This is a genomic window from Clostridium tyrobutyricum DSM 2637 = ATCC 25755 = JCM 11008, from assembly GCF_000359585.1.
GTDB classification, from domain to species: Bacteria; Bacillota; Clostridia; order Clostridiales; family Clostridiaceae; genus Clostridium_B; species Clostridium_B tyrobutyricum.
The window spans coordinates 1-57,671 of sequence record NZ_APMH01000020.1; the positions used below are offsets into that span (position 1 = coordinate 1).

General features: G+C 32.5%; 60 protein-coding genes and 5 pseudogenes (1 of these 65 running past the window's edge). 7 read left to right on the forward strand and 58 right to left on the reverse strand.

The window, feature by feature from the left end; all coding sequences use genetic code 11:
- Positions 1-124: 124 nt before the first annotated feature.
- Positions 125-847: an EcsC family protein gene (locus J418_RS0109295; RefSeq protein ID WP_017895432.1), complete on the reverse strand. Its 723-nt coding sequence runs from the start codon at positions 845-847 to the stop codon at positions 125-127.
- Between the two features lie 307 nt (positions 848-1,154).
- Between J418_RS0109295 and J418_RS0109300 the strand changes: the two genes are divergently transcribed.
- Positions 1,155-1,940 (forward strand): CAP domain-containing protein, encoded by a 786-nt coding sequence (locus J418_RS0109300; RefSeq protein WP_017752577.1) that lies wholly within the window; start codon positions 1,155-1,157, stop codon positions 1,938-1,940.
- A gap of 61 nt (positions 1,941-2,001) precedes the next feature.
- Here the strand turns inward: J418_RS0109300 and J418_RS0109305 are convergent, their stop codons facing one another.
- The 8 genes from J418_RS0109305 to J418_RS0109340 form a co-directional block, all read right to left on the reverse strand.
- On the reverse strand, positions 2,002-3,312 hold the full coding sequence (locus tag J418_RS0109305; RefSeq protein WP_017895433.1) for an AMP-binding protein: 1,311 nt from the start codon (positions 3,310-3,312) through the stop codon (positions 2,002-2,004).
- Positions 3,313-3,316: 4 nt separating this feature from the next.
- On the reverse strand, positions 3,317-4,471 hold the full coding sequence (locus J418_RS0109310; RefSeq protein ID WP_026142640.1) for a thiolase family protein: 1,155 nt from the start codon (positions 4,469-4,471) through the stop codon (positions 3,317-3,319).
- Complete coding sequence (locus J418_RS0109315; RefSeq protein ID WP_017752574.1) at positions 4,467-5,006, reverse strand: biotin transporter BioY; 540 nt, start codon at positions 5,004-5,006, stop codon at positions 4,467-4,469. Before J418_RS0109315 ends, J418_RS0109310 begins: the two co-directional genes overlap by 5 nt.
- Positions 5,007-5,185: 179 nt before the next feature.
- Positions 5,186-5,563: a hypothetical protein gene (locus J418_RS0109320; RefSeq protein WP_017752573.1), complete on the reverse strand. Its 378-nt coding sequence runs from the start codon at positions 5,561-5,563 to the stop codon at positions 5,186-5,188.
- A 173-nt stretch (positions 5,564-5,736) separates the two neighbouring features.
- Positions 5,737-6,831: a glycerol dehydrogenase gene (locus J418_RS0109325; protein WP_017895435.1), complete on the reverse strand. Its 1,095-nt coding sequence runs from the start codon at positions 6,829-6,831 to the stop codon at positions 5,737-5,739.
- Between the two features lie 237 nt (positions 6,832-7,068).
- The gene (locus J418_RS0109330; protein WP_017895436.1) at positions 7,069-8,376 is read right to left on the reverse strand and encodes an alkaline phosphatase family protein; all 1,308 of its coding nucleotides are present in this window, start codon (positions 8,374-8,376) and stop codon (positions 7,069-7,071) included.
- An 88-nt stretch (positions 8,377-8,464) separates the two neighbouring features.
- On the reverse strand, positions 8,465-9,724 hold the full coding sequence (gene hflX, locus J418_RS0109335; protein ID WP_017895437.1) for a GTPase HflX: 1,260 nt from the start codon (positions 9,722-9,724) through the stop codon (positions 8,465-8,467).
- 343 nt (positions 9,725-10,067) lie between these two features.
- Positions 10,068-10,700 carry a DedA family protein gene (locus tag J418_RS0109340; protein WP_017895438.1) on the reverse strand — a complete coding sequence of 211 codons (633 nt, stop codon included), beginning with the start codon at positions 10,698-10,700 and terminating at the stop codon, positions 10,068-10,070.
- Positions 10,701-10,844: 144 nt separating this feature from the next.
- Between J418_RS0109340 and J418_RS0109345 the strand changes: the two genes are divergently transcribed.
- The gene (locus tag J418_RS0109345; protein ID WP_017752568.1) at positions 10,845-11,483 is read left to right on the forward strand and encodes an HDIG domain-containing metalloprotein; all 639 of its coding nucleotides are present in this window, start codon (positions 10,845-10,847) and stop codon (positions 11,481-11,483) included.
- 13 nt (positions 11,484-11,496) lie between these two features.
- Here J418_RS0109345 and J418_RS0109350 read toward each other — a convergent pair whose 3' ends face one another.
- Entirely contained in the window at positions 11,497-11,823 is a 327-nt protein-coding gene (locus J418_RS0109350; protein ID WP_017895439.1) for a FlxA-like family protein, read from the reverse strand.
- Positions 11,824-12,027: 204 nt separating this feature from the next.
- Here J418_RS0109350 and J418_RS0109355 point away from each other — a divergent pair, with 204 nt between their 5' ends.
- Entirely contained in the window at positions 12,028-12,228 is a 201-nt protein-coding gene (locus J418_RS0109355) for an alpha/beta-type small acid-soluble spore protein (RefSeq protein ID WP_017752566.1), read from the forward strand.
- A gap of 86 nt (positions 12,229-12,314) precedes the next feature.
- On the opposite strand, the gene J418_RS0109360 is transcribed toward J418_RS0109355, so the two are convergent.
- The 7 genes from J418_RS0109360 to J418_RS0109390 form a co-directional block, all read right to left on the reverse strand.
- Positions 12,315-13,514 carry an FprA family A-type flavoprotein gene (locus J418_RS0109360; protein WP_017752565.1) on the reverse strand — a complete coding sequence of 400 codons (1,200 nt, stop codon included), beginning with the start codon at positions 13,512-13,514 and terminating at the stop codon, positions 12,315-12,317.
- Between the two features lie 200 nt (positions 13,515-13,714).
- On the reverse strand, positions 13,715-14,557 hold the full coding sequence (locus J418_RS0109365) for an aldo/keto reductase (protein WP_017895440.1): 843 nt from the start codon (positions 14,555-14,557) through the stop codon (positions 13,715-13,717).
- Positions 14,558-14,637: 80 nt separating this feature from the next.
- Complete coding sequence (gene zupT / locus J418_RS0109370; RefSeq protein ID WP_017752563.1) at positions 14,638-15,441, reverse strand: zinc transporter ZupT; 804 nt, start codon at positions 15,439-15,441, stop codon at positions 14,638-14,640.
- Between the two features lie 21 nt (positions 15,442-15,462).
- On the reverse strand, positions 15,463-15,879 hold the full coding sequence (locus J418_RS0109375) for a GtrA family protein (protein ID WP_017752562.1): 417 nt from the start codon (positions 15,877-15,879) through the stop codon (positions 15,463-15,465).
- Entirely contained in the window at positions 15,880-16,851 is a 972-nt protein-coding gene (locus J418_RS0109380) for a glycosyltransferase family 2 protein (protein WP_017895441.1), read from the reverse strand. It abuts the gene before it with no gap.
- Positions 16,852-16,871: 20 nt separating this feature from the next.
- Positions 16,872-18,527, reverse strand: coding sequence for a YfhO family protein (locus J418_RS0109385; RefSeq protein ID WP_017895442.1), 1,656 nt, complete (start codon positions 18,525-18,527; stop codon positions 16,872-16,874).
- A gap of 198 nt (positions 18,528-18,725) precedes the next feature.
- The gene (locus J418_RS0109390) at positions 18,726-19,031 is read right to left on the reverse strand and encodes an encapsulin (RefSeq protein ID WP_335617646.1); all 306 of its coding nucleotides are present in this window, start codon (positions 19,029-19,031) and stop codon (positions 18,726-18,728) included.
- Between the two features lie 292 nt (positions 19,032-19,323).
- On the opposite strand from J418_RS0109390, the gene J418_RS0109395 reads away from it, so the two are divergent.
- Entirely contained in the window at positions 19,324-20,286 is a 963-nt protein-coding gene (locus J418_RS0109395; protein WP_017895444.1) for a sensor domain-containing diguanylate cyclase, read from the forward strand.
- Positions 20,287-20,404: 118 nt separating this feature from the next.
- Here J418_RS0109395 and J418_RS0109400 read toward each other — a convergent pair whose 3' ends face one another.
- Positions 20,405-20,647 carry a PepSY domain-containing protein gene (locus J418_RS0109400; RefSeq protein WP_017752557.1) on the reverse strand — a complete coding sequence of 81 codons (243 nt, stop codon included), beginning with the start codon at positions 20,645-20,647 and terminating at the stop codon, positions 20,405-20,407.
- A 644-nt stretch (positions 20,648-21,291) separates the two neighbouring features.
- Here J418_RS0109400 and J418_RS0109410 point away from each other — a divergent pair.
- Positions 21,292-21,474, forward strand: a complete 183-nt coding sequence (locus J418_RS0109410) for an alpha/beta-type small acid-soluble spore protein (protein ID WP_017752556.1) — start codon at positions 21,292-21,294, stop codon at positions 21,472-21,474.
- Positions 21,475-22,032: 558 nt separating this feature from the next.
- On the opposite strand, the pseudogene J418_RS16825 reads toward J418_RS0109410, so the two are convergent.
- Positions 22,033-22,259: pseudogene (locus J418_RS16825) on the reverse strand (RidA family protein); the annotation flags it as partial.
- 3 nt (positions 22,260-22,262) lie between these two features.
- Positions 22,263-22,634: pseudogene (locus J418_RS0109420) on the reverse strand (NAD(P)/FAD-dependent oxidoreductase); the annotation flags it as partial.
- A 234-nt stretch (positions 22,635-22,868) separates the two neighbouring features.
- Here J418_RS0109420 and J418_RS0109425 point away from each other — a divergent pair.
- Positions 22,869-23,396, forward strand: a complete 528-nt coding sequence (locus tag J418_RS0109425; RefSeq protein ID WP_017752554.1) for a DUF6143 family protein — start codon at positions 22,869-22,871, stop codon at positions 23,394-23,396.
- 352 nt (positions 23,397-23,748) lie between these two features.
- Here J418_RS0109425 and J418_RS17080 read toward each other — a convergent pair.
- The 4 genes and pseudogenes from J418_RS17080 to J418_RS0109445 all read right to left on the reverse strand — a co-directional run.
- Positions 23,749-24,191 (reverse strand): annotated as a pseudogene (locus J418_RS17080) (IS66 family transposase); the annotation flags it as partial.
- Positions 24,192-24,716: 525 nt separating this feature from the next.
- Positions 24,717-25,586 carry a DMT family transporter gene (locus J418_RS0109435; protein WP_017895448.1) on the reverse strand — a complete coding sequence of 290 codons (870 nt, stop codon included), beginning with the start codon at positions 25,584-25,586 and terminating at the stop codon, positions 24,717-24,719.
- A 71-nt stretch (positions 25,587-25,657) separates the two neighbouring features.
- Complete coding sequence (proB, locus tag J418_RS0109440) at positions 25,658-26,482, reverse strand: glutamate 5-kinase (RefSeq protein ID WP_017895449.1); 825 nt, start codon at positions 26,480-26,482, stop codon at positions 25,658-25,660.
- Between the two features lie 38 nt (positions 26,483-26,520).
- Positions 26,521-27,060, reverse strand: coding sequence for a prolyl-tRNA synthetase associated domain-containing protein (locus tag J418_RS0109445; RefSeq protein ID WP_017895450.1), 540 nt, complete (start codon positions 27,058-27,060; stop codon positions 26,521-26,523).
- 126 nt (positions 27,061-27,186) lie between these two features.
- On the opposite strand from J418_RS0109445, the gene J418_RS0109450 reads away from it, so the two are divergent.
- Positions 27,187-28,053, forward strand: coding sequence for a LysR family transcriptional regulator (locus J418_RS0109450; RefSeq protein WP_017895451.1), 867 nt, complete (start codon positions 27,187-27,189; stop codon positions 28,051-28,053).
- A gap of 598 nt (positions 28,054-28,651) precedes the next feature.
- On the opposite strand, the pseudogene J418_RS15585 reads toward J418_RS0109450, so the two are convergent.
- The 34 genes and pseudogenes from J418_RS15585 to J418_RS0109635 form a co-directional block, all read right to left on the reverse strand.
- Positions 28,652-29,047, reverse strand: a pseudogene (locus tag J418_RS15585) (P-loop NTPase family protein); the annotation flags it as partial.
- A 132-nt stretch (positions 29,048-29,179) separates the two neighbouring features.
- Positions 29,180-29,743, reverse strand: coding sequence for an ATPase (locus J418_RS0109460; RefSeq protein ID WP_017752549.1), 564 nt, complete (start codon positions 29,741-29,743; stop codon positions 29,180-29,182).
- A 2-nt stretch (positions 29,744-29,745) separates the two neighbouring features.
- Positions 29,746-29,916 carry a hypothetical protein gene (locus J418_RS16600; protein WP_017752548.1) on the reverse strand — a complete coding sequence of 57 codons (171 nt, stop codon included), beginning with the start codon at positions 29,914-29,916 and terminating at the stop codon, positions 29,746-29,748.
- Positions 29,917-30,458: 542 nt separating this feature from the next.
- Entirely contained in the window at positions 30,459-30,818 is a 360-nt protein-coding gene (locus J418_RS0109475; RefSeq protein ID WP_017752546.1) for a NifB/NifX family molybdenum-iron cluster-binding protein, read from the reverse strand.
- 1 nt (position 30,819) lies between these two features.
- Entirely contained in the window at positions 30,820-31,659 is an 840-nt protein-coding gene (locus J418_RS0109480) for an Mrp/NBP35 family ATP-binding protein (protein ID WP_017752545.1), read from the reverse strand.
- Between the two features lie 17 nt (positions 31,660-31,676).
- Positions 31,677-32,498, reverse strand: coding sequence for an MBL fold metallo-hydrolase (locus J418_RS0109485; RefSeq protein ID WP_017895453.1), 822 nt, complete (start codon positions 32,496-32,498; stop codon positions 31,677-31,679).
- A gap of 4 nt (positions 32,499-32,502) precedes the next feature.
- The gene (locus J418_RS0109490; RefSeq protein WP_017895454.1) at positions 32,503-33,378 is read right to left on the reverse strand and encodes an ATP-binding protein; all 876 of its coding nucleotides are present in this window, start codon (positions 33,376-33,378) and stop codon (positions 32,503-32,505) included.
- Complete coding sequence (locus J418_RS0109495) at positions 33,356-34,216, reverse strand: nucleotide-binding protein (RefSeq protein ID WP_017895455.1); 861 nt, start codon at positions 34,214-34,216, stop codon at positions 33,356-33,358. The genes J418_RS0109490 and J418_RS0109495 overlap by 23 nt, the downstream gene beginning before the upstream one ends.
- A 1-nt stretch (position 34,217) precedes the next feature.
- On the reverse strand, positions 34,218-34,586 hold the full coding sequence (locus J418_RS0109500; RefSeq protein WP_017752541.1) for a NifB/NifX family molybdenum-iron cluster-binding protein: 369 nt from the start codon (positions 34,584-34,586) through the stop codon (positions 34,218-34,220).
- Positions 34,561-34,934 (reverse strand): annotated as a pseudogene (locus J418_RS16605) (iron-sulfur cluster assembly scaffold protein). The gene J418_RS0109500 and the pseudogene J418_RS16605 overlap by 26 nt, the downstream one beginning before the upstream one ends.
- 47 nt (positions 34,935-34,981) lie before the next feature.
- The gene (locus J418_RS0109510) at positions 34,982-35,344 is read right to left on the reverse strand and encodes a DUF134 domain-containing protein (RefSeq protein ID WP_017752539.1); all 363 of its coding nucleotides are present in this window, start codon (positions 35,342-35,344) and stop codon (positions 34,982-34,984) included.
- A gap of 74 nt (positions 35,345-35,418) precedes the next feature.
- On the reverse strand, positions 35,419-35,661 hold the full coding sequence (locus J418_RS15595; RefSeq protein WP_023625316.1) for a DUF5320 domain-containing protein: 243 nt from the start codon (positions 35,659-35,661) through the stop codon (positions 35,419-35,421).
- Between the two features lie 137 nt (positions 35,662-35,798).
- Complete coding sequence (locus J418_RS0109520; protein WP_017895456.1) at positions 35,799-37,787, reverse strand: CD3337/EF1877 family mobilome membrane protein; 1,989 nt, start codon at positions 37,785-37,787, stop codon at positions 35,799-35,801.
- Positions 37,784-40,237, reverse strand: a complete 2,454-nt coding sequence (gene tcpF, locus J418_RS0109525; protein WP_017895457.1) for a conjugal transfer ATPase TcpF — start codon at positions 40,235-40,237, stop codon at positions 37,784-37,786. Before tcpF ends, J418_RS0109520 begins: the two co-directional genes overlap by 4 nt.
- Positions 40,221-40,613: a conjugal transfer protein gene (locus J418_RS0109530; protein WP_017895458.1), complete on the reverse strand. Its 393-nt coding sequence runs from the start codon at positions 40,611-40,613 to the stop codon at positions 40,221-40,223. Before J418_RS0109530 ends, tcpF begins: the two co-directional genes overlap by 17 nt.
- Positions 40,614-40,693: 80 nt before the next feature.
- A complete protein-coding gene (locus J418_RS0109535) occupies positions 40,694-41,194 on the reverse strand; it encodes an antirestriction protein ArdA (protein WP_017895459.1) in 501 nt (166 codons plus the stop codon).
- Between the two features lie 87 nt (positions 41,195-41,281).
- Positions 41,282-41,503: a hypothetical protein gene (locus J418_RS0109540; protein WP_017895460.1), complete on the reverse strand. Its 222-nt coding sequence runs from the start codon at positions 41,501-41,503 to the stop codon at positions 41,282-41,284.
- 56 nt (positions 41,504-41,559) lie between these two features.
- The gene (mobT, locus tag J418_RS0109545) at positions 41,560-42,756 is read right to left on the reverse strand and encodes a MobT family relaxase (RefSeq protein ID WP_017895461.1); all 1,197 of its coding nucleotides are present in this window, start codon (positions 42,754-42,756) and stop codon (positions 41,560-41,562) included.
- A gap of 264 nt (positions 42,757-43,020) precedes the next feature.
- On the reverse strand, positions 43,021-44,235 hold the full coding sequence (locus J418_RS0109550) for a hypothetical protein (RefSeq protein WP_017895462.1): 1,215 nt from the start codon (positions 44,233-44,235) through the stop codon (positions 43,021-43,023).
- 483 nt (positions 44,236-44,718) lie between these two features.
- Positions 44,719-46,404 carry a hypothetical protein gene (locus J418_RS0109555; RefSeq protein WP_017895463.1) on the reverse strand — a complete coding sequence of 562 codons (1,686 nt, stop codon included), beginning with the start codon at positions 46,402-46,404 and terminating at the stop codon, positions 44,719-44,721.
- Entirely contained in the window at positions 46,404-47,543 is a 1,140-nt protein-coding gene (locus J418_RS0109560; RefSeq protein ID WP_017895464.1) for a dsDNA nuclease domain-containing protein, read from the reverse strand. Before J418_RS0109560 ends, J418_RS0109555 begins: the two co-directional genes overlap by 1 nt.
- A gap of 299 nt (positions 47,544-47,842) precedes the next feature.
- Positions 47,843-49,732: an InlB B-repeat-containing protein gene (locus J418_RS0109565; protein WP_017895465.1), complete on the reverse strand. Its 1,890-nt coding sequence runs from the start codon at positions 49,730-49,732 to the stop codon at positions 47,843-47,845.
- Between the two features lie 17 nt (positions 49,733-49,749).
- Complete coding sequence (locus J418_RS0109570) at positions 49,750-50,262, reverse strand: hypothetical protein (RefSeq protein ID WP_017895466.1); 513 nt, start codon at positions 50,260-50,262, stop codon at positions 49,750-49,752.
- A 23-nt stretch (positions 50,263-50,285) separates the two neighbouring features.
- The gene (locus J418_RS0109575) at positions 50,286-50,675 is read right to left on the reverse strand and encodes a hypothetical protein (RefSeq protein ID WP_017895467.1); all 390 of its coding nucleotides are present in this window, start codon (positions 50,673-50,675) and stop codon (positions 50,286-50,288) included.
- Complete coding sequence (locus tag J418_RS0109580) at positions 50,675-51,214, reverse strand: hypothetical protein (protein WP_017895468.1); 540 nt, start codon at positions 51,212-51,214, stop codon at positions 50,675-50,677. Before J418_RS0109580 ends, J418_RS0109575 begins: the two co-directional genes overlap by 1 nt.
- Positions 51,215-51,367 carry a hypothetical protein gene (locus J418_RS16610; RefSeq protein ID WP_017895469.1) on the reverse strand — a complete coding sequence of 51 codons (153 nt, stop codon included), beginning with the start codon at positions 51,365-51,367 and terminating at the stop codon, positions 51,215-51,217.
- A 128-nt stretch (positions 51,368-51,495) separates the two neighbouring features.
- Positions 51,496-51,837 (reverse strand): hypothetical protein, encoded by a 342-nt coding sequence (locus J418_RS0109595; RefSeq protein WP_017895471.1) that lies wholly within the window; start codon positions 51,835-51,837, stop codon positions 51,496-51,498.
- A 10-nt stretch (positions 51,838-51,847) separates the two neighbouring features.
- Positions 51,848-53,332, reverse strand: coding sequence for a hypothetical protein (locus tag J418_RS0109600; protein WP_017895472.1), 1,485 nt, complete (start codon positions 53,330-53,332; stop codon positions 51,848-51,850).
- Positions 53,301-54,377: an ATPase, T2SS/T4P/T4SS family gene (locus tag J418_RS0109605; protein WP_017895473.1), complete on the reverse strand. Its 1,077-nt coding sequence runs from the start codon at positions 54,375-54,377 to the stop codon at positions 53,301-53,303. Before J418_RS0109605 ends, J418_RS0109600 begins: the two co-directional genes overlap by 32 nt.
- 84 nt (positions 54,378-54,461) lie before the next feature.
- Positions 54,462-54,632 (reverse strand): hypothetical protein, encoded by a 171-nt coding sequence (locus J418_RS16615; RefSeq protein WP_017750486.1) that lies wholly within the window; start codon positions 54,630-54,632, stop codon positions 54,462-54,464.
- Positions 54,633-55,074: 442 nt separating this feature from the next.
- Positions 55,075-55,629 carry an MT-A70 family methyltransferase gene (locus tag J418_RS0109620; RefSeq protein WP_017895474.1) on the reverse strand — a complete coding sequence of 185 codons (555 nt, stop codon included), beginning with the start codon at positions 55,627-55,629 and terminating at the stop codon, positions 55,075-55,077.
- 186 nt (positions 55,630-55,815) lie between these two features.
- Positions 55,816-56,082, reverse strand: coding sequence for a hypothetical protein (locus tag J418_RS0109625; RefSeq protein WP_017895475.1), 267 nt, complete (start codon positions 56,080-56,082; stop codon positions 55,816-55,818).
- A gap of 21 nt (positions 56,083-56,103) precedes the next feature.
- Positions 56,104-57,471, reverse strand: a complete 1,368-nt coding sequence (locus J418_RS0109630) for an FtsK/SpoIIIE domain-containing protein (protein ID WP_017895476.1) — start codon at positions 57,469-57,471, stop codon at positions 56,104-56,106.
- Between the two features lie 17 nt (positions 57,472-57,488).
- On the reverse strand, positions 57,489-57,671 hold the 3' end of the coding sequence (locus J418_RS0109635) for a YdcP family protein (protein ID WP_017895477.1). It continues 210 nt past the right edge of the window; only the last 183 of its 393 coding nucleotides appear in the window; its start codon lies off the right edge, out of view — the gene reads right to left on this strand; the stop codon is at positions 57,489-57,491.

A 57,671-nucleotide genomic window follows, 5' to 3' on the forward strand; every position in this document is an offset into this window, starting at 1 on the left:
ATTTCTATTGACTTTTACTAGCTGGTCTATAAATGGCACTCCTAAAAATAATTCTATTATTCCTATGATAATTTTATAAGTTTTTGATGTGACATCCAATATTATATAACCTCACTTCCAAGTTTTATTTTAAAATTCTAAGCCTATAAGCATTCATAGCTGTATAGCCAAGCTTTCCCATCAACTTATAGTTGGCGTATGCACCTACTGGTGCTCCTATTCCAGGTACCAATTGCAGCATCTTTGCAATATCAATATAATCCCTGTATTCTTCTTGAAAAGTTCTCCAATCAAAATTATCTCCGTTTAATGGAAGGGATTCAGAATAATTATCCCAATCAGATATAATTTCATAAACTTTATTTCTTCTCTTGTCACTTGAAAAAGCTATTTGAAATACATATAGAATATACAAACGTTCTTTATAATCTTTCAGGTCAAAACCATATATACCTGCTGCATCGAATAAAAATTTTATCTTCAGACTCAAAAATATGGGAAAATCCGCCACTCCAAGAATAAGCCCACCAGCACCAGTCCCTGCACCACTTAGCATGGCAGTTTTTTTGTAGATCTCAATTTTTCTTCTAATTAAATTCTCTCTTGCTTCTAGATCCAATTTAGAATTATCCAAGTTCTCTTTTGAAATATATTTAAATCCGAATATTACAGTCCTTACCATAATTTTTATTGATTTAGTAATCATAATATTAATCTTTTCAGGAATAATGCCATTTATCTTCTTTTGAATATTTTTCGTAAGTCCATTAGTAAGACTGGGCTTTTTTTTCATCTTCTTCTGCCAGTTTGACAATTCTTTAAATACCTTATCTTCATATAAACTCATACAATCTCCCCACATAATTATTTATTAAATGACATTTTATATTATCTCCTAAAAATGCAATAACATTTATACATTTGAGAAACTATAATTCCTTGTTAATCATATTATGCCATAAATTTGTAAATTTATATACATATTTATATTACTATTCAATGATTAACCTCACATACCATAATGTTCTGAATATTTTCATTAATGTTTCTACCTACTTTACACAATAGGTACAGTTTGTTCACATTTCTTATTTATACTCTAAATAAGTTTTAAAAATAAAAAACTTAAACAAAATTTTAGGGGGATACATTTTATGAATAAAAGAATTAAATCAATAGTTGCAGCAGCAGCGGTAATAGGGGCTTTAACAACATCTGCACCTACTATGGCAAAGGCGGCTGGAATTAATTGCAACAATGCAACTAATTGTACTACTTCAAATTGCAACACACAGAACTGCACTACACAAAACTGCAGCGATTCAACTTGTACCACTTCAAAAACTCAACAATCTTTATTACAGGATATTATAAAAAAATATCCTCAACTAAAAAACTGCAATACCGTTAATAAAAAAATTACAACTTCAAATAAAGCTAAAACACCTAACGAATCATCAGTAAACAACAAACAATCCACTAATACTCAAAACAATACTCAAACACCAGCAAACACAAATAAGGATAATGAACAAGCTTCATCTTCTATAAGTGCAGAAGCAAATGAAGTAATAAGACTGGTAAATGTAGAAAGAAGCAAGAATGGACTAGCTCCACTCAAAGCAAATGCTGAACTGTCTAAAGTAGCTGCAACTAAAGCCCAGGATATGATTGATAAAAACTATTTCGACCACAATTCACCTACATATGGTTCACCTTTCGATATGATGACTAAATTCGGCATTAAATATACTACAGCTGGTGAAAATATTGCCTATGGGCAGAAAACTCCTGCTGAAGTAATGAATGGATGGATGAATTCTTCAGGTCATAGAGCAAATATATTAAATTCCAATTTTACTGAAATTGGAGTTGGAGTTGCAAAGGATAAAAATGGAACACCTTATTGGGTCCAAATGTTTATAAATCCTGGAAAATAATAATACTTATATTGGAAAGCTGAGAATAAATATTATATTCTCAGCTTTTATTATTTATATACTATTTCATCAAATTTCTGTAATCAATTTTTCCACTTGAGTTCAATTTTAAATGCTGAACTATTTTTATCTTTTTAGGTTGAAGATATGATTCAAAATTGATCCTACAATATTCTCTTATTTCTTTTACAGTTATATTATTGGTTTTGGGTACAATTGCAGCACATATTTCCTCGCCTTTTAAAGAATCCTTTATTCCAAATACCACTGATTTTAATATTTTAGGATTATTATCCAATATCTTTTCTATATTATATGGTAGTATTTTTATACCGCCTTTATTTATAGTGTTATTTTTTCTACCTAAAATATATAAATTCCCTTTACTATCAATTTTTCCTATATCTTCAACTGTAGCCCTAGGTCTGAAATCTGGAGCTATATATGGACTTTCCACCCATACTACATCATCCTGTATCCATAATTTTACTTGTGGAAATGCCTTTCCCACACTATTTACATTTTTATTATTTCTAAATGCTACATGTCCCAATTCACTGGCACCATAGTATTCACAGACATATGCATCAGGGAATTTACTCTTTAGCATATTGACAGTGTCACTGTCAATTTTATCACCCGCACTTAATATTGACTTTACATTTCTAAGTTCTGTTTTAAGTTCCTTCAACAATATTCTATAGTGAGCAGGCACCATAAATATACTTGTAACATTATTTTTACAGATTTCCCGTATCCATGTTCCAGGATAAATACTGCTGGAAAATACTATGCTTCCACCTTCATTTAAAATATGCATTGCACTATTGAGATTTGCAGTATAGGAAAGTGATCCTACTAAAAACAGTATATCCCTACAGCTTATGTGAAATACCTGATTTTGATATTTAAATGCACTGGTCCAACTTTTGTGATCTCTCCATATGACTTTATTATGACCTGTAGTTCCAGAGCTTAGTGCACCAAGAAAAATATCAGAATCTTCAATTAAGGGTAATCTACCTTCCTGACCTACTAATTGAGTTTCAAAAATAAATTTATCATCTATTATACAGCATGGATTTATTTTCCTAACTATTGAATCCATCTTTGATTGAGTTATTTTGAAATTTATAGGAACAGCCGCCAATCCAGCTCGTGAACATGCCAAAAAATTAATTATAGTATTTATTGGATTTATATTTTTTATTATAACTTTTTCACATTTACTATACCTAATTGCCAAGTATTCTGCTCTTTGATCAATACAATGTACAAATTCTCTATAAACAATTCTATTATTTCCAAAAGACATACATATTTTATGTGGATTTTGTTTTGCATTTTTATATATTCCTGAAAAAATCAACATTTTATCAATTACACCTTTCTATAATGGCAGCTTCCCCCAATCCACCTGCCACCCCTAATGTTGTTAGCCCTATTTTTTTATTTTGATTTTTTAATGCTTCCATAAGGTGGAGCATTATTATAGCGCCTGAAGCTCCATAAGGATGACCATATGCCAGGGCTCCCCCATATATATTAACTTTTTCTTTTTGGCAATTAAAGTATTTCAAAAATGCCAGCACTTTTACCGAAAATGCTTCGTTTATTTCTACTAGATCCACCTGATTTATATTTAAATTTCTAGACTGCAATAATTTTTGTGAAGCCGCAATGGCTCCAAGAGGAAAAAGGTTTGGATCAACACCTGAACTATCTCCCGCCATCCACATGACTTCAGGGTGAAGATTATACTTTTTTACAGCTTTTTCAGATGCCATAAGTACAAGGGCCGCACCATCGTTAGTGCTGCAGGCATTTGCTGCAGTTATTGTACCCTGCTTGCCTAAAATAGGGATAGCTCTTTTCATAAGTTTTAATGAAGGTTTTTTCCTTATATTCTCATCTTCCAAAACTATACCTTCCTCAGTTTTTAAACCAAAAATTATGTTTTTCAACTTTTTTTCACTTCTGGCTTTTGCAGCTTTTATATGACTTTCCAATGCCCAGACATCCATATCCTCTCTTGAAATATTACAGTATTTTGCCGTATTTTCCGCACCTTCTATCATATCAGGGTCCCCAATAGAATATGGAGAAAATTGAGCTCTTTTAAAAAATACATCTTTTCCGCTGTATCTTTTATCCATTGGATTATATTGCTTGTTAGGTGCAAGGCTTGTACTTTCAGAGCCACCAGCTATAATGATATCCCTTAGTCCTGATTTTATCATACTTGCAGCCATATTTATGGATTTTAATCCAGAACCACATTGAAAATCTAAGGTTGTTCCACAAACTTCAAAGCCAAGCCCCGCATCGAGCAAACTCAATCTTGCGAGGTTTCCTCCAGGACCAATTGCATTTCCAAGAATAACTTCTTCTACTGAATTTTCAGGAATACTATATCTATGTATAAGTTCTTTAATCAAATATGATGCCATCTTTTCAGGAAGGATATTCTTCAAACATCCATTAGTTTTGCCTATAGGAGTTCTTAATCCTCCAATTATATAAACCTTAATGCCGTTTCACCACCTTGTTTAATCTTGCTGAAATAAATACAGCTGCTATAGATTTTATGATATCTCCGGGTAAAAATGGAAGAGATCCAACTATAAAAGCATTTTTTATTCCAATTTTTGTTATGAACCCAAGCCATGCGGTTCCCATAAAATGAACTACTACTATACCACCAAGCACACAGGCTAAGAACATATTCATCAAGGATTTCTTTCTGCGTGTTAGAAGACTTATTATAACTGCACCTGCAAAATATCCAATTAGATAGCCTCCTGATTTGCCAACTACAATTCCAATTCCAGCTCTTCCTGCTGAAAATACAGGTATACCTATGCATCCCATAAATAAAAATATAATCATGCTCAACCCTGCCTGTATTGGTGTGAGAACACAGCCTGCAATCATTACTGCTAAAGATTGAGCTGTTATAGGAATCGGTGTAAACGGCAATGGAATTGTAATATAGCTTAAAATTGCTGTAAGTGCTGCAAATAATGCTGAATAGATCATATCTCGTATACTTAATTTTTTATACAATTTAATCTTCCTCTCTTCATACGTAATTATAAATATTCTTGTCCATACTATGACTTCCTCCCGTCTAAAATAATATATTAAATGTGCTATATTGTCAACTCTATATTTTTATATAGTTGACAATATGAATATAAAAAAACTTATCAATTAAATATCGATAAGTTATAATTTATATTTCATCAAGATTTACTTGGTTCTTCAATATTATCAGTCTGTTCAGTGCTTTCCTCACATTTATCTTTAGTTAAAGCTTCCAAACACTTTGAAACTTTTTTGTTTAATATTCCTGCAGCCAATAAACAAACTGCAATTCCTCCATATAATCCAACAGGTTCAAATATACCCGGAAGAAGTTGAGATGGTATCAATTGTTTTTGAACTGTAGCTGCTGAATATCCCTGTCCTACATATTGTGCTACAGTATTTTTAAATAATAAAACATTATTAACTAATAGTGCGACTCCTATAAGCGCTACAACAACAGCAGCCACATATAAAAGTATTGAAATGGAACCCTGTTTTGATTTTTTTACATTGTCCTTGCTTTTGATTTTCATGATAAATTGTCTCCATTCTGCCCTTAATAGACTTATTATACATTTATAATAATAGATGTTTATTTCATTTAAGTGTCAATATTGTTAACATTTTATAACATATCACAAAATAAAAACTCCCACCTCGCGTCAGGAATCATGACAAATAGATGAGAGTTTATATATTAAACAATTTATTTAAAATACTCTTGTCCTAATAAATCAGCTGTAAGTAAAGCGTCATATAATTGATCTGGAGTTACATCTCCTACCAAGTTATGCGCTGTTTCACCTGGTACACAAGCATTTTCAGCAGCTATATGAACTCTTTGCACATCTGTTATACCAATTTCTTTTAGAGTAACAGGAAGACCCACACTGTAGCAGAAATCCATTACCTTTTTAATTTCTTCTTTTGGTGCATTTTCTAAAATAAGCTGAGCAATAGTACCAAACGCAACTATAGAACCATGCATAGTCGATTCACATTCTTTCAATGCTGTAAAGCCATTGTATACTGAATGTGAAACGGCAAGACCACCGTTATCTGCACCTACACCACTTAAATATACATTAGCTTCAATAATAGCTTCCAATGCTGGTGTTATTAAATGATTTTCACAGGACAATTTTGCCTGATATCCATTTTCCAGCAAAGTTTTATAACATAATTCACACAATGCCATAGCGGACAATGAAATTCCTCCATTTTCAAGACTTGGAGAATCACTTCTTTTACAAGCTCTGGCCTCAAAATAAGTTCCAAGAGCATCCCCCATACCTGCTACAAGGAATTTAGTAGGAGCATTTGCAATAATTTCACTGTCTACAATAACAGCTTCTGGATTTTTCGGATAAAATAAATATGTATCAAAAGTTTCATCATCATTGTAAATAACAGATAATCCAGTACAAGGTGCATCTGTAGCAGTAACTGTAGGAACAATAGCTACTGGAAGCTTTTCATAATGAGCAGTAGCCTTTGCAGTATCAATAGCAGATCCTCCGCCAATACCTACAACTACCTGAATACCTTCATCCTGGACTATTTTTCTCATTTTTTGGATTTCACTTTTAGAACTTACTCCACCAAAAACTTCAAAATGTAATTTGCAATCAGAACCTTCAAAACTTTTCTCGATTTTTTCGTGACAATATTTATATCCACTTTTACTGCAGATAAAAAGATATGAAGAACCTAAATCCTTTGTTTCCTCATAAAAATTTAATAGTGCGCCTCTACCCTGTAAATATTTTAATGGAGCTCTCAATAACTTCAATATTGCCATATTATAAAACTTCCTTTCTCATTCTAAAAATATTCTTAAATAAAACCTGTTGTTATTTTATTATCAAATAAATAGTAACATATTTATTATAAAGTATCAATAGAATAGGAAATATCTTTTAATATTTATCGTTTAATGTATAAGTTTGTAACGTTTAAAACATTTTATGTCATTTTTTAAAATTTTTGTAGTTATTAAATTATTAACAATAATTCATCTTATCAATAATTTAACATGTTATTCTAACATAAATTCATCTATAACTCTACCGTCCACATTCTTTAGTTTAATTCCCAGCAATTTTGCCATGGTTGGAGCTTCATCAATTAAATTCATCTTATCAACAATTGCATTTTTCCTAATTCCCTTCCCTCCTGCCATAAAAACAGTAGTATAATCTTTCTTATAAGGTGAATAACCATGTGTGGCCTTTGTAATATTACGCATTCTGTTAACTTGTTCCGGAATAACCTTCTTTATTACATCTCCTTCTGTACCATCTAAAAAATAAAATCCTCTCTTTGCTTCAAGCATAAATGTACATTTAGGATCTGCACCAAACTTTGTTGCAATATCACTGTTATATATTTTTTCAATGCAATTGGTATTTCTGTTAAAGTTACTTATCAGGGAGTATATTCCATTTTTAAGTTCTTTGTCAGTGCTGTGTTTTAAATAAACATATGCACATCCATCACAATTTTTCACAAATGCCCTATATCTTTTTATATTGCCTTTTTTATCCGTATGAATATAACCTGTATTTTTTAACATCACATTTAAATCTATTATTTTATCTTCATCAAAACTGCTGTGATCTCCAAGGGCTATTATTGTACTGTCTTCATACATATGATTTTCCTTCAAAGTTTCTATTATTTCACCTAATCTCTTGTCGTGCCTTTTTAATGAACTCTTCGCCTGTGTTGAATAAAACCCATGACAGTGTCTCATTGCATCCAGTTCTGAATAATGTACAAAAGTTATATCAGGTCTTTTAGTTTCTATAGTATATAAAAATGATCTATGAATAAAATCATCAAGTTCAGGGTGACTTATACCATTTCTAATATAGCCAAATTTTTTATTTATCTCATATTGAAATAAGGGACTTCCATTTAAAAAAGATACTATAAGTTGATTCTGCCAAAATCTGTTTGGAAATATTTCGGGAACATTGTACTGTATTTTTGAGTTTGCTGTAACTGGCCATAAAAATGCAGCTACTTTCATTCCTTTTTTTATTGCAAGATCATAAATAGTATCTCCTTTTATATATTTTCTACTCCAGTACCAATCTGGAGATTTTCTATAGGGTTGAAGTAATGTATTATTTACTATTCCATGATTTCTAGGATATTTTCCTGTAACAATGGTGGTATGAGCAGGATATGTAAGACTTGGATATACACTATATACATTTTTACAATACGAGGCTTCTGCAAGGAACCTTTTAAAATTTGGCAGAGATGATATATATTCAAAATCCAGACTGGAAAGACCATCAAATGATATTACATATAGATATTTTGTCATTCTTGACATATAAACCCCCCATTTATCTATAAAGTATCTTCTTATATAAATATTAGTCCCTAATGATAGAGACTAATACCTAATACATTTTATTTAATTATTGCGTTGCATACTTTTTGTATTTTTCATAGTCGACTTTACTGCATTCTACTGCTATTGATATACCCTCATTTTTATAATCTGTTGATTTTATATTTGCATTATCATTTAAATATGATACTATATCTCCTCTATCGTATGGAATTAGCATATTACAATTAACATACTCCCCAAAAACTTTTTTGATAATTGCATCGATAAGTTTATCCATTCCCTGCTTTTTCCTGGCAGATATATATTTTTTTCCTTCACTTTGTTCCGGAATTTCAGAATCCTTAAGATCTATTTTGTTGTAACAATAGATAACTGGAATATTTTCCGCACCCAGTTCTTTTAGCGTATTTTTTGTAACAGCTATTTGTTTTTCATAATTAACATTTGAATAATCCACTACGTGAACAAGCATGTCGGCTTCTGAAACTTCTTCCAGAGTTGAACGAAAGGCTTTTATGAGATAATGTGGTAATTTACTGATAAAACCTACCGTATCAGTTAACAAAAATGCCTTATTGTCAGGCAGGTCAATTCTTCTTACAGAAGTCTCCAGAGTGGCAAATAGCATATTTTTTTCAAATACCTTCTTTTCCATTGATGGATTGAATAAATCTATAAATAAGTTCATAATGGTCGATTTTCCTGCGTTGGTATATCCCACCAGGGAAATTACAGGTATACCTTCTTTTTTACGTCTCTTTCTTTGATTCTGCCTTTGAGTCACAAGTGTTTCCAGTTCTTTATCAAGTTTACTAATTCTATCTTCTATCTTTCTACGATCAAGCTCTAATTTTGTCTCTCCTGATCCCCTATTATATAAACCTGATCCCCCTCCCTGACGATCCATGGATTCACCAAATCCAATTAGTCGGGGCAGCATATACTGTAATTTTGCAATTTCAACTTGAAGCTGTGCTTCTCTTGTCCTTGCTCTCTTTGCAAAGATATCCAAAATTACAGAAGTTCGATCTATTATCTTGCAATCTATAGCTTTTTCCAAATTTCGAATTTGGGAAGGTGTAAGTTCATCATCAAAAATAACCATATCCACATTTTTTTCATCAACAAGTTTCTGTAATTCCTCCACCTTTCCCTTTCCAAAATATTGAGAAGAATTTATTTTATCCAATCTTTGAGTTATTCTATCAATAACTTCAATATTACATGCATCAGCTAGATTATACAATTCCTCCATCAGGTTTTCAAAATCATCCTGGTTGCTTAATTCAACTCCGGCAATTATAGCCTTTTCTCTATCTTCCATCACATATACCTCCATTTTTATTAAAATAAAAAAAGCACAGGTCTGCTGCCTGTGCATGTAATAAACGGAAAATACATTATAAAACACACCTGCTCTTATATACTATAAAATAACAGACTACCATTCTTAAAATGCATTTTTATATACTTATAAACATATCTATAATAAGGTTATCTTAAAAATATACATAAAAATTCCGATTACCCCGCAGGTCAGCAGAGCTATAAACACTATTAAATTAGTCACATAAAGTGTAAAATCGAAATTTAATGCGCATTTTCCAGTAACCCTCCATTCTAATTAAAATCAGTTATATAATATCATATATATAATAGTAAATCAATTAATTTATTTCTTCACTATTATTCGCAATAAATCTCTTTTTTATGAAAACAGCTCCAAGTATCAAGGCAATTAAAATAAAAAATACAGCTGCTATTATCGAATAGATGTCCACATAGGAAGCAATTGTTTCCCAGGCATTCCCTGCAAATCTTCCCAAATAAACAAGTACCACGTTCCAAATAAAAGTTCCCGAAATTGTTAAAATCAAAAACGAACTCAATTTCATCTTTGTAATTCCAGCAGGTATGGATATGAGACTGCGCACAATTGGAACAAATCTACAGAAAAATACTGCCTTATTTCCATGTTCTTCAAACCATTTTTCAGCTTTTTGGATGTCCTCACTCTTCAAGTGCATTACTTTTCCAAATTTTCCTTGTACTAATTTTTCAAGTCTTTCCGTACTTAAAAATCTTCCAATTGCATATAGCACAAGAGCACCTATTACTGATCCAATAGTAGCTACTAAAATAACCAACCATATATTCATACTGCTAAATGTTGTCATAAATCCACCAAAAGTTAGAATTACTTCTGATGGTATGGGTGGAAAAATATTTTCAACAGCAATGAGCAAACAGATGCCAATGTAGCCAAACTGTTCAATGACGTTTAAAATAATTTGTTCCATATCTTCCTCCGGTAAATTAGATTTTAAATTTAATTATTGTGAATATAACACATTTTCTGAATATTGTAAAGTGATAAATTAGTTAGAGCTATAAATATGTATAAATATTTCTGTGATTAAAATACTATTTTTAGAGGTGATCCTATGCATATAAAAATGGCAGAACTTTGTAAATTATATACAAGTATTGAAAAACATATACTCCAAGATTCCATTCCCTCAAATTATTTAAATAAAATATATAATTGTTCAATATTCCGTGAATATCCTTTTGATATGCTGTACAAATTAAAAATTACTGAACAATCAAAAAAATATCATCCAGAAGGAAACGTATGGAATCATACTCTTCTTGTTGTAGATGAAGCCGGTAAAATAAAATCAAAGAGTAAAGATAAAAAAGTATTCATGTGGTCGGCATTTCTTCACGATATAGGAAAACCTTCTACAACAAAGAAAACAAATGGCAGAATAACGTCATACAATCATGATAAAATTGGAGCTGAGCTTGCAAAAGAATTTTTATTATTTTTCAAAGAAGATAAGTATTTTATTTGTAATGTCTATAATCTCATAAGATATCATATGCAAATACTCTTTGTAGCAAACAATCTTCCTTTTGCTGACATAGAGGGAATGAAATACAATACAGATATTCGTGAAATTGCCCTGCTTGGTTTATGTGACCGAATGGGAAGATTAAATTCAAACAGATTGGAAGAAAGAAAAAATATTCAAAAATTTCTCCAAAAATGTAAAAAGTATACCTCCAATTTAAAATAAATTGAAGGTATACTTATGCAAATTCATCAATTATATTTATATTATTAGAATCAGCTTTTTTACTATTATTATCGTTTTTTAATTCTTCTCCTGAAGCTCCAAGAACCTCATTTATATTTTGAGATTGTTTTTGCTGAATTTGAGATTTAATATTTTCCAGTTGAGTTTCTAACTGTTGAATTTTAGCCTTCTTTGTTTTTTCATCATCCTTACTGGAATTTTCCTGCTGTATTTGTTGTTGTATAGATGTTGCTTGTTTTTCAAGTTGACCTGTATCACTGATATTTAATGATACTCCTATAGTAGACATAGACACAGAAGAAGTTGAAGAAATACTCACTTTAAACACCTCCATTAAAATTATTTATAATTATTTTAATATATCTATCTTAATATTTTCTTAAAATTATAATTATTAAACTCTTTATACCAAATAACCAAATAATTATATATATATTCCTCTAATTACCTGGCATACTCTTTTCTATATTGCACAAGCTTTAATTGTAAGTAGTAAAACATACTATAAAAAGGAGTGTGTATTATGTCATATAACAATAGTAACAAATTAGTAATACCTGAGGCTAAGGAAAAATTAAACCAATTCAAAATGGAATCTGCTTCAGAGGTTGGAGTAAATTTAAAACAAGGATATAATGGAGATTTGACTTCAAGAGAAGCTGGATCCGTCGGCGGACAGATGGTAAAGAAAATGGTTCAGGCCTATGAACAGGGATTAAAGTAATATAAAAAAATATAAAAAGAAGCTTTTTCAAAATAAAATTTTGAAAAAGCTTCTTTTTTATAACTAATTTTTTTAACTTTTCTAAACTACTTCATTGAATTTATGATATTATCTGAAAGTTCATTCATTAAATTAATATCGCTTTCTTTCATACTGGAACGTATTGACACTTCCTTATCTAAAATAGTCATATTCTTCATTTCACCTACAAGTTCACGCATGAGTTTACCTGATTGAGGTGCCCATGAACCATTTTCTAAAATAGCAATAGTACGATTTTGAAGATTTAATGCCTTCATGTCCATTATATAACTGAGCATTGGAGGATAAATCTTCATATTATAGGTTACACAAGCAAGAACTACATGACTGTATCTAAATGTTTCCGCAATCAAATGGGATAGATGAGTTTTGGAAACATCATACATGACTACATTATTCATTCCCTTTTCCACTAATCTCGTTGCCAAATTGTTGGCAGCAGATTCTGTATTACCATACATTGATCCATAAACTATCATTACACCTTTTTCTTCTGGTTCATAACTACTCCACTTGTCATACTTTTCAAGATAATATCCCAAATTATTGCGCCATACCAATCCATGAAGTGGACAAATAGTTTTAATATCCAATTTACTTGCTTTCTTTAAAAGGGCTTGTACATTAGGTCCATACTTGCCTACAATGTTTGTATAATACCTTCTAGCATCTGCAATCCAGTCACGGTCAAAATTTACTTCATCATTAAATAGTTTGCCATCTAATGCACCAAAGGAACCAAATGCATCAGCGGAAAATAATACACCATTTGTAGTATCATATGTAACCATGACTTCAGGCCAATGTACCATTGGAGCAGTTATAAATTCAACATTATGTTTTCCAAATGACTTAGTATCGCCCTCTTTGACTTCTATAACTTTTCCATCTATATGAAATCCAAACTGTTTCATAAACACAGCAGCCTTTTTAGTACATATAATCTTTACACCCGGATAACGAAGCATAATCTCTTCAAGAGATGCAGCATGATCTGGTTCCACATGATTTATTACCATATAATCTAAAGTTCTGCCATTTAAAACTGCCTTGATATTTTCAAGGAACTGACGGCAAATCGCCCAATCTGCTGTATCAAAAAGTACAGTTTTCTCATCTAAAAGTATATAAGAATTATAGGAAATGCCTTTTGGAAGTGGATGCATATTTTCAAATAAAGCAAGGCGATGGTCATTTCCTCCGACCCAATAAAGATCTTCATCTACTTTTCTAACACAATACATATATTTAATCCTCCTACTAGTTATTATAAGTTATAAATTTAAATCATGTTATTATTTTAACACATATTGAGCAAATAAAATTTTAAATTTGTGTCCGCATTTTTTCAAACAAATACAAAATGTTTGCTTAATGTACGGACATTTTATCGTATATATATATTATACATAATTTTAAAATAAATTACACTTATCTCAAACAATTAAAACTCTTCATATACAGCTGGATCCTGATTATTAGTTCTTCCTGACTTACATGTCAGTTTACAAATATTTTTCATTTCTACATCAGACAATTCAAAATCAAATATATTTAAATTGTCACTCTGGTGCTGCTTTGAAGTTGCCTTTGGAATCGGAATTGCTCCAAGCTGTATGTGCCAGCGTAAAATAATTTGTGAAATTGTCTTCTTATGCACTTTGGCTATTTCACCAATTCTTTCCTCCTTAAGTATACTGTTAGCTCTTCCAAGGGGACTCCATGATTGTGTTACAATATTATGTTCTTTATTCCATTTACGCTGTTTTTCCTGATTAAAATATGGATGAAGCTCTATCTGGTTTATACTTGGTGTCACACCTGTTTCCTTTATTAACCTTTCTATATGTTCAGGCAGGAAGTTACAGACCCCTATTGATCTTATGAAACCTCTCTTTTTTGACTCTATCAAAGCCTGCCATGCTTCAACATACAAATCAACCCTTGGATTTGGCCAGTGAATCAGGTATAAATCATAATAATCAAGTCCCGCTCTAAAAAGTGACTCCTGAACAGTTACAATTGCCTCTTTATATGAATGATGACGTCCTGGCAATTTTGAAGTGATTAAAAGTTCATCTCGCGATACAGGACTCTGTTTAACAGCTTGACCTACTGCTCCCTCATTTTCATAGTTGAATGCAGAATCAATTAATCTATATCCAATGTCAATTGCCTCTTTTATGGCATTTGCTCCATCCATACCATTTAACTTATAGGTTCCGAAACCAATAGAAGGTACTCTAAGTCCATCATTTAATTCTATTTCCATAACTTTATCCTGCATAGTAAACACTCTCCCTGTTTTTATCATAATTTTACAGATATTATACTTCTTTTAATAGGAAAAGTCACTAATTAAAATAGTTAAATAAACAACAATAAACTTACAGCCATAACTGCCATCCCAACCATTAATCCATATATAGATAGATGGTGTTCTCCATATTTTTGAGCAGATGGAAGTAATTCATCTATGGATATAAATACCATTATGCCAGCCACTGCTGCAAAGAGTATGCCAAATGTTAAATCACTTATGAAAGGCATTAATATCAGATAGCCAATAAGTGCGCCTAATGGTTCCGACAATCCAGATAGAAAGGAATATATAAATGCTTTTTTTCTGTTTCCTGTAGCAAAATATACTGGTACAGACACTGCTATTCCTTCAGGTATATTGTGAATTGCTATGGCAACTCCAATTGGGATAGCTATTGTTGGTTCCTTCAGTGCTGCAGTAAAGGTAGCCAATCCTTCTGGAAAATTATGAATTGCTATGGCCAATGCTGTAAATGTTCCCATTCTCAATAAATTAATGTCAGGATTATTTTTATTTTCATCTATATCTTCTATTTTACGAAGTTCATGAGGATTTTCATAGCTCGGAATAATTTTATCAATTATTGCGATTAAAATCATACCTGCAAAAAATGAAAATACAGTAACCCATGAACCCATTTTAATTCCCAATTCACCTATAAGGGAATCTTTAGCTTTAAAGAATATTTCAATCATAGATACATATATCATTACACCTGCAGAAAATCCGAGACTTACTGCTAAAAACCTTGTATTGGTTTTTCTAGTAAAAAAAGCTAAGGTACTGCCAATTCCCGTAGATAGGCCCGCAAAAAGAGTTAATAAAAATGCCATAATCAAATTATTCATATCAAACCTCCGAAACGTCCACTAATCCTGCTCCTTAAAAGCAAAAAATCTTTGTCCAAAATAGTTGAGTGAAGTAAATAATATCATGCCTACAAACATAGATACATTATCTTGTATTTTAGTACCCGCTGCACTTAAAAAACTCCTAACTAACGGTTTTGCAACTCCATATGAGATTAAATAGCATACCAAAATGTTAACAATAAATTTAACCACTATCTTAACTGACTTTTCTCTATTCTGAAATGTCCAGTATTTATTGAGAATATAGCTTAATATACTAGCCAATATATAATTTGCTGATGATGAAATCCAGTAGTTCAATCCTAATAAATTATAAAAGCTGAACATAATAAATGTACCAACTAAAGTGTTGATTATACCAACTATTAGAAATTTAAGCGTTTTAATATCAACTATATTTTTTAATCTATTCATCTAGCTATTCTCCGCTTCAGAATTTTTCTTTTGATCTGTATTCTTTTCCTTTATTATATAAAGAGGTCTATGCTTCGCTTCTAAATATGTCTTGGCTAAATACTCACCAATAACCCCTATACATAATAACTGAATTCCACTTGTCAAGAGAATTACACAGACCAACGACGGCCATCCACTGGTGGAATCTCCAAAATATAAAGTTCTAACAATAATCAATACAATAAAAACAATAGCAATGCCAAATAAAATAATACCTAAAACAGAAGCCAATGCTAATGGAGCAGTTGAAAAAGCCACTATGCTCTCAATAGAATACAAAAACAATTTCCAAAAAGACCATTTAGTTTCTCCAGCTACACGTTCAATATTTTCATATTCCAGCCATTTTGTTTCAAAACCAACCCAGCTAAAAATACCTTTGGTAAAACGGTTATATTCTGTAATAGACAGTACAGCATCAACCATTTGTCTCTTCATTAGTCTAAAATCTCTAGCACCATCTACTATTTGAGTTTTTGATAGTTTATTAATCAATTTATAATATAATCGTGCAAACAAACTTCTAATAGGTGGTTCACCTTTCCTTGTAACACGCCTGGTAGCTACAGAATCATAATATCCACTCTTTAAAGTTTCATACATTTCCTTTAACAAAACAGGTGGATCTTGTAAATCCACATCCATAATTGCAATATAATCTCCTTTACTTTCCTTAAGTCCAGCATACATAGCTGCTTCCTTACCAAAATTTCTTGATAATAAAATATATTTGACACGATCATCTTGAATTGCCAACTGTTTCATTTCCTTTGCAGACTTATCTCTGCTACCATCATTTATATATATAATTTCATAATCTATATTGGGTATTGTATTCAGTTTTTTTACTATTTCACCATAAAATATTGGAATTGCCTCTTCCTCGTTATAACATGGCACTACAATAGATATACTATCCTGTTGTTTCATTTTATACTCCTTATATATTTTTAATTTGAATCAGTTTTCTTTCTTATAACTAGAAGATAGAACAAAAATATAATCCAGCTAGCTAAAGATACATATTTTGATGCTGCTTGCAGAACAGTTTCTCTATAATAAACCTTTACCCTTCCTTCGCCTTTTACAATTACAGAAATTAATCCTGCCTCTTGTCCTCTATTTAAAAATGGTTCACTAACTGTTCCTCTTCCTGTCAGTTGTGAAACATACCCTTTATAATATATTAATGGAAGTGTAACACTTTGACGATTAGTTGTTTTAAAATCAAAAATAATCGTATCTCTATTTTTAGTATAATTTTTTATGTCTATATCTTTTTTATTGTATAGTAAATCCAGTTTTGTATTCTTCAAAGTTGTGTAATGTGCTTTTTCTGGCAAGTACTCGGCTCCTCCAATATAGTCGGTATTTATATGGTCGAGCTGGGTATATTTAAAAACTTTACGTGAGCGTTCAGAACAATTTATAGAATATGATACAGAAAGTAAAATAACCAGAAATAGTAATACACTGGTTATTCTTTTACTTTTTAAAAGCTTCAAACTATCCTCTGCAATAATCCAGCACAAGCATAATGTAACAATTGAAATAAATCTCCATGGAAATTGTATGGTATGCAAAAATGTCCTTTCAGCTATTTTCCAGGGAAATAAACTAGTTGTCAACAATAAAAATATTAATCCAACAATAAATATGTCTCTAGTGCTTCTATTTTTTAGTTTCCTAATTGAAAATAAATAAATAATTAAAAATATCAATAATACAACACCCAGGTTAGAAGTTAAAGGTGTATTTGACAGTGAATCAGTAACTAGTCCCCCTAAGTTTTTGGCATATTTCGACACATGAAAAACTAATATTGTTACCACAAATTTTTGAGAATGCATCTGCTCTAAAATAGGGACAAGACTAAATGCAACTAAGAGTATTATTACTAAAACTGATTTGATAAAGCACTTCAATCGTTCCCTATCATAGTAAAGTTTTTTAATATTAATAAGCAAAAAAACAAAAACAGCAAGTCCAAACATGATTGTTGACAGCATATGAGCATAAATAATCAACGAAATTCCTATTGTCATGAAATACCATTTATTCTTATTTTTATAGAGAATATGATATAACCCCATAAAAGCCAAAGGAAGAAATGACATAGCTAAAGTTTCTCCTAAAGCCGCCCTGCCAGTTAAATCAAAAAGGCGATAAAAAGATAGTGTATAAAGCAGTGAAAATATCAAGCTTTTACTTATCTTTTTCTCAATATTCATCATAGAAAAATACGATATAACAAAAGTTAAAAAATTAACGAAAACAAGGAAAATCACATAGGATTCAGCTAATGAAAATCCTAATAATCTTAAAACTGCAGGAAAATACAAATATACATCAGAATAAAATATGCTTGTGGCATAGCCCATTGAATGCATGAATGTCATGTTTATTCTAGGGAAATAGACATGACTTCTTAAAGCTTCATATAATCCTTCTATCCTAACTGCATGAAATTGGTAATCGTCGCCGGTAACCATTCTAAAATTATAAATGTGAGAAAAATATAAAGATACTACACTTAAAATTATAAAAAATATTGCAATGCTTGTATTAATCACCAGCGAATTGTATATTTTATTTTTATCTTTCATAAGAAACTCCTATAAAGTATTTTTTAACAAAAAATTTACACAAAGTAATTATATTCTTAGCAATTTCTACTGTCAACATATTCGACATTATGCTACAAATTCATTTAAAAACTTTACAAAGAACTTTATTAATAAATTTAAGCCATTAAAAAGAAGTGAATTATATTGCAAATTCACCTCTTGGATGTACAAACTGAATCATTCAAAAACTACTATTGATTTCCTGTTTTTAATTTTTAAAAATACTGTTTCCAAAATTCTTAAAACATGATTTAAATTCTTGAGTTCAATATATGCCGTTTCTATATCCTGTCCTATTACAATATCTATATAATTCGGTTCAGTACACAAAAGTGCTCCTTGGTTTGTACCAAGTACATGACTGGTAAATACGTTTTTATCCAGCATCTTACTAATTCTATCACTTTCAAGCACTCTCGCTCCTGGTTGTATACGCTGCATATGTATCATATGTTTTTCTTTGTTACAGCTATTATATCGCATGTGATTAAAAATTAAATGCAGCAGATAACTTATACATTTTTTAATAACATGATATAATCAAATAATTATAGAAGATGTATTCAATTACGCCGTAATACCTATAGCGCAAAAAAGCCAAAGCTAAATTTTGGAAAAATGAATGTAGTTTGTCAGGTATGTAGTATAATTATATATAAAAGTACTTCTATAATATTCAAAATATAAAATCAGAGATGTAAATAATTTTTCATTTTAAATAGGTTTACCAATTTTATAATTTAACTTTTCTAATTATATAAAGGTGGTTAAAGCAATGAATAATAATGATGATACAGAGTCAACTAAAACTTATCATATTGATATTCCAGATAACCTGATTAAAGAATGGCAGAGTATAGTGGATCTCATAGCCCGTATTGCAAGAGTCCGTGCAGCTCTTATCATGAGAGTACAGAACGGAGAAATTGAAGTATTTATAGCCAGCAATACTAAAAATAATCCTTATAAATTGGGAAACAAGGAAAATCTCATAGACTCGGGACTTTATTGCGAAACAGTTATCAAAAAAGGTAAAATGCTGCTAGTACCCAATGCATCAAAATCGGATAAGTGGCGAAATAATCCTGATATGAAATACAATATGGTGTGTTATTTAGGATTTCCAATCAGATTGCCTAATGGAGATTTTTTTGGAACAATTTGTATGCTTGATGACAAGGAAAATAACTTTTCACAGGATATGAAAGATTTTATGGAAAAAATGCGAAACTTAATTGAGTCTTATTTAAATTTATTGCACTTAAGTATCACTGATCAGCTAACAGGCTTATATAATCGTACTTACCTCGATATAAAAGCATCTAAAGAAATTAAAAAGGCAAACTTCAACCAAAAGACTATTACAGCACTTTTATTGGATATAGATCACTTTAAGAAAATCAATGATACCTTTGGACATCAAATCGGTGATGAGGTGCTTAAGAATTTTGCTGAAATTATGACTTCTTTTTTAAGAAATAGAGATATAACTTTTAGATTGGGTGGAGATGAATTTATCGTATTAATGCCAGATACATCTATTAATGATGCAGTAATGGAGGCAGACAATTTACGTTTAAAAGTAGAAGGAATTCAAATACGACCTGACCTTAAAATAACAATAAGCATTGGAGCTGCAGAATGGAAATGCGGTGAATCTTTAGATAGCTGGTTTATGAGGGTGGACAAGGCTCTATACAAGGGTAAACACGCTGGAGGCAATCGAGTTATGTCATAAAATATTGCTAACTAAATTATAATACTAGTGATACGTTCACCGTTGGGAGTAAAAGTCATGACACAAGTATCATTGGTTTTGTTTTGGATTAAAATGAGCCCTGGTAAGGGCTCTCAAATTAATCATTTTGCCTATCTACTTCAAGTATCTCTCCAGTATTAGCATCTATTGTAACTTCATATATTATCCCACTAGTAGTTCTAATGTAAATTTCGTAAACTAATAAACCATCTTCAGTGTCCACTTCAACTCTTATTACTTGCCCTGGCACCCTTTGTAATGCAGTTTGTATAGCTGTTTCAGCATTAATACGATACTGTCTCCAGTAATTATCCCATAAATTATAAAAAGGAAATAACATTATTCACTCATCTTTCATTTTATTATTCGCCTTATTATTATATTCAAGTAAAGAATATTAGTGAATTTTATATATTATTCTAAAACATGTTCACTTTCTTTGTTTTAATATCTACCTTATTTTCAATTTTATCTATTCTCTTTTTAATTACACCTTATATTTCTCCAAATTACTATATTTCAAAGATAGCTTTAATCTCTCTAGTTAAGTTAACTCTTTCATAATTTCAATTCCTTACATGCATAATAATTCTAATTCTATAAATTTTATAAATATTTTTCCACATATTTGTTTTACATATTTCCAATATTCTCCTCCTAGTGTTTTTTATATAATATATAAAGTTTCCAGTATAATATATCTAATTTCTGTACATTCTATTTCATATAAGGTTATTAATATATTGAATCTATTAATATTCAATGTTTACTCAAACTTAAATATTATGCTGAAGTATATTGATAGTTACCTTTATACTGGGGATGATCAATCTCCAGTGTTTTAATAATCATAGTTCTCCTATAACCATTGCTATGCCAGGATTTCACTCCTGGCTTTTTTTATTTTATTTGATAACTATTCCTTTACAGCTCTTGTATATGATTATTTTAAATACATAAAATAATCGAAAGGAGATGATTATTTTGTCTAGAAAAAATAGAATATTAGTGCCCGAAGCTCGACAAGGTCTTGAAAAATTGAAAATCGAAGCTGCAGAAGAATTAGCTAAAAATAATAAAAATCAGGATTCCTCACATCAAGTTTTTTCTATAGGCGGCCAGATGGTAAAAAAAATGGTTGAAAGCTATGAAAAAAAGTTAAAATAGTTACTTTTGTATCACACAAGCTCATCTCTTGTGTGATTTTTAATTTTATTCCTTGTATTCAAAAATATTTTATATTGTAATTCAATGAAAATGATTCTCTTAAATTTACTGTTTATATTTTCCAACTTTTGCTTTCAAAACTCAACCATCAACATCTTAATACCTCCAATCAATCAGCTAATATTAGTATAAAAGTGTAAACATAAAGGAATAGACTTATAGAATTAATAAAATAAAAATATAGAAAACATTTAGGATGCCTTTTTAAAAGTAATATTTGAGATATTTTTATTGAAGTCTTCTGATATTCTACATCTTACAACAAGATATACTATACCTAATCCCATCCATGTAAATCCCACAATTTTTGAAATATTAGAAAGTCCTAATAATATATATATATACACACACATTCCAAGCAATGGTACAACTAGTAGAATTTTAAAACCTGTTATTTTTTACATTTCAGTTAGTAACATTTCCTTTTTCCTATATTTAATTTTTAATTATTCTCATGTCTATTATCAGATAAAAAAGATAGCTAATATGCTATCTTTTTTAGTTTACACTTGATCTTAGATTAGACCCAACTATTGCATCCATCTCTATCTCTATTAATTGTGTATGACGGTTGAGCATAGGAGTTCCAACAATTGTACAAAGAGGTTTGATATCATGAAAAATTTTTGAATAAGCTTTACCAATTTTTCAAGAATGTATTTTGTCTGCTTGTAAGCACTTCCTTCTCCATAAACTGTACCATCCGGCTGTACAGCTGTAGTTCCTCTTTATATTTTTGCTTTAAATCTATCATAACGGAAAGCATTTATATCAAGAGTAGTTTCTTTTCCTTCTACCATTTCTGATAAAAGCATACCAACAGTTGGCGAAATTCCAAATCCGTGCCCAGTAAAAGCACATGCAAGTATAAAATCGGGTACTTCATCTACAAAACTTATAACTGGTGTGAGATCTTTACACTCATCAATCCAGCCTGCCCAGGTACGAACAATTTTTACATCCTTTAACATGGGAAAGTATTTCATTATTCCTCTGCATATACATGATGCCGTAATACTTGAAGTTGTAGGTGTTCCATTATCTTTATTAAAAGCTTCATAACCCGATGAACCGCCAAATACAAAAGAACCATGCTTATTATATGAAATTAAATCCGAAAAACAATTGTACTCTATTATGCTGCAGCCTTTTAGTAAATTACTTTTAATTCTACTATTTTCTTTTTCTGAAAATCCACGACTTAACACCTGTGGTACCTTAAACATTAAATCGCACGAAGAAAAATTAAAGTTCTGAATTCAAAGCAAAAGTGGAAACTTGATTTCACTTTTTCCAAACATCTTTCATATAATACAGTAGAAAGGGTGATATTTATGTTCGTTAATCCATGTCAGCCACCATCCTATCCAATGCCTTTATATCAATCCCTTCGGGGCAAGTATTTCGTTGGGTTAAGCCGAGAAGAATTCGGCGAAGGCAGATATGCGTGGGCCGGACTTTTCAATCCCCGCGATTCCGGAGTATTACTTTTCGTAAATGTTTTTACCGTTAGTAATGTTACTGAAATTCCATTTTCTTTTCAGGTCTGGCTGAATACAACAGCATCAGGAAAGGCAAAGCTGACGGATATGCAAAGCCCATCAAACACAGCAATCCGACCTCTGCCGAAACCGAGAATTAAGTTTTTGTATTCAGAAAACGTCGATGCGGAACCTACGGGTGGAACAATCATATTTGGACGCCGTTGTCCTGCTGAAACGACTATTGTGTCGGAAGAAGACGGGAAATTCATTTGCCGGCCTGGAGGTAATTTTTTAATAAACTGTCTTCCACCAGAAACAAACAACGAAAAAATTCTTGGACGTATCGCATTTGGATGGTGGGAGGAATCTTGCATATAATTCCCGAATGATTTTCAGACTGGAGCCCAACGCAATTTCAACCGCGACATTCATTTTATTTTAGTGACATCAGTACCATCGTACTGTGCTTCGCAGCATTGCCGATAATTGTCACTAAAATAATACTAAATATAAGTGTTAAAAGAACCAAGCGACTTATAAATAATCACCGTTTAATTCTTCAGTTATATAGCAGCTTACAGCGTTACTTAATACTCCAAGGCCGCTGTTGTCAAAGTTGCCTTTGGCACTCTTTTTATCACAAACACATATAATTTTATCAACTCAAATGTAAACTCCAAACCATAGGTACTGTGTGAAAACACAACCGCCTTTTTGGCGGCAAACTGAATTACTTATTCTGCTTTTTACATTTGATTGGAAGTTTTTCAGACCACGAGAGAAAATCTTTCAGAAAATCAAGATCAGTATCTTACATGTGCTTTGGAATTTCTGTAAGAAGGAATTCAAAGTAATTGTATGATTTTAAGTTATTAGACTTAGCAGTCTCTGCAATACTGTAAATTATTGCACTGACCTTAGCACCGTCAATCGTATCGATTAGATTCCACAGTTGTGCTTTCCAATAAAAAATTCTCTGATACTGGCTTCTGCTGCATTATTATCAGCGAGAATATTACCGTCATCAAGAAAAACTTTTAAATATTTCTTCTAGTTAAGACAGTATGTTAATCCCTTACCTGTTTTAGATTTGGGCAGGACTTCATTCCTGCGCTTTTTTAGCCATTTAAAGAAAGCCTCAACTAGAGGTTTTTCAGTTAGTTGTCTCTGTCTCTGATGTTCCCCTGGATTTTTCCTTTCCGAAGTATAGCAAAAGATTTAGGAATGAATGATCAGACCTTAGGAAACTGGATAAAAAATAAAAAGACAGAGAGAATCCTTCAAGATCTAGGGAATGTGAATTAATCTACCGGGAAGAGTATAAAATACGTGAATAAGCAAGGAAGGAATTTAAGATTTTAATAGCATCATAGTTGATTTTATGAAAAATAATGCACTCAATAATAACAATAGCAATTATGCGATATTGAGAGAATTTCTGACTCTGGAGTGTCCACTTGTTCGAGAAAAGCTCATTATTTACTTTAGAAAAACTAGTAGTTTTTCTAAGTTCATATAAATTACCTCAAAAATTTAAATTAGTTTCGAGGTACCCATGGTTTGGCGTTTACGAATCTGTAATAGTGCAATCAAAATTAAGAAAATTTTTATTCATTAGTTATTATCATCCTTTCTGTATGATCAGAGATTTAAGAAATCTGTTTTTCAATTAATTTATTTATTTTTAAATTATTTCATTTAACTATGGAACTCATCTAATCTAACTTCACTAATAAACGTAGATCCTAAAAGTAAAATTCCACCTATTACTTGAATAGTAGTCATTTGCTCACATAAAACAATTCCTGAAATTGCAACTGCTACTAGTGGATCAACATAACTTAGCATAGCTATACTTTGCCCCGAGAGCTTTTCCATACCAGAAAAGAATAACCAAAACCCAATTCCTGTATTGACGATGCCCAGTATAGCAATGAAAGGTATTGATGATGCTGAAATACTAAAAAAGGACAGTCCATTTTTGAAAAACACATAAAAGAAAAGTAATATGGCAACAATTGCTAGCTGTATAATTGTTAATTCTAATTTATCCATATTATGGATAAATTTATTTATCAACATAAGTGAAGCATAAAAAATTGCTGCGATTAGTCCTAAAACAATTCCAATAAAATCACTGTATGCCATGTTACTCATACCATTTCCTACAACCATAACCAAACCAAGCAGTGAAATAAAAATACAAATTCCTTTTTTAATAGATAGTTTTTCATGAAGAAGAATTGGTGAACAAAATATAACAATTACCGGTGCAAAATAATAAGCAAGTGTAGAATTTGTAACTGTTGTATACTGGTAAGAAGCATATAGAAAAATCCAATTTCCCCCTAAAGCAACTCCAGAGAAAAATAATAGGATAAAATTATTTTTTAGCATATCCCAATGGAATCTTTTTTTAGCCGACAAAAAAACACAAATCAGAAATAAACAGCCAATTGCACTACTTAATAGCGCCAATTCACTTGAAGACAGTTCTATATGTCTAACAACTAAACCAATAGTTCCAAAAATAATCATAGATAAAATTAACTGAATTTTATATTTCATAGTTGTTCTCCTTCAAAATCTGTTAGGTTTAATGAAATCTTATATGCAAGTAAAAGAAACCACACTGAAACTTAATGTCTTCCAACAAAGAGTGTCCCAACATTTCTTTCCTTTACAATCTCGTATAATACAGATGGATTCTTACCGTTTGTAATAATTGTATCAATCCCCTGTATAGTTGCCAATTTTGCTGCTTGCAACTTCGTTTTCATACCACCTGTACCACGCCGAGAGCCAGCTCCTCCAGCTAAGGATTGTACTTTCTCGTCTATTGTGGTAATTCGTTCTATTAACTTTGCATTAGGATATAGGCGAGGATCACTATCATAAAAACCATCAATGTCTGATAGAATGACGAGTTTTTGTGCTCTGCACAATATGGCAACAACAGCAGATAGCATATCATTATCACCAAATAGCCTGTCCTCAGACTCAATTTCGGTATAACTAACCGAATCATTTTCATTTACAACCGGGATAATACCCATCTCAAGCAAGGTATTAAATGTATTTGTTAGATTTTCCTTCTTCTCCTCGATTTCCATATCTTCAGCATTTAGCAGAATTTGTGCTATTGTTTTATCGTAATCATGGAAAAATTTATCATATAGGTACATGATACTGCATTGCCCAACTGCAGCTGCAGCCTGCTTCAAACGCTTACTTGTAGGACACGTTTTCATTTTCAGTTTATTTTTACCTGCAGCAATCGCACCGGAGGATACTAAGACAATCTCATAACCCATGTTTTGAATATCAGATATTACACAGGCAAGTCGGTCAAAAGAGCGCAAATTATTTTCTCCCATTTCATTTGTCAGTGTAGAAGTACCAACCTTAACAACAATTCTATTTTGATACAAATTCAAATTATTCACCATTCTTTCTCTATACATAAATGATCGTATAATTAAAAATACTCCTTCTTTTCTAATTACACTTCAATAATAGTTGGTATATGCTTCACAAAGGGCAGAAAATCATGAATGATTTTCTCTGTTTTAATCTTCATATAACTAGTAGTTATACCATCGCTGCACCCATACCATTCTTCAGCCAAAACATCTTTGTCAAAAACAATTTGTACAGCATTATCCTTGTCAAGTATGGCACTGAAAACAGTTGCTGCACCGATTTTAGTTCCTAGCATCTTTTCCATTAAATTCGCAGGGGCAAAAGAAACACGAGACACTCCTAACACATTACTGAAATCCTTTGACCGGAACGGCTTATCACCTGCCGTAATGAACAGATAAAAAGCTGTCTGCTGACGATTACAAAGAAACAGCGTTTTTACCATCTTCATGTCTAATTTTTTATCAATCTGAACGCAATCTTCCATTGTAATTGCTTCGTCTGTATCAACACGTTCAAATGGAATATGTAAACTTTGTAATACCCTATACGTTTCCTTTTGCAGTATAGTATCAAGCTTATCTGGCGGCATTGTATAAATATCACTTACAAAAAACATGTTTTATTCCATCCCTTTCCCTTGAAAACTCTATGGACATAGTGTATCATAAATTTATAAATTACAAAAGCGAATGTTTATCATAAAAAAGATGATAAAATCAGATGAATATGAGGTAAATATAGTATGGATATGAATATTCAAAAATATATGGCATTTGTTAGGACTGTTGAATATGGGAGTTTCACAAAGGCAGCAGAGATGTTAAACTATTCCCAGTCTGGTATTAGTCGTATGATTAATGATTTAGAAAAAGAATGGAATGTATCACTTCTTGAACGTGGACGTTCTGGTGTACGATTAACTTCAGACGGTTTAAAATTATTGCCGTTTGCTAAAAGTATGTGTAATGAGTATCAAAAGTTACAGACGCAAGTTCAAGAATTGAACGGATTACAATCCGGACTTATCCGAATAGGTACATTTTCAAGCGTAGCAACCCATTGGCTCCCGAATATCATTAAAGAATTTCAAAAGGATTATCCTAATATCGATTATGAACTGTTATTGGGCGACTATACGGAAATAGAAAACTGGATTTTAGATGGGCGTGTAGATTGCGGCTTTCTTCGGCTTCCTACACTCCCGGAATTTGAAACGATTTTTTTGGAACAGGATAAACTACTTGTGGTTTTACCTGAAAATCACCCACTTGCAGATTGCGAATATTTCCCGGTAAAGGCATTATGTGATTATCCTTTTATGCTGTTAGAAAAGGGTGCAAAAGCAGAGATTTCGGATATATTTGAACAATGTAACATTTCCCCTAAAGTTCATTTTACAACATGGGATGACTATGCCATTATGTCTATGGTTGAAAGCAGTTTGGGCATTAGTATTTTGCCGCAGCTTATTTTACAACGCATTCCTTATCATATTGTAGCAAAGGAATTGGAAATACCTGCTTATCGAAAAATTGGATTGGCCTTGAAAGATAAAAAGAGTGCATCACTTGCAGTCAAACGATTTTTAGATTATATAGAGTATAGATAGCCCCCATATTATAATACTTAAGAATATGGATTGAATTTATGTCAATATAGTAGATGCAAATCCAATATCTTTAAAAAATAGCAATTAGCTTCTATATCATTCAATTATTGCATCTACTTTCTTGATTTTTTTCATACAGTTCATTGACAATATCATTATTGAAAGTACATTTTAGCCAATTAATTGCATTTTTCGCAGTCAATACATATCCGAATCAATACCATACTTTTTTAGTCTCTGAGGCTTCTGTTAATTCAATAAATGTTCACCCCTCTTTATGGGGACTTCCATTTGTCAAAATTACTCTTTTCATTTTTTCACACTTTATTTACAATAAAACAAATTTTATCCAGAAAATAATAAGAGGTCTGTAGCCAACCAACTTTATGAAGTAAAATGGTAACTACAGATTTTTTACTTATCAATTCTATTTTTATTTAATAAATTAGCATATGCCTTATAAGAATATTTTACTTAACAGTTCAAGCATCTGTAGAATAAGCTAACTCTTTTTGTGATTCCAATTGTTTTCTGATGTACCAGACAGACGTCCACCACCTTCAGAACTATTTTTCTCGGCAGCACCTTTTGCTTTCTAAGCTATTTTACGTGCTTGCTTTCGCTTTTCCCCAGCAGCCTGTTCCAATCAATCACACTCTACAACAAATCGTTCATATTTTGCAGCTTGACTTTTACAGTCTTTCTCTTTCTAGCGAAGATAATTAGTTTCCATATTTTATCTGCCACCTCATCAAGGAAATAGCGATCATGGCTTATAACTCAATACGCCAGAAAAATATTTTAACTGTCCGATTAAAAAGTCTATTCCTTCACGGTCTAAATGGCTGGTCGGTTCATCTGCCAGAATACCATGTACCTGCTCAAAAAGAGCCTGTGCTATTTTAAGTCTTGTTTCTTCACCACTGCTCATGGTCTGTAACTCTAATTGCTCAACACCAGACTTGCCCATAAGTACAAAATTCTTTTCCTCCTGTCTAAAATCACACATTTTCATTTAATTTATATTTTTCAATTATTGTCATATTGTAATAACCTCCCTCAATTATACATTATTAATATTTTGAACATAAAAAACTAGCTTAATATTCAATATACTAAGCTAGTTTCACTTTAGAATTTTCCTACTCCATTTAGGCATATTTTTACTTTTCCATTTAATAGCCCCATTAATCAAATAGGCTATTTCCTCAATTTGTTTTGTATTATCATATATATTTGTTTCATCACAGACAAGCATCAATATCTTTAAATTTTCTAATGATTCATAATATCTTCTTTCTACAGCCTCTTCTGAAATTCCATGCCCACCTTCTAAGACTCTAATTCTAACTCTTTCTTTAGCAACTTCAGGACTATCTACTCCAATAAAATTCATAACTACATAAAATCCCTTTTCTTTTGCTTTTCTTATATTTCTAACAATACTTTTACCTGAAAGAGTAGTTTCTTGGTTAAATGATATATTATTTTTAATATAATAATTTATAAGTTTTACAGCCTCTCTTGCACACTTAATTTGAAGATTGCTATCTTTCCATGAACCTATTCTTGCCACCATCTCATCTGTATTTATCCTTTTTTCATTTTTATTTCTTTCATAATAAATGGATTTATATATTGATGTCTTTCCAGCACCATTAACACCAGCAAATATGGTATACGTAGCCATCTCTATTTACCTATTACCCTTTTTTGTTCTTTTTGCAGCACCATATTTGATAGATTCATATAAAAATCTTGTTCTTCTTTTGTTTTTGCCTTTTTAAATAGTTCTTTTAAATCCCAATATGAATATTTTAGGAATTGTTCATATAAGTTATTTTGTTGATTTATTTTCTCCATAATAATTCCTCCAACAAATAATACTTTTATTATATTATAGCCTAATACATCACTTATATAAACAATTTTTTATCTGTCAGCCAAAGTAACAAACGGACTCAAAGCATTAGCTCCCTTATAAGACGTAATAGGTTTACTTCTATACGGAGCACCATTAAATTTATATATAAACCTTAAACACATGAGCATCATATAAAAATCTTACATGTATTGACACATCTGCTGTTGGTGCTTTTTTATCTATTCCAATATATTGCATAGAATCTGCAAGTATAATATCTCCCTTTTTACCAAGAGGTGAACACTGCTCTATAGGGAATTATTGGTCTATTTAAAATAGTACTGTACTGTGAACTTGAAGCTCCCCCAGAAGGTAAGAATACTGGTGTTCCTCCTGTTCCTATATTTAACACCATAATGTAAAGCTGTGGTTCTATTTCTTGATTAATATACCACACAGCATTCGCTTGTACGGTAGTAAAAAAATAGTACTTGCACTAATTATACTGCGCAAACACTATTTCACAATACAAATGTGTCATTTATTCGCCACATTCATCATGATGCTGATGTTCATGGCAAACGGAACCAGTAGATTTTAGGAAACCCTGCAGGTACGCTTCTACCGCTGCTTTAGCATTACCTTTTGCTCCGACAATAACCTCGATGTTTTTCTCACTAAAGATGTCAATAGCTCCCCCGCCCATACCACCTGATATAATTACATTAACACCCATATCATTCAAGAAATTAGGCAAAAACCCAGGTCTGTGTCCGGGATTAGCAATGGTTTCGCTTTTGACGATTTGACTGTTTTCAGTATCAAAAATCATAAACCCTTCGCAATGTCCAAAGTGCTCAGTCACCATTCCGTTTTCACTTGCTACAGCAATTTTCATCATTTTAGTTTTCCTCCATTTTTTCTAGTATTTTTGCAACCGGATCAAGCCAATTGCCATTGAAAAGCTCTATCATACCCTTGTCACATGCAGCTGAAATTTTCGGGTCAATAGGTAATTTAGAAAGAACCTTTAAATTATGTTTATCAGCAATTTCTTCAATGTGGCTTTCGCCAAATATCTGATAGTCCTTGCCGTTATCAGGACATTTAAAATAGGACATGTTTTCCACCAGACCGATAATGGGGATATTCATCATCTCGGCCATCTTAACAGCCTTTGATACAATCATGGATACAAGCTCCTGTGGAGATGTCACAACGATAATCCCATCAACAGCAATGGATTGAAATACCGTAAGGGGAACATCGCCGGTGCCGGGTGGCATATCGATGAACATAAAATCCACATCGCTCCAGATAACATCTGTCCAAAACTGCTTCACTGTACCGGCAATAATCGGTCCTCTCCAGACAACCGGATCAGTATCGTTTTCTAAAAGCAAATTAACAGACATAATATCAATGCCGGTCTTAGTTTTAACAGGGAATAGGCCGAATTCACTACCTGAAGCTTTCTCCCTGGTACCAAAGGCTTTTGGGATAGAAGGCCCAGTAACATCCGCATCAAGAATGGCAGCATGATAACCCATTCTGTTCATGGTAACTGCAAGCATAGAGGTAACAAGTGACTTGCCGACTCCTCCTTTGCCACTAACAATACCAATAACCTTTTTAATGCTACTCATCTCGTGCAGTTTTTCGGAAAAATCCGTTTTTTGTTCTTTTCTTTCTGCGCAGTCCTCCGAGCAACTGCTGCAGCTTTGATTGCAATTTTCACTCATAATCTTGCTCCTTTATTTTAGATTGTTATTTCACTGCCTGCCGACAGATAATCAATGTTATCACCCATAGTAGCTTTCAGCGTTTTATAAGGCTCTATGCCTGTGCAATGACAGGTATAAAACTTTGCTTTTGTACCCATTAGGTATTTACCAATTCTATCTATCATATCAGAGTCCTCATTTTCGCCAGAACGACTGAGAAGATGAAATCCCCCTATCACATAGTTGGGCATTCGTCCTTTGACCGAGTGAAAATACTCAAGTATATTTATGATGCCATTATGGGTGCATCCTGTAACTAATAGAGTCATCCCGTCTTCCTCTATCACGAGGTTTTGTTCATGTGCAAAGGTATCGTCTACCGTTTGCCCTTTATGCTCAGTGAGCAAACCACTGTTTGATTTTGGACGTGGCTCTCTTTGGACAATATTCGAGAATACTTGGATTCCATTGTTGATAAAAAATCGATCTGACGTGAGTACAATTTGTTTGTTTTGTTTCAGATTTTCATCAAAACCGATAAAATCTAATTTATCATTTGAACGGATAGCATAGTGTTGCTTAAAAGCGAAGCGATGTAAAAATACCTCGGCTTTTGTGTTTTCTTTCAAAAATGTTTTTAGTCCTCCGCCATGATCGTAATGTCCATGCGAAATTACAAGAAAGTCAACATTAGTGATATTCACATCAAGCTTTTTTGCATTTTGAAGAAACAACTCGCTTGCGCCCACATCAAACAATATTTTGTGTTTCTTTGCTTCTATATACAGGCTAAGGCCATGCTCACTACCAAACCCCTTTGATATCGATGTATTTTCCACTAAAGTTTTTATAAGCATGACTTTAGCCACCACCTTTTTCAAAAAGTAGATTCATTGTCTTGTAATAAACCTCCTTAACCTCTGACCCTGATGTGCAGTCTATGTCTACAATGGTTTGACCATTATTAATAGCTTTTACTGCGTTGGAATCAAAGGGTATCCTGCCGATAAAGGGCAGCCCTTGTTTTTTACAAAACTCTTCAATCTTTTCTGTGTTTTCAATGTTGGTATCATATTTGTTTATACATACAGCTGTCTTTGTTTCGAATTTCGCTGCTGTATTTATAATGCGCTCCATATCGCTGATACCTGATATGGAAGGTTCTGCGACTATCAAAACCATATTCACTCCACTAAGTGATGCAATAACAGGGCAGCCTATTCCGGGAGATCCATCAATAATGGCCCGCCCAGCATCAACTGCTGTCGATTTCATTTGCTTTTTCACCTCAGTGACAAGCATTCCGGAGGTACCACTACCCATTTTGAGTTGTGCTGTTGAAAATACTTTTTTCCTATCAAAATAAAGCATTAATTCCCCAGCCACTGCCGGTATCATAGTTATCGCTTCCACAGGACAAACATACTCGCAAACACCACAGCCTTCACATGCGAAAGGATCCACTTTATATTTTTCATCTATTGAAATAGCATCAAATCGGCAGTTTTGCCTGCACTGATCGCATTCAATACATAGTTCTGGATTTATCATCGCTTTTGGCAACCCATAATAGTCTGTTTTTGCCGGTTCAGCATTCCACCCGGTTATTAGGTGCAAGTTAGGTGCATCTACATCACAATCTGCATATGCCTTGGCGTCAGCGAGTTTTATAAATGCACTTGCTATTGTGGTCTTTCCGGTGCCGCCTTTACCGCTAAGGATTAGTAGTTGTTTCATGCTGCACCTCCTTTGTCACCGTATTAAGCAGGGAAGAAAACATTTCCCAGTAATTATCATTTTTACTAACGGCAATTTCTGCATTTGAATTCAATGTTCCGAGGTTAGTGTCAAATGGAATCCGCCCTAATATCTTAATGTTTTTTTCTAAACAAAATTTCTCTGCCGGATTTTCTTCTTCCAAATATTTGTTAAGAACCACCCCAAATGGCTTATTAAATAACTTGACCAGTTCGTATACCATATTGAGGTTATGCACACCAAACAATGTAGGCTCAGCCACTAATATACAGTAATCCGCATCTTTGATGCTTTCCATTACAATACAGGCGCTTCCGGGAGGACAGTCAATAAAAGTCTGTTTATTTGCTTGCAGATTTTTCTCAGCAAGCAGCTTCTTAATGATAGGAATACCCGAGGCTTCACCAGTATTTAATATTCCTGTGTATATCACTACCTGGTCTGAAGTTCCTTTTTGAACTTTACCAATAACCTTTTCTTTCTCTGTTAGTGCCTTTTCAGGGCAAGCCAAGATACAGCCGCCACAGGAGTGACAAACCTCGTCAAAGACAATCAGTTTATTTTTAATATAGGCAAGGGCGTTAAATTTACAAAAATCAACGCATTTTCGACATCCATTACATAGTTCATTATTTACTTTTGGAATTTTCACTGATATTTCTTTCTCCTGAACTCCTTCAGGCTTAAAAAACAGATGTCCATTTGGCTCTTCTACATCACAATCTATATATGTCGATGATTTCGATATCGCAGTTAAATTCACCGATACCAGTGTTTTTCCTGTGCCGCCCTTGCCGCTTAGCACAGCTATTCTCATATTAATTGCCTCCGTGTCCATGAAATCCTGCATGAATTTCATCCAGCAAAGGAAGTTTTTCAGCAATAAAAGCATCAATATTATCCTTAGCTGAAGCAGTTGTCGTTTTATAAATTTTGATTTCAGCGGCTTTAAGCACGTCAGCAGCATTTTCCCCTAAGCGAGGAGTAAGCAAAATATTTGTTTTATTATCTACCATCGTTTGTGCAGCCTTAATTCCTGCGCCACCTGTACTTGCTGCGGCACTGTTATCAATAAATGTACTTTCCTTAGTTTCTACATCATAAATAAGAAAATAGGGAGTACGTCCAAAGGATGTACATACGTTCGACTCCAAGGTTTTCTCATCTACTGGAATTGCTATTTTCATAGGGATCCTCCATTCTATTTTTGTTTAAATAATCTTCAATTGCATTACGTAGCGCACTCACACCTAAATTTGAGCAATGAACCTTATTTTCAGGAAGTCCATCTAAAGCCTGAAGATATCTTCTTCTGTAATATTCAATGCTTCCCCAAAGGTTTTGCCCTTTGCTAATACCGACATCATACTGGATGTTGCAATTGAAGCACAACACCCAAACACAAGATAGCTGATTTCCTCTACACGATTATCTTTTACCTTTAAATAAATGGTCAAATAATCTCCGCAGGAAGGATCCCCGTAGTTTCCTTCAGCATCTGCATCTGGCATACTTTGGGCATTTTGAAGGCACATAAAATGTTCAATTACTTTTTCTGAATATATAATCAACCAACTCAATCCTAATCATCTGTAAAGCATCTACCATTCCTATGCCTATGACAGCCACGGCCACAACCATTCCCTAATCCTTCACAAAGCCGGTATTCGCCACCAGCAATCAATAGCACCTTTCCATTTACTAATGATTCAGCCAGCTTTTTTCTGGCCTCGATATAAATTCCCTGAACTGTGCTACGAGCAACATTCATCTGCGTGGCGCACTCTTCTTGTGTAAAGCCATCCAAATCGATAAGCCTTATAGTTTCATACTCGTCAATGGTCATGATTACATGGTTTTTTGCATCTGCAGGTGAATCAAGAGGCCCGAATCTGTTGGTTTCAGGCAAGCAGCAAACTTTTCGCCACTTCATCGGTCTTGCCATGATTTATCACCTCCATTCCAATCAGAAATAACTAGAAAGTCCTCCGGTTATCCCTGATGCCCATCATAAGTTCTCTAATTGCTTATCAATAACTTCGAGTCGATCTTGCAACATGGTTTTCTGTTCATGGAGCAGCTCTTTTTTGTTTCTGAGGATGTCTGGTTAATTGCAAAACCCCGTCTGCAAGCAAGTCCAAGACCTAATCCCATTCCGAGACCAGCTCCATATCTTACTGCATTAGCACCTGTGGAAAGTCCTAAACCTCTTCCAGTCATTGATCCAGCATCTATTGGACCAGTTCCGTCTCTTCTTGGCATGCTATTCACCTCCTTATAGTTTATGGCATATGCCATTTATTCTTATTATACACTGTTTATGGCATATGTCAATAACTATTTCCGTTTTTAATAAAAAACCGCCAACCAAGGAAATTCCTCAAGTGACGGTCAACTCTTTATTTTATTGTGGCTGGTGCTTTTACAACAATCAATTCCAACATGCCATCATTCAAACTTTTAACGTTCATCTTTCCTTGTGTTCCTGTTGTAACATGTCTTTCACGAGTCGAATTGATTATTTTACTAGGTTTTACTGGATTTTCAGTTTTACTTTTACGTGCCTGTTCCATTTTTGAACGGCGTTCTGCAATGGTCATTCTTCGCTTATTTTCTTTATCTTTTCTTCCTTGCTGTCTTGCTTTTTTTGTATCTGTAATACTTGTCTTAAAGTCAGAAATTCCATCTTCAATCTGTGATTTTCCATGATACAAAGCATACTTGGCATTAACTGGTAAATCCTTTGCCTGCTCTTTAATATGCTCTGCTGTACCTTTGATGTGATCTTTAGTATCCATTACTTTACCTGCTGCTTGTCCAACTTTTCTTCCAAATGATTCTCTAGTATTAGGATTTTCCTGTTGCTTTCCATCTGGCCTTGTATGATCCGCTTGTGCAGCTCTTGAAGCAGAAGCTCCAGAACCGTTACTTGATTTTTTACCTGCATTAGATTTTTTCCCATTAGCTGCAATTGAACGTCCAAGCTTATGTTGAAGACGGTGCATATGAGCCATCATAAGCATACGTGGTCTTCTTAAAATCTGTCTTCCCATGCTTTGAGATTCACCACTTTGTAGTGAAAACATGCTCATTAAATCACCAAGTTTAAAGTAAATACCTGCAAAGGTCACTATTTGTAAGAAAGCTATTAAAAAGAATGGATAACCAGTTGATAAATTATAAAGCATAGTAGAAATACTAAAAGCAGTTGTAACTATTAATGTAATTCCTGCTCTTGACATAATAGTATTAAATAGCTTCATAATGGCACGCTTTGTCATACTCTCAAAGGTCGGTATCATACTTAACAGAAAACTTACTGGTAAAAACATTGCATAAATTATAAAGAGCACCTGCGAAAAAATCATAATGCCAGTAAGCAGAAATACAAAGGCTGAAATTCCAATATTGAAGATAAAAAGAAAAAACACCATTCCTAAACGATTAATAGTTTTTGTGATGGTGAGATTAGTATTTTTATTATCTTCTATTTCAGACTTTACTATATCTTCTCTGTCTTTTCCGTTATTATCATCTGGACTTGTAGATATTAATTTTTCAACCCTGCTTTCCCCAATAGCTTTTATATCAGAGTTATCATATTGCAGTAGTAACCAAGGCTGCTTTACCTGTATAGCAAACAAACTATCACGAATAAGATCTACACTATCTTTGCCCTTGCTTTTAGAGTTTGGCATTACAATTTTTGTACCAATTGATAAACTGGCATTACTAATGTCAGCAGAAAAACCATTAATTTTTTCTATATAGTCTGGTGCATAGGCAATAAATGCAGCTGATAGTACAAATACAACAATGAAATTCACCACTGCATGAATAGCTTTTGTAGTCTCCCTTTTGATAAGTCCTGTATAACCAACATAAATTCCAAGTATCAAAATGAAAATTAACAGAAAACCTCCATAGAAGCCATTTGAAGAGAAACCACTTGTACTAATACCTGCTATAGTCTGCATATTCTTTCCGATTGAATCTGCTGTTGCTGATATAAAATCAAGAGAGTATGCTTCCTGCACTAAGTACCCTGTAGCATTAGATAAAAAAAAGCTGATAGTCCATATAAAATTTGTAATAGCATATAAACCATACATAACCTGTTTTCCAATTCCATCAACCCAATTCCACGGTAACCAGCTCCAGCTATTATCCACATAAAAGTCAAGTTGGTAATTATCTAGTGGATATTTACTGTACTCATTACTAGCCTTTACTGTATCATCAACAAGCCCTGCTGCATGTGCCACCATTCCAACTATTGCTAATATAAAAATAGCAATCACTGATACCATAAATACTGTAATTGCTATTTTTCTTAAACACTGCCAATTAAATTTTTCTTTTTGTCTCTCTAGCTTTGCTTGCTTCATTGCTCTACCTCTTTTCTCACAGGTGGACGAGTATCAAAAGCGTGCAGTAATTCTTCAAAAATAGGATGGAATTGTATTACACCAACTCTACCGTATAAATCGCTGACAAGACACTGTCCATTCTCCAAATCACGTAAGCGTTTCTGGTTATTTTCATCCTCCTTATCCACGCCAAAAAATTCTAAAGTTTTCTTTATCTCATTAATATCTGTGGAACGAAAAGCAAATTTTAATCCTAAATTATTTTTAAGTTTTTCATCTAGCAGGTCATCTGTGTTCTGCGTTACGAAATATACTCCTGCATTCATAGCTCTACCAGCACGCACCAGCTTCATAGAAAGTGTTTTTCCTTGTGCTACCTGCAAAAAACTCCATGCTTCGTCAAGGTCTACAATTTTAAAAATGCTGCGGTCAGAATGTATAAAGTCAAGGGCAAAGGTACTAATAACAATTAGCATAGCCACTGAAAGAAGTTCCATTGTGGTATATTCTTCAAAAGATGTTTCCTTATCTGGAAGCACCAAATCAGTAACTTGTATGATATTTAGCTGTTTTTCTAAGCTTATAGATTGAGAAATAGAACCATCTGAAAAGAGTAAATGGGCGAAATCATAATCTATGAAAGATTCAATGTGCTCTGCAATGTTATTACTTATAGCAGTATTTTCAGCTCTCAATTCATCTATAACAAGTAGTAGTCCTCTTTTTTCACTCTTTGTCACAGCTCTTATTGCTTTTCTTAATACTGGAAACTTCTCACCATCACGAGAAGAAATACCTGTGAGGAAGGTTAATATATCAATTGCTAAGCTTTCAGAATCCTTTGGTCTTTTCATAATCACATAAGGGTCAAGCAGTCCTTTATTAATCTCTTCACTTGTAAGATTTACGATATTGATTTCATCTGCAATTTCTGGCAGTGTTTCTTTCCAGTTTCCACGCTCCGACTTAGGGTCTACAATAACTGCCTGCGCCCCAAATAATACAGAGTAATAAACAATCATATTATTTGAAAATGACTTTCCACCACCTAAAGAGCCAACAAAAGCAGCAGCCAAGGCATTAGTAACCGAGCCTTTAACCCCTTGACTTGCAAGAGCAGGTTTTAAATATACATTTCGTCCTGTATCAAGGTTATAGCCTATATAAATTTCTTCTGTTTCTCCGAGCATTTGAGTTGCTCCAAAGCCTAACCCAGCAAGAAAATCAGAAGTAACATATTGTATATAGTCATTCATATACCTTTTACTTGCAGGAATAAATTCATTGTGTAAACCCATCATGTCTCCAAAAGGTCTAACAAGTTTAACATTCAAATCATCATAGAAGTCTTTTACTTCATTGCATCTACGTTTCAATTCGTCTAGGTCTGGCGCAGATACCCTTACTACATAACTAAGTTTATACATTGATTCCTTGCTCTGATCTAAATTTGTTTCAAGTTCATTTACGCTGTCCAAAGCTTCTATAACATTTGAGCTTGTTTCTGTATCACTTTCAAAAGCGTGATTGTCAAGGTCTTTTAATTCCTTTTTCTTATTACGAACAGTAGATAAAGCTTTCTTATTTGCTACTATTTCTACATTCATACTTGTATCAATAGGAAAAGTAAATTGCTGCTGCTGATAATAGAAGATTTCTGATGAAGGAAAGTCCAATTCTCCCACAATAGAATTAATTGTAAAGTAAGTGACATAGGATGTTGATTCCTCATGTTCAATTTTTAAATATCGCTGGTTCTCCTCAACCAGACAGCGAGTAGGCTTCAATAAATCATAACGTTTTACCAAGGTTTCCTCTTTGAATTTCTTACTAGGCAAATAATACTCATAATCTTCATAGGCTGTTCCTGCCCTAGCATATAGATGTTCAATAAGATAGCCGAAATCATTTTTATCTAAACGACGAACTTTAAAACGACGTGAAATCTTATTCTCTAGTAGTTTTTCCATCTTTGTAAAACGACCAATTTCATTATTACTCATTGATGCAAAGTCACCCATAAATTTCTGATTTACTTCTTTTAAGAAATCAGAAAGTACATTTATTGCTTCTTTTTTAAGATTCTTTATTGTTACTTCCTGTTCATTTAATATCAGTTTGAAACCAATAAAAAATCTATAGTCAATCTGATTATCACCAATCATAGAAACCAGAGCTTCTGCTTGCTCGTCTATTTTTTTATATGCAACTTCTTTAAGTCTGCCTGTAACTTCTTCCTTTGAGCGTTCTTGTGTTGCCCGTATGCTGGATTCGGTACTAATCTGTAGGGCATGGATTTTACCATCACGATTCTGTGCTATTAGTTGACGAAAACTATCATGTACAATAAATTTCTGTTCTGCTGACAGAAAAGAATAATTATAGGGAGTAAGCTCATAGTAGGCAAAACATTCTCCATCATGATTCCAGACCAGATTATTTTCAATATATTTAATTGGATATGCCATATACTTCACTCCTTACTATTGTTATTGCCTCGTTCATCCTCTGGTTGTGAAGCTTCACTGGTTTACCTGCATAAGTTATTTTGGGTCTAATAATGTACGCAATAAAAGATTTTAAAAATCCATAAGGCTTCTTTCCGTCAAAGGTCTTCTGACACATAAACCAAGTTATCCCCATTGGAATTCCAAAATACTTTAAAAAAGCTCCATTTATCATAGAAAGTGGCGGCATATTTCCTAGCAACATAACAACAAACAGTGACAAAACAAACCATGTCATTTGTGTAAAGGTAATTGGAAATGGCAGCTTAAAATCATTAATAGAATAAAGTACTTTTTCTACTGACCAGATATTTGTATAACTTCTTATTTTTTTCATATGATGCTCCTTTCATTTTACACTAGAAAAAAGGCAGCTCCATAAATAAGAACTGCCCTATAAAATCAGTTATTTAATTGTTATCCTATATATTCAAAAACACCATGAGCTGTAACAAGAAAGTTTCCATTTAACTCTAAATCTCGTCCATAAGATTCATAGTCAATGTAATCTTGAAGACTAACTGGTATTTCTCCAAATGTTCCTGTCTCTTCAATAACATAGCGTGCTACATCTTCCATATCATCACAATCTGGATAATAGATAATATCGTCAACATGTTCTGCCATTTCTTCAAAACTGCTGAAAAAGTTTGTCTGAATTTCTCTCATTTCAAATTCAATAGGTGTTCCTTCAAGTTCTTCAGCCAAAGCACATAAACGATTAATTTCCTCGATTGGAGTATATTCGTCAATATCAAAAGGAAGCTCATAATCATGTATAGCATACTCTTCATATTCATTATTTAAGCCGATTTTCTCCTTCATATCTTCTATATCAATTGGTGGGGTGAACCAAGCTCCAACTAGCTCACCCTCATTGTATTTGCCTAAATTGGCAATGTAAACTTGCATCTCCATATAATAAAACCCACATCCTTTCTAAAATTAAGCATAAAAAAAACAGCAAATCTAAATAGATTCACTGATTTAATAAAAAATAATTTGTTATGCTCCTATAATTTTGTTGAACAATTGTAATAGAATATCTTTAACACCTGCTGCATTAAATACAAGTCCAACAGCAATTAAAGCTATAACTAAAAAGCCTATAAGTTTTGAGAACTCTCTCTTAAATCCTAAGTAAACTCCAATAAAAACAATTGCCATAAGAACTAAAGACTGTGCATTTGATAAAAACCAATTGTATAAATTTTGTCCAAAATTCATAAATTATCTCCTCATATAATATATTTAGGTTTATAAAGGCAACCTATAATCCTCTCTTACTTTAGAACAGGACCTGTTATCACCTCCTTAGCTGTAGCTGCCTGCTGCTTTAAAATCTTCTCATGTCTTTCTTTCAGCTTTGCATTGGTGATAATCTCATTTATAAACTTTGTATTATTAATTTCATCAAGCTTCATAGCCATTTTCAAAGTAGGAGCAACTTGGCGAGAAAGCCAATTTAAAGTTCTTCTAAATGAATAAGGCTCTGGTTTAGTAGTAAGCTTCATGGAGTCTCTATTTTCTCCTATAAACCAGGCCCATTCATTATTCAATTTCCAATCACTACGCGGCTTATCATCATCTTTATCCACAAAACGAACATATCTGTTGATAATTTTAAAAGCTGTGCTCTCTGGATTGTCATAAAACATCAAATCTTTAAGTGCATAATAAGCTCTTTTATTTTTAAGTCTTATTTCAAAACGATTTTTTACTTCTGCATCTTCTATTGGAATATTGTTTTTCTTATACTGTTCATAATCTTTTTCATAAATACAAAAATAAACCTCACTTTGTAGTGAACCAATATACAGGGTATTTCCCATACATTCCTTTTCATCTCTGCGTACAAGCTCACCACTTCTATAATTCTTAAAACTACGAAAAACTGAAATGCATTCTTCATTTCTGCATTTTTCTGTGAGATTAGGAATATTTAAAATTCCAACCTTATCATTTATAGCAATGTCAAGCCGTTTCATTACTCCACCCTCTACCAATGCATCCATAAAAAATTCATACCAGCTTCTCTCTTGTGCCAGAAGATAATTTTCAAATTGACGACAACCACGGCCTTTCATCTCTACAAGCACACCTTTTTCTTCTTCACCAGATACAAGTACAAAAATATCACCCATGCAATAATGTTCTGAATAAGAATAGAATCCATAATCCTCATGAAGCATATAGGACAGTTTAAGCCTCAAAACACTTTCTACAATGTGCTTAACATCAAGTGTTGGGAAACGAATCCTAACATAGTCAAATAGCATTTCTAATGGCGAATCCGGATTGAACCGTTCTAATGCTTTTGAAATAGATACTTGAAGCTCTGCGGATGGCCTAACCTTACCAGTTTCAATGTCACTTAAATACTGCCTTGTAATACCAGCAGCTACCGCAAGCTTATTTTGTGAAATACCATATTCACCCCTCTTTTCTTTCAATTCTTTTACCCATGAGCTTTCTTCCAATAAAAATTCCTCCAATCAAAAAAGCGCATATCAACTTTTAATAATTAGCTGACATACGCCTTATTTTTAATATTGTCTATTTTTATACATCAATAAAAATTTGCATAAAAAATAGGCCAAGATTTTTTTCTTGGCCTTTATTATATAAATAGTTCATTTTTTGCTAATTATACACAAAACTCTATTCCAAATACATCATATCTCAAAATTATACCTTTTGATTTTACTTCTGGTATAATTGCGATTCCTACCCATTACTATTAATTATTTGCCAATAAGATTTCTAAAAAATTTCTTTACTGTTGAAAACATACCACCTGAATCTACATCCAAATTTACAACCGGTAATTCATCTTTTTTGTAGGACGGCCTATGTTCTATTCTTTCTGGTTGCTTAATTTTGACTTCATTTAATCTATTAGGTTCAAGCTTGTCAATATTTTCATTAACCACGATGCTTTTTTGAGTATAATTATCTTGCCTTTCTACCTTAATGTTGTTAGTTGTAGGCCTATTCATTGTTTGCCTTACTGTATCATTCTCCTTGCTCTTTAAAACTTCATTTTCTTTATCATTTATAATCTTAGTATTTTCTTCTGGCTTAACAAATGCTTTATAATTGTATTTCTCAAACTCTATATTATCAAAAAATTCAGCACCAACATCCTCTTTTAATTTTCTTATTTGAAAATCATTTGTTAGAGTTACAAAGTATTTACTAGACTTATCTGAATACGTAATCTTACCATAGGCAATACCGTATTCACCCTCCAACTTCTTAAATGGATTTTTGTTATATGGGTACCTTATTTTAGCTGATAAATTAATCCCCTTTGCACTATAAGCATTAATATATATTACTCCATTATTTACTATAACATTGTTTACCATAAACATAACAAATCTTGATTTTCCGACAACATTACAATTTAACTCATGCATCTTTATCACTGCATCATTTAAAGAAAGTACACCATCACTTGTCCTAAATTTGAAATTGAGACCTCTTAAAAATTCCTGCGTATTATTCTCTAAAATCCGCTTCATTTGGTACACACTTCTTACTACATCTCTAAAAACTTCTTCTCTTTCTTTATAAATTGGAAAAGTATCATGTTCTTTCTTATCGGGTGAACCATCAGTGTTATCTTCTCCGCCTGTTATACTTTTTCTTTTAGGATATACTAGGGTATTAATATCAATCGTTATTTCTAAATCACCTTCTTGATTACGAGAAATTTCTACTAATTTTCTACCTTTCCAGTCTGGGTCAAGATACTTAGCTTGTTCTCTTGCTTTGCCGCAATTATGCCCACCCTCATTTTTCCATGCCATAAAGAATCCCTTTATGTTATAAGTTACTCTAATTGCTGGATCACAAAATGGACAATATAATTTTCCTTCATGAATTGACCTTTGATATTCAGAATATTTAATAAGACCATCTTTATATTTTGCTATTAATAACTTTTCTGACATACTAACCTCCACATTTGAGAATACCTCTACTTTGCAATAGCTGATATTATCTACATTTTGTAAATTTCAAGATTATTTTTGATTATAATATTTCATAAACTAATCAAAGTTGAGGTGCTTGTATATAGTATACGACAATATTTAGAAATATAAAAAATTATACCTCTGTTGATGTACTTTTACTTCGTAAATCACTGCAATTAATCATAAAAAGTTTTATAATAATTTACCACACCATCTGAACTATAGAATAAAGAATATTCTTGACTGATAGGTCCTTTAATATGAATAATAAGAAATTCAGTGCTTCTCAAAATATAGTCCATAATAAACATTAGGACTTGTACCAAATATATTAACGGTTCAAATATGAATTATTAGCCTTACCTAATGTCCAATAACAGTTACACATTATTTGTATACATGGCAACTTGTAAAACATAGCAAATTTAAGTATATTCTATGTCAAAGAAATTTTGTCTATCATACATTCTTCAAAAGTTCAAATAGTTGATTTATAAAATCCTTATGACTTTCATAATTCTCTTTATTTAAAAGTTTACGTTTCTCAGTGAGAATTGTAATTTTTGCTTTATGTGATATCTCAGATCCAAAATCTGAATAGTCCATTGTTGCCAAAATAACTTGGGGTAGCATATCAACTTCAGAAATAAGTTTCAGAATATCTTTACTACTGCTGTTGCTAGCTTCTTTAGCTCTAGGCGAATCTACTACAAATGGAAATCGAATAGCACTGCTCTTAAAGTATTCCATTGTCTGGAACAATCCAACAAACTGTGCCAGTATTATTTTGTTCTCTAAAGTACCTTGTGCCTTCATAGGCTTAAGCAATTTGATATTACCATCATAAGCAGCATTCCATGCATCTAAACTAATAATATTTAAGCGTACATATTCAATATATTTTTCTTCCACTTCCTTTTTATTAGGCAATTTTCGAAGTTCCTTGTTAATATTCTTTATTGCATCAGTATATTCAGACTGTTTCAACGAATTATAACTCAACTGTTGACTAAAGTGAGTTAGTGAATCTTTTAATCCACGTTGCCTAACATACACTTTGTAAGCATCCTGTGATTCATCAAAAACATTCTCCTGTTCTTCCAAGGCCGCCATCAATTCAACATACTGATTTTTATGCCTATCAAGTTCTTCTACAATGGAATCAATAATCAGCTGAATTTGTTGACACATATAATCCTCGTTCTGAATATTGTAATTTGAACGAACAATTTTATAAATTTCTTCATCAAAGGTATAACCGCATTGAGGACAAGTATGCAATATTTTCCGATCAGTATTGCCTACATCAGTCTTTATATTCTTATACTCCTTTATTACCTGTAACTGATGCTCGTGTTGATTAAAAGTTATTTCCAACGACTGAATTTTGTTTCTAACTTCACCTGCTTTTTTTACCAGTTTTGCTATCTGTTCTTTAGGTATTTGTAAATTACGTTCCAAGTCTTCTAATGTTTCTGCTGGAAGCAAATTTTGTGTTTCTTGAGAAAGAGATTCTAGTGTAATACGAATACGTTCTTCCTCTTTTTTTAACTTTTCAATTTCATCTTTTATTTGATCTCTTTGTGCCATCAGCTCCACAGTATATTTAGTGTAGATATTCAAATGGTAATATAAAGATTTAATTCTGTCATTTTGCTTATATTGATCAATACTTGCAAAACTATTATATAATCCGCTCCAACCCTTATCTTGATCTATATAATATGGCATAAAAGAAAAAGCTGGTGGCGCCATCTCTATTTTTTTCGTATTTTTATTGGGAAGGTAAACTGCAAAAGAAAACAGCTCTTCATATTTTTTTGCCAAACCATGAGTAACACTCCGAGTCAGCAATACAAGTTCTGTTCCTTTAAAAACTGCAAAACTCTTTTGAAATCTCGCAACTCTGTAATCAATACCATTCACGCAAATCGTAACAGCATATAGTTTTGTTCTCTTGTCCCAAACAGGATCATAGTCCACCTCTGTTCCAAGTGTATAATAAATTGATTTCAACAGGGATGATTTTCCGACATGATTATCATGACTAGTAATTACATTGAATCCTTTAGAAAACTCCTGAAAACGAGCAGTTTGTGCCTGTATATCAGAAATTAAAATATTTTTAAAATACATTTCATTCATTATACCCGCCTCATTTCATTAATCAAAATACAGATCGTTAAGATACAAATATACATACGATTATATATTGATTCTATAATAAAGTTATCTTTGTACAGTCGATCACACAATCTATTGACATATTGCCATACACATTCATCCGAATTTTTCCGATAATTAGAACACAGTTTCCTAATCTTAATAAATATGTTTGAAAAAGATTCTATTTTTGACTGAGAATCACTCATTATTTTTGTATACTCAAATGATGCTTTGTATTTATCATCATCTGATAAACCTGCAACCCTCTGTATTTCATCAAATGGCGGAATAGATATCACAATTGCTTCTTCAATTACACGAGAAAAATCACACTTTGTAATACCTTTTTTTTCACGCACTTCATTATAAAGTGCATTCTCTGCTAGTAACTCATATTGTTGTCTCTTTGTGAGAATGTCCAACATAGCTCCGAAAATTGTCTTAACTACATCCATTGTAATACGCGGATATTTTTTATGTAAGAAGTCACCCAACTCCTGCTCAACAATTTCATGATGTTTAGGAATAGAAAGTGTTGTCCGTATGTGAACAAATTTAGTCAAATCAACATCTTCAGGGCTAATTCCTTTTTTCTGTGCAATATCATGCTTTATTTTATCAATTGTAATAGGATTGAATTTGCTAAAAGGCGTTTTTTCAGCTGTATATGTTTTTGTTTGGTTTTTGTTTTTACCATCAGCTCCATTAATCTTAACAGTCACTTTTAATGGACAATTAGTTATAAGTCCAAGTTCCTTTACTAACCACTCGGGATGCTCCAACTGTGCATACATTTTAACTAACCAATCTTCTGAAATCGCTGTACTAATACTAATTGATTCTTCATTGGTTTTCATCTGATAATAGCTTACTACTTCCGGTTTCTTTTCATCATCAAACAAAGCAATATCATCATAATAATCCAATACTAATAAGTAATCCAAGCTATCAAAAAGTTCAATTGCCATGTGAAGAGTCTGGCTTACTTGCATCTCAAAGCGATTATACGCCATACTACCAGAACTAGTATCAACCGCTATATCTTTTATTTTCTTATTTTTTGATACTACCTTAGAACTGCCAGGCGAGGTGGACTGTGCTGATGTTTTAGCTACCATTTTTTACATCTCCCTTATAAGGATATAATAATTCCATAATCTCTAATTGAAGTTTTCTATGCTCTTGCGACCAGTTTGTTCGTTCCGTTTTTTTATTTAGCTTTCCATTAAATACATAACAAACTATTTCCTATTAATTCCTTTAATAAATTATAATTCTACATATAGTTATATTATCCTTCATGATTTGTAGAAAAAAGTGAAAAATCCGGGATTCTACTCTCGGATTTTATTTACATTTTAAAAGTTAAATTACTATATTATTTTTCTTTATCTTAAAAAATATAGATTTTTTAGTACTATTTTTTAATGATATCCTTGCTAAAACTTCTTAAAAACCCTTCTAATTCGTTTCCACCTTTAGAATTTCCCATACCGTTTTTAGTCACATATTGTTTACCTAAAGAAATATCATCTTCGTTGAATTCCCATGTCTGCACTACATGTGACCAATCACCATTTTTACCTTTAACATTATTAATAGCTGCGGATAATGTACTTTTATAGTTTGAATCACTTCTCCACTTTGAAGTAGCTTCCAAACCTCCATTTTCATAATCTTCTAGATAATACTTAGTACTAATAAACCTTACGTATTTTTTTACTCCATCAAAATCCATAGGTCCTTCCTTAGTTGCTTCTGTATCAACTATAGCAACTTTTATCTGTTTTTCCGTTGTATTGTTTCTGCTATCTGTAGTTATATATGTTATAGTAGCTTCGCCAGCGCTTGTAAAACTAGTAAACATTGAAGATGAATAGTTTTTAACTCTAACCTGTGTTGTTCCATCTTCTCTATCAATGGATTTTACTGTTCTTAAAAGCTCTGATTCTGTAATTACACCTGTTTGAGCTTCATACAAAGTAAAGTAACGGTCATAAGCGGTTAAATCTGGTGCATAATCCCATATTGCATAAAAATTGAAGGTATATCCATTTATACTTGTCAGATTCTTGATTTCCTGCCTTTCCATAAAACTAGCTGAAAAAGCATTCGGGTCTGTATCCCATCCTAGATAGGTATTAGGGTGAACTGGTGGAACAAAGCTCATTGCTGGTAAAGTGTACGTCATATCATACTTGCAGGTCAATGTTTCCATAGCCCCACTACCACCATTTGAATGAAACACAATATAATAGGTATTTGCTTCTGCATTTGCCTTTAGACCTACATTTCCAGTTACAGTAAAGGTATATTTTTTATTATTAGAATTATAAGTACCACTCCAGCTCGTCCAAGTATATCCTGTTTTCACATTTGCATCGACTGTAGCACTTGCACCATAATAATAACTGCCTCCACCTAAAACGCTATCTATCCCTGTACCAGCAATTATACTTACATTATATTTTTTTCTTGTAACAGAAATATACGAAGTCTTTGCATCTTTTGCTGTATATGAAATACTTGCAGCATTATAACAATCATCTTCTGGCTTTGACCACTTCACAGTTTCACCATATACATAGTCTTTATTAATTACTGCATTATAGCCTCCGTAATCTCCATTAGCTTCTTGATACCTTACATACACAATCTGCCTTGATTTCAATTGAGTAACATAGTTTATTGTTTTATTAAAGTAACTGTGTAGGGAACTAGGATTCTCCCAAGGTGCAGCATTTGCTATTCCATCATAATTCGTATAGACGCTTCCCCCAAAATGTCCATAATCATCCATAGAACCGCTATTTGTATGATTACCATAATTATCAATTCTAATAGTTACCATGCAGCTATCAACTACCAGATAGCCACCATTAATTATGAATTCATTGTACGCTGTACTGTTTGTTTGTGCCAACTTTGACTTTACATAACTAAGATTTATCCTACATAAATCATAAATATATCCGCTTGATGATACTTCAGCTACTCTTTCTACTGTATAGCCAGATAAATTAAAATAAATGTTTGTAGATTGTGAACTTGTAGTAACCTTCATTCTATAACCTATAGTACCCCAATTGGTTGTATTTCTATTTACAGTAGCTGCTCTTCCTTTCGTAGCATAATAAAAATATCCATCTTTAAAAACAATATCAGAATTATAGTTATTATAAAATGTTACTGCATTATCAAAACTGCTGGCCATTACCGCTTTAGTTGATGAACTAAAAACAGTTATTCCTAATATAGACAAAAATAAAAGCAGACCAATCAAGCCTGTTCTCCACATTTTCTTCATTCTATTTATTTCCTTTCCTAGAATACAAATGCTGACCAATTATAACAAACTGTCTTGTGTGTTCCATTGGGATTTTGTTTCCCAGTGCTGTAAATGTCAACAAAGGAATATAAATTACTCCCATCTCTAAGATTTACTTCTGGTATCTTGTCATACAGTGTATATCCTTTACTGGTTACGCTAACTTCCTTATAATCAATTCCTTGTTCATCCAAATATTTCATTATATTATTCTTCAAGTCTGAATCTGACATATCACTTTTCTTCCAACTTTCAATCAATCCGTCCATCTTTGTCTTCTGAACAGATGTAATATCTCCCTTGGATGTTTTAGATTCCTTCCATCCTTTTGAAATTGGAACATAGTTATCTTGTATTGAATTTTTAACACTATCATTTACTTCCACAGGCTTTTCTCTTGGATTCAAGCTTATAAATACATTAACGCAAACGACTGCCATTGCTACTATAGCCACTACTAGTATAAGTTTCTTATACTCCTTACATAGCCTCTTTAACTGCTTTTTCAACTTAATAAATCCTCCTCCCAATTTTATTTTATATTAACTTTGTACTGTTCCATGATTGCTGTTTGTTTTACTGATACTTGTCCCTCTGTTCCAATAGGGTGTTTATACTTCTCTATTACTTCAACAGACAATAAGCCTTTCTGATAGTCTACATCTAGAACATTTACAACAACTGTGCTATCGGAATTAATCTGCACAAGTAGTGCTTCCATAAAATCAGCAACCAGTTCATCATTACTATTTACAGAATAGGTTTTACTGTCAAACTGATTTTCAATAGTTTCCTTAAAAGCTCCATTCACTGCATTATTTAATTCATTCTGTCTAATATTTATTCCCCAAAGTGTCATAACAATTACAATAGCTATAATAGAACAAATTGTAATTCCAAATCCTAAAAACACATTCTTCATTAATTGCTTCTCCTTTCATCTGCTGCAATTGGTATTTTCCAGATGCTTGTCAAATTTTCTTTGTCTCTAATCTGAAAGTAAACTTCATAAATACCAGCACTAGGGAAATATATAACTCCATCTGTTTTAGAATAAGAACTTATTATACTTGTTCCATCTGCTTTTCGTATATCTAAAACCTTGCCAAACATAATGTCTGGAAACATCTTTTTAATAATCACATCATCCATTGGATATATTACGCCTTCCATATCTTTAGCATAATATCTTTCCAGAAAATCAACATTTTCACTCTCAAAAAACCTTCCTTTTGATGTGATGTAAGCTGCTTCTGGTTTAGTTCTCTTATGCCATGTAATTACAGAATCAAAATCACTATAGGAAGAATAATTGATTTCTGTTTTATTTAAAGGTATTCCAGCAATTTCAAGAATACCTTGTTTACCAGAAATAGATACTATGAACAATATTCCAATAACAAGAATTGATGTAATTATCGCAATAATAGCAGTCCCAAATTCTTGAAATATTTCTTTCATCTATATACTGCCTCCTATAACACTTGTAATAAATTTCTGTATAATTGTAGCCATTGGGGTACTTAAAAAGAAATAAGCCACAATGCTAAGAAACAGTATTCCACTTATTGCTTCAATAATGAACTCTCCGTATTCTTCAAATATCTCCTGCATTTTGTACCTCCTAACTACTGATTACCTTTAAAAATCCAAGCAAAATTGCTGCCATGCCACTTCCTGCTATAGCATAAATAATACTGCTTCCAAACTGCTCCATAATAAGCTTCATTAATCCATCCTCCTTACCTTGCAAAACCTCTAATTTGTTGTGTCTTCATAACATTAAGAAAATTAATACGATATTTATATTTTAGAATTACTTCCATTAATGTAGGTTTACCGTCTTCATCTTTAACTACACTGTTATTATCTATCAGTAATTCATATCCAGCATTTGAAGCCTGTTTTTTACAAGCATTAATAACACTTGGTGCAAAGTTAGCATCTTCTATTTCTGCTATTACAGAGTTGTGAAAATCTCTTGCATTACTAGCATCAATACTGGCTGACATAATTCCTGCCATAGAAAATATTGATATAAGGAATATGAAAATGCCTACATAAGTTTTAATTGTAGTACTCATAATCTACCTCCTACATTCCAAAATTCAAGTTTTTAAGAAACACCACTAGGAGTAATGACATATCAACCATAAGCTTGAAAGAAGCTAGTAAAGAAGGTAATAAAATATAAACCTTCATTCCAGCTATTTTATCCTCCTGCGATAGCTTTTCTGCCTTATCCATTAGTGCATTATTACGATCAATTAATTCTTCTACTTGCTTAGTTACATCTCCAGCATTTCCACTTGATAGTGAATATAATATCTTCATAGCTGACTGCACATCGGGGTTGCGGTATTCCTTTAAAAATCTATGATAAGGTTCTATTGAATTAGGATTTTCTTCTAACTCGTCTACAAGATTTTCAAGTGCATACAATAATACTTCTGGTGAATTATCTATGGATTTACGAATTGCTACCTGCACATTATCTGTCTGTAATAACAGTGCAACTTCCATGAGCCAATTAGGAAACTGCTTTTCAATTTCTTTTGCCACCTTTTTCTTAGCAAGGTTATGTCCAATTTTATGTTGATTTAAAAAGAAAAGCACAACTACAATTCCTACTACTGCAATTACAATATTTTTAAAGTATAAAAATCCACTGATAAATAATACTGCTGCAATCACGGCTATTTTTTTACTAACTTTTGCTTCCTTTGCCTCGTCATAGTCTCTGACTTGAATATATTTTTTCCCTATCCCTGTACTATTAGTTTCCTTCTCAATCCAGCTTCTGCAAAGCTTTTTATCAGATTTCACATAAATTAACATGCAGCTTCCTATTAATACAACTGCTGACATCTGACATAATTGCATGGAACTAATATTCAATTTTCCACCCAATAGATAAAGAGGTAAAATACAGATAAGCAAAGTTGCTACTAAAGCAATTGTTATGTTTCTTTTTACAAGCTGAAATTCTTTCTGTAAATTTGATACTCTTTCAGCCCACATAGCTCTATTCTTTGTAAGCAGTGTAATACTTCCGCTTACATCTCCACCACGTCTTTGTGCTGCAATAACAAAGTCATGTATATTATCAATTCTTTCACAGTTAAAGAATTCTCCTATCATATTTAATGCTTCTCTCTCTGGATCTTCACTATCGGTTGTATATTGAATATGCTCTATGGATTTTTCCAATATATCGTGAAACATTCCTTCATCAAAAATTGCAGCTGTTTCTAATAATGCACTAAGCACAGTTCCATTTCTTTTAAAAGAATATAAAAATTGCTCCATATAGCTATTAGCTAAAGAAAACATTGTTGTATGGTATCTACCCTTAATAATCTGTATAGTAACCATTGGAGAAAACAGAAATCCTATAATTCCAATAGCAGCAATATATTTCAGTTCCAGTTTATAAAGAAGACCGAAAATAGCAGCCATAAGCACAATCATTCCATAAGTGATAAATGCCTTTTTAAGGGTATATTCATATCCATATTTAGCTAACTCATTGGTCAAATTTTTATATCTAAGATATCTTAGTGCACTTTTTTTCTTCAATATTGTTACCTCCTTCACTTTCAAATGGTTTTATTTCCATTCGTTCAAACTTCTCCATAATAGCTTTAGGTATATTTTCTTTTACAATCTCTCCATTAAGTACCATTGGAAAAATTATATTATTGCCATTCTCTCTATAAAAAAAGCATACTTGATCTATATATCTACGAACCTTTCCATCTCTCATTTGCTTCTTACGTATCAAAATTCCTACATCAATAAACATATAAATGTCATTTTCCATTCTGTCCGCATCTATTCTACTTTCAAGCATATTTAATATTCTATCTGGAATCTTTCTTGCATCATCTGTATGAATAGTCGTAAAACCTTTAATTCCAGTGGATAGGCTCTCTAGCAAATATTTAACTTCTACTGAACGCGCTTCTGATAACATAAGCCATTTTGGATTTTGACGAAGACTTGTTTTAATTGCCTTTGTATAACTAAATCCTTCTGATACTATTAGCTCTACACAATCCTTATCTGGATTAATTTCACGATAATGAAGCTCTGGCGTATCTTCAATAGTAATTACCCTTTCATTGCTCGGAATATACTGTGAAAAGAATTTTATTCCTTCTGTCTTTCCAACTCCTGGCTCTCCACAGAAAACAAAATTCATACGAGCTTTAGCACAGTTTGTTAATAGCTCTAATATATCCTTGCTGCAATAACCATCTTCTATTATGCTTTCTCTTGTCATTCTTACAGCAGGAAGTGTTTTTCTAATGCAAACTGTTCTTCCAGAAATTGCAGCCGATTCATGAACAATGCTAATTCTTAGTGTATCTGTATCGCCTTCTAAAAGATTTTCAACCTTATTGAATGCTCTGCTTACATTGTTAGCAATATAATGACTGAACTTTTCAATAAATTCTTTAGTTATACCGTGATCCTCCACTTTTATTCTTTCATTATCAGTATTGGTAATCCATAAATCTCTACCATTAAAGTCAATGTCTGTGATCTTATCATCTTCAACATATGTCCAAAGCAATCCAAAATGTGCAGGTACTAATTCCCACTTTGCACTACGTTCCATAGTTCTCCTTTCCAAGAGTGGAGATTATCCACTCTTTGTGTAATAATTAATTTCAAATAGATTTTTTAATAACTTTATTTGCTGTTAACCTGTAATAGTGCTTGCTGCTCTTTTAAAGAATTCATCAACTAAGTTTTTAAAAGAACTTGCTACAACTCCATCTGTTGATAAAAGCACTACGATAATTGCTACTAATGCGCTGATAGCTACTGCTGCAATAATTACTGATCCATATTGTTCAAATATTTCTTTCATTTTCATACCTCATTCTTTCTTTATTTTTGAGTAATAAAAAAGCAGCTATTTTTCAAGCTGCTTTAATTAATTATTGTATTTTTTAGTTTTACTACATATACAAAATGGTTTGTCTCGTATAAAATGAATGCTAATTTAAATACTCACCTCCTTGCCACAGTATCAAACTAAATATTATTATTCATAAGCTCCTTTCCAACTTAATAAAACAACTAGTCCCTAAATGTCAACTTTTAAGCCTTAGTTGACATTTAATTTTATTTTCTGAAACCCGTTGAAACTAGTGGGATTTCTGTCTATTTTACTGCCTATTTCCTGTTGATTTGTGCCCCCCTGTTAGATACGGGGGGCTAATATACGGCGTGGCTATCGCCACACCAAAAGCAGGTCAGCCCGTCCCTGCGGCTTTCGCTTCGCACGCCGCCTGGCCGTTCTGCCTGCTTTAATTTATTGGCTCTGCTATTTTAGTCAACTCTATACTATTGTCAATTTCATTTCCCCAAACATCCCATCCATTCTCTTTTTCTCTTGCAAACAACTCTATCCTTGGCAAATTTCCCATAAGATCTATAATTTTTTCTCTTGCTTGTTCTGGTTTTTTACTATGCTCTTGTATGGGAGTGCAAATAAGTTGATGAACTTTTTTAGATATCCTTTTGGGATGCCCTTTTGTCCCTAAAATACATATTTCTGAATTTGATCTTGTCCAATTTCCAAGACCCCAAAATGGTGTCTTACTTTTCTTATTCAATTTGACCCATACAAAAGCTACTGTCTTATACATAAATCCCCATGCCTTCATTAAACGTAGCCCATCCTCTAATTGAGGAAATGTAACCCATAAAAATAGTGTACAATGTTCTGCGCCTATTTTATCTATTGGAAGGTCACATAACTCCTGTATAGGCATTGTTGAATAATGGTTTTCTGCTACTCCCTGTCCCTTTTTTCTTTTATATTGCCAAGGAGGATCAGCATAAATAATATTGTATTTCATTGTTTTCTCCAATCTGTAAATAAAAATAGTGTTTACTCAAAAAAGCAAACACCTTCATTTGTTCTATTTATTTTTAATAATCAATGTTTATATTTCATCTAAAAAATCATGCTATTTTGTGAAAACAGTTAGTTTGAACCTACAACTTTTGCTTTGTACATTGCTTTGGCTACCATCTACTCTTTTTTAACTAAAACCAATATAAGATACTAGTACTTGTCCCTCTTCTACGTTAATATTAAACTCAAATCTTATAGGATATCCTACTTTTGTTTGTTCATAATCTAAATAAACACTGCACTCCATATCAGCAGTAAATTCAGAAAAAACACTTTGTAATATTCTCGTACCAGATGTTTTACAAAAATCTGCTGCCTGCTCTTCAAAATCCTTAATGTATTCATCATATCCTATAATTTCCTCAACATTTTCAATAGAATACACTTCTTGCATAAAATTCAAACCCTCCAAATGTTAATCTGTTTTCTCTGCTTTTACAATCAATTTATCTATTTCATTTAAAAAATCGTGTCCTTTAGGTACAAGAGGAGTATAAAATTCAGATATAACACTTGTACCTGTATCTACATACCCCCTTCCTTTAATTTGCTTTAGGAAGAAGTCTTTATCAGTTTCTCCAAACATCATTCCATAACCCATTTCTGACATACGACCTAAAGCTACACGAAAATTAAACTGATCGCGAATCCCATCCCCAAGATATTTCGCATCTGGTCTTTGACAAGCAAGAATCAAAAAATATCCTGACTGTCTTCCAAGCATAACAAGCTGTTTTAACTTATTAAGAACTGCGTTACTTTCCTTGCTCCCCAGCATTTCCATAAACGCAACATATTCGTCAAAAATAAGAAAATTAGCAGGCAAACCTAAATAAGCATAATTTTCACCTGTTTTATATCCTTCCATTTGTTTCATATCCTCATTACGCTTCATCATTCCATCATAAAATTTATCAATGCACGCAATCATATCATCCTTTTTATAATAAACATTTGGCATAACAGCTTCCAAGTCTGCAAGATCTGAATTTTTAGGATCGAGAACATAAAGTATAGAATTAGTACACAACAGAGCTTCTATTAACGTAAGAATAAAATAACTCTTTCCTCCACCTGTACCACCTGCAATAAGCATATGGGGTAATTTATCATATTCCCACCAAATATTCTTCATTAGTCTTAACTTTCCATGTTCAGCCTGTACATCTTCTATAGAAATACGGTTTGCTATTGTATCATAAAGCAGTGTATATTCCACATAAGAATCTTTTAATTCCTTATCTGTAAGTTCACAATACAAACCACTTTCAAGTTTCTTTTCAAGATGCAAGAGCTGGTCTTGATATTTACCTAATGTAATTTCTACTTGAATATGAATCAAGCCATTTTCGAGCCTATAGTACATCTTTGGAAAATGAGTTATTCTTTCCTTTGTCTTTCCAGAAGGTATGTCTTTAAAAAAACTGTTTGACTGTACCTGCTCTGCTTCATACCACTTATTCTCTAGTATCATTCTTGCAAGCTTTTGCCTATGGAATAATTGTTTAATATAATCTATATAGTAATGATAATAGAGAGCCGATACAGTCAAACATATAGCTGATGCTATTACTATACTTATAATCATATATGGAATATCAAAATGAACTTTACCTTTGTTTAACAATGATATATTCTTCCAGTCAATCCGCATAATTGTTCTACTATGAAGCAGCAGAATGACTAGAAGAAAAATAAATACTAAATAGGCAGCAGCAAAATGAAATACAAGATCTTTATCAGCCACATGAATTCTCTTGCCGCGATATATATAATACTTCACAGCTTATATCTCCTTTCTTAGTCTACTTTGTTATTATTATTTTTGTTTCCCTGTGATTGATGATTTTGGCTAACAGTAGAAACCTGTTTCTTTAAAACAATATCATCCGCCTTGATATACCAGTCTACATCTGCACCTTGAAAAGTGGCGTTAGCAACAGTATCTGCCACAGGATTTATTATTTCAACTTCTGCATTGTA

Excerpts from the sequence above, each read along its gene's own strand:
- J418_RS0109295 (WP_017895432.1), bottom strand. The coding sequence starts at position 847 with ATGAGTTTATATGAAGATAAGGTATTTAAAGAATTGTCAAACTGGCAG.
- J418_RS0109300 (WP_017752577.1), top strand. The coding sequence starts at position 1,155 with ATGAATAAAAGAATTAAATCAATAGTTGCAGCAGCAGCGGTAATAGGG.
- J418_RS0109305 (WP_017895433.1), bottom strand. The coding sequence starts at position 3,312 with ATGTTGATTTTTTCAGGAATATATAAAAATGCAAAACAAAATCCACAT.
- J418_RS0109320 (WP_017752573.1), bottom strand. The coding sequence starts at position 5,563 with ATGAAAATCAAAAGCAAGGACAATGTAAAAAAATCAAAACAGGGTTCC.
- J418_RS0109325 (WP_017895435.1), bottom strand. The coding sequence starts at position 6,831 with ATGGCAATATTGAAGTTATTGAGAGCTCCATTAAAATATTTACAGGGT.
- J418_RS0109330 (WP_017895436.1), bottom strand. The coding sequence starts at position 8,376 with ATGTCAAGAATGACAAAATATCTATATGTAATATCATTTGATGGTCTT.
- hflX (WP_017895437.1), bottom strand. The coding sequence starts at position 9,724 with ATGGAAGATAGAGAAAAGGCTATAATTGCCGGAGTTGAATTAAGCAAC.
- J418_RS0109340 (WP_017895438.1), bottom strand. The coding sequence starts at position 10,700 with ATGGAACAAATTATTTTAAACGTCATTGAACAGTTTGGCTACATTGGC.
- J418_RS0109345 (WP_017752568.1), top strand. The coding sequence starts at position 10,845 with ATGCATATAAAAATGGCAGAACTTTGTAAATTATATACAAGTATTGAA.
- J418_RS0109355 (WP_017752566.1), top strand. The coding sequence starts at position 12,028 with ATGTCATATAACAATAGTAACAAATTAGTAATACCTGAGGCTAAGGAA.
- J418_RS0109360 (WP_017752565.1), bottom strand. The coding sequence starts at position 13,514 with ATGTATTGTGTTAGAAAAGTAGATGAAGATCTTTATTGGGTCGGAGGA.
- J418_RS0109365 (WP_017895440.1), bottom strand. The coding sequence starts at position 14,557 with ATGCAGGATAAAGTTATGGAAATAGAATTAAATGATGGACTTAGAGTA.
- zupT (WP_017752563.1), bottom strand. The coding sequence starts at position 15,441 with ATGAATAATTTGATTATGGCATTTTTATTAACTCTTTTTGCGGGCCTA.
- J418_RS0109375 (WP_017752562.1), bottom strand. The coding sequence starts at position 15,879 with ATGAATAGATTAAAAAATATAGTTGATATTAAAACGCTTAAATTTCTA.
- J418_RS0109380 (WP_017895441.1), bottom strand. The coding sequence starts at position 16,851 with ATGAAACAACAGGATAGTATATCTATTGTAGTGCCATGTTATAACGAG.
- J418_RS0109385 (WP_017895442.1), bottom strand. The coding sequence starts at position 18,527 with ATGAAAGATAAAAATAAAATATACAATTCGCTGGTGATTAATACAAGC.
- J418_RS0109390 (WP_335617646.1), bottom strand. The coding sequence starts at position 19,031 with ATGCGATATAATAGCTGTAACAAAGAAAAACATATGATACATATGCAG.
- J418_RS0109395 (WP_017895444.1), top strand. The coding sequence starts at position 19,324 with ATGAATAATAATGATGATACAGAGTCAACTAAAACTTATCATATTGAT.
- J418_RS0109400 (WP_017752557.1), bottom strand. The coding sequence starts at position 20,647 with ATGTTATTTCCTTTTTATAATTTATGGGATAATTACTGGAGACAGTAT.
- J418_RS0109425 (WP_017752554.1), top strand. The coding sequence starts at position 22,869 with ATGTTCGTTAATCCATGTCAGCCACCATCCTATCCAATGCCTTTATAT.
- J418_RS0109435 (WP_017895448.1), bottom strand. The coding sequence starts at position 25,586 with ATGAAATATAAAATTCAGTTAATTTTATCTATGATTATTTTTGGAACT.
- proB (WP_017895449.1), bottom strand. The coding sequence starts at position 26,482 with ATGTATAGAGAAAGAATGGTGAATAATTTGAATTTGTATCAAAATAGA.
- J418_RS0109445 (WP_017895450.1), bottom strand. The coding sequence starts at position 27,060 with ATGTTTTTTGTAAGTGATATTTATACAATGCCGCCAGATAAGCTTGAT.
- J418_RS0109450 (WP_017895451.1), top strand. The coding sequence starts at position 27,187 with ATGGATATGAATATTCAAAAATATATGGCATTTGTTAGGACTGTTGAA.
- J418_RS0109460 (WP_017752549.1), bottom strand. The coding sequence starts at position 29,743 with ATGGCTACGTATACCATATTTGCTGGTGTTAATGGTGCTGGAAAGACA.
- J418_RS16600 (WP_017752548.1), bottom strand. The coding sequence starts at position 29,916 with ATGGAGAAAATAAATCAACAAAATAACTTATATGAACAATTCCTAAAA.
- J418_RS0109475 (WP_017752546.1), bottom strand. The coding sequence starts at position 30,818 with ATGATGAAAATTGCTGTAGCAAGTGAAAACGGAATGGTGACTGAGCAC.
- J418_RS0109480 (WP_017752545.1), bottom strand. The coding sequence starts at position 31,659 with ATGAGTGAAAATTGCAATCAAAGCTGCAGCAGTTGCTCGGAGGACTGC.
- J418_RS0109485 (WP_017895453.1), bottom strand. The coding sequence starts at position 32,498 with ATGCTTATAAAAACTTTAGTGGAAAATACATCGATATCAAAGGGGTTT.
- J418_RS0109490 (WP_017895454.1), bottom strand. The coding sequence starts at position 33,378 with ATGAAACAACTACTAATCCTTAGCGGTAAAGGCGGCACCGGAAAGACC.
- J418_RS0109495 (WP_017895455.1), bottom strand. The coding sequence starts at position 34,216 with ATGAGAATAGCTGTGCTAAGCGGCAAGGGCGGCACAGGAAAAACACTG.
- J418_RS0109500 (WP_017752541.1), bottom strand. The coding sequence starts at position 34,586 with ATGAAAATAGCAATTCCAGTAGATGAGAAAACCTTGGAGTCGAACGTA.
- J418_RS0109510 (WP_017752539.1), bottom strand. The coding sequence starts at position 35,344 with ATGGCAAGACCGATGAAGTGGCGAAAAGTTTGCTGCTTGCCTGAAACC.
- J418_RS15595 (WP_023625316.1), bottom strand. The coding sequence starts at position 35,661 with ATGCCAAGAAGAGACGGAACTGGTCCAATAGATGCTGGATCAATGACT.
- J418_RS0109520 (WP_017895456.1), bottom strand. The coding sequence starts at position 37,787 with ATGAAGCAAGCAAAGCTAGAGAGACAAAAAGAAAAATTTAATTGGCAG.
- tcpF (WP_017895457.1), bottom strand. The coding sequence starts at position 40,237 with ATGGCATATCCAATTAAATATATTGAAAATAATCTGGTCTGGAATCAT.
- J418_RS0109530 (WP_017895458.1), bottom strand. The coding sequence starts at position 40,613 with ATGAAAAAAATAAGAAGTTATACAAATATCTGGTCAGTAGAAAAAGTA.
- J418_RS0109535 (WP_017895459.1), bottom strand. The coding sequence starts at position 41,194 with ATGGAGATGCAAGTTTACATTGCCAATTTAGGCAAATACAATGAGGGT.
- J418_RS0109540 (WP_017895460.1), bottom strand. The coding sequence starts at position 41,503 with ATGAATTTTGGACAAAATTTATACAATTGGTTTTTATCAAATGCACAG.
- J418_RS0109550 (WP_017895462.1), bottom strand. The coding sequence starts at position 44,235 with ATGTCAGAAAAGTTATTAATAGCAAAATATAAAGATGGTCTTATTAAA.
- J418_RS0109555 (WP_017895463.1), bottom strand. The coding sequence starts at position 46,404 with ATGAATGAAATGTATTTTAAAAATATTTTAATTTCTGATATACAGGCA.
- J418_RS0109560 (WP_017895464.1), bottom strand. The coding sequence starts at position 47,543 with ATGGTAGCTAAAACATCAGCACAGTCCACCTCGCCTGGCAGTTCTAAG.
- J418_RS0109565 (WP_017895465.1), bottom strand. The coding sequence starts at position 49,732 with ATGAAGAAAATGTGGAGAACAGGCTTGATTGGTCTGCTTTTATTTTTG.
- J418_RS0109575 (WP_017895467.1), bottom strand. The coding sequence starts at position 50,675 with ATGAAGAATGTGTTTTTAGGATTTGGAATTACAATTTGTTCTATTATA.
- J418_RS0109580 (WP_017895468.1), bottom strand. The coding sequence starts at position 51,214 with ATGAAAGAAATATTTCAAGAATTTGGGACTGCTATTATTGCGATAATT.
- J418_RS16610 (WP_017895469.1), bottom strand. The coding sequence starts at position 51,367 with ATGCAGGAGATATTTGAAGAATACGGAGAGTTCATTATTGAAGCAATA.
- J418_RS0109595 (WP_017895471.1), bottom strand. The coding sequence starts at position 51,837 with ATGAGTACTACAATTAAAACTTATGTAGGCATTTTCATATTCCTTATA.
- J418_RS0109605 (WP_017895473.1), bottom strand. The coding sequence starts at position 54,377 with ATGGAACGTAGTGCAAAGTGGGAATTAGTACCTGCACATTTTGGATTG.
- J418_RS16615 (WP_017750486.1), bottom strand. The coding sequence starts at position 54,632 with ATGAAAGAAATATTTGAACAATATGGATCAGTAATTATTGCAGCAGTA.
- J418_RS0109620 (WP_017895474.1), bottom strand. The coding sequence starts at position 55,629 with ATGAAATACAATATTATTTATGCTGATCCTCCTTGGCAATATAAAAGA.
- J418_RS0109625 (WP_017895475.1), bottom strand. The coding sequence starts at position 56,082 with ATGCAAGAAGTGTATTCTATTGAAAATGTTGAGGAAATTATAGGATAT.